Source organism: Herbaspirillum chlorophenolicum (assembly GCF_001189955.1).
GTDB classification, from domain to species: domain Bacteria; phylum Pseudomonadota; class Gammaproteobacteria; order Burkholderiales; family Burkholderiaceae_D; genus Herbaspirillum; species Herbaspirillum chlorophenolicum.
Genome location: NZ_LFLT01000003.1, coordinates 1 through 57465, shown reverse-complemented (window position 1 = coordinate 57465; position 57465 = coordinate 1). Strand labels below are relative to the sequence as shown.

Here is a 57465-nt window from a genome sequence, read left to right as displayed (position 1 = left end):
TTCGTTGCTGTCGCCGGAAATCCTGCGCTGGGTGCTGGGCGTCTCCTTCATCGCCATGGCGGTGTGGACGCTGATCCCCGACAAGTTCGATGAGAGCGAAGCCAAGTTCGGTCGCTTCGGGGTGTTCGGCACCACCTTGCTGACCTTCTTCCTGGCCGAGATGGGCGACAAGACCCAGGTCGCCACCGTGGCGCTGGCCGCGCAGTACCATGCCTTCGTGCCAATAGTGGCCGGTACCACGCTGGGCATGATGATCGCCAACGTGCCGGCCGTGCTGCTGGGCGACCGCATTGCCGGCAGGATTCCGGTGCGCGTCGTGCATGCCATCGCGGCGGTTATCTTCGCCATTCTTGGCGTGGCCACCTTGCTGGGCGCGGGCAAGTCGCTGGGGTTCTGATTTCGCGCTCGCCGCAAAGGAAAAGCCCGCTGCATTTGCATGCAGCGGGCTTTTTTCATGCTGATTGTTGATGGCGCGCTTGCGGGCGCGCCGTCAAGGGCGATCAGTATTCCCAGAACATCTTCTGGATTTCCTTGCTGTCGGTGGTCTTGGTCAGCGCCAGCATTAGCAGGATGCGGGCCTTTTGCGCGTTGAGCGTATCGGAGACGACGAAGTCCAGCTTGTCGTCGTCGGCTTCGCCGTTGCGCGCCACGATGCCCTGGCCGACACGGCTCGCACGCACGATGACGACGCCCTTCTTGCGGGCTTCGGTCAGCGACGGCACGACGGTGTTGTTCAGGCTGCCATCGCCCACGCCGGCGTGGACGATGCCTTGTGCGCCGGCGGCCACGAAGGCGTTCAGTGCGATCGGGTTCATGTTGGCGTAGCCGTAGACGATGTCGACTTGCGGCAGCTTGTCCAGATTCATGATGTCAAACGGAGTGTCAACCGTGTTCTTGCGGGTCGACTGGCGGTAGAAGTACGGCTTGCTGCCCTGGATGTAGCCCAAAAAGCCCAGTTCCGGGGTCTTGAAGGTGTCCAGTGTGGAGGTGTTGGTCTTGGTCACTTCGCGGCCGGCGTTGATCTGGTCGTTCAGGGTCACCAGCACGCCCTTGCCGATGGCTTCCTTGGAGCCGGCCAGCAGCACTGCGTTGTACAGGTTGATCGGGCCATCGGCGCTGATCGCGGTCGACGGGCGCATCGCGCCGACGATCACGACCGGCTTCTTGCTCTTGACCACCAGGTCCAGGAAGTAGGCGGTTTCTTCGATGGTGTCGGTGCCGTGGGTGATCACGATGCCGTCCACGTCGCTTTGCGCCAGCAGCGTGTTGACGCGCTTGGCCAGTTTCAGCCAGGCGTCGTTGTTCATGTTTTCGCTGGCGATCTGCATGGTCTGCTCGCCGCGCACGTTGGCGACCTTCTGCAGTTCGGGGACGGCAGCGATCAGCGCATCCACGCCGACCTTGGCGGCGGTGTAGCCGACCGTGGTGGTAGTGGTGGCGCCGGTGCCGGCGATGGTGCCGCCGGTCGCCAGAATGACGACGTTGGGCAGGTTTTGCGCCTGTGCGGCGACGGTGGCCGCCAGGCAGAACAGGACCAGGATCTGGCCGAAGAATTTTCTCGCGAGCATGTGTGCCTCTGTATGTGTGGTTGAGTGTTTTTATGGCTCCGATAAGCCGGTGTGGATCGGTTGGCCGGCGAGCCGGATGGGCTTCGGAGTGCGATCAAGATAGCACCCGTCCGTGCCGCGATCAAAGGTTTTTTTAACGCGCGGGAACATGCACTGGCACTGGGAATGGATGCACCCGGATGAGCTGCGGCGAGCACCATTGCGGAGCGAAAATGCATGGCCTGCCCGCGATGTCGCGATGCCGGTTCCGGTATTGGGGACTTGGTTGTGAAACGGCGAAGAAGAATTCCACGATAGCACCGAATCCGTATCGCGCAAAGGGAAGGAAGCGGGATATTGCGATACCTGATTCAACGATGATGGGGAGGCGGCGACTCGGGTAATATCGAAGGCGCACACAAGGATTTTTAATGTCCGGCAATGGCCGGTAAAAGCCGCACACCGGTTGTGCTGCGTGCGGCAATGATGGAGAAAGATGATGTTTGCCACTGAAAAATTCACCGACCCCGATGCCGCCTATGCGCGCGTGCTTGAAATCTATGAGCGCAACACCGCCATCCTGCGCGATGCCTTTCGCAAGTTTTCTGCCGGAGAAGTGCTGGAACAGCGCGTGCGCGCCTGCTATCCCTTCGTGCGCATCACCACCGAGAAGGCGACCCATACCGATACCCGCCAGTCCTTCGGCTTCGTCGCCGGCCCCGGTTGTTACGAGACCACGCTGACCCGGCCGGCGCTGTTCCATAATTACCTGCTGAGCCAGTTCAAGCTGGTGCTGCAAAACCATCAGGTGCCGCTGGAGATCGGCGTGAGCGATTTGCCGATCCCGGTGCATTTCGCCTTCCCGGAGGGTATCCACGTCGAAGGAAGCCTCGATCCGGAGCATTTGCGCTCGCTGCCGGACGTGTTCGACCTGCCCGACCTGGCGGCCATGGACGACCGTATCGTCAACGGTACTTATGAAGTCGATAATGGCGCCTGGCGCGACGGCGTGCATCCGCTGGCGCTGTTTACCGGGCCGCGCATCGATTATTCGCTGCATCGGCTGCGCCATTACACGGCCACTTCGCCGGACCAGTTCCAGCGCTATGTGCTGTTCACCAACTATGCGTTCTACGTGGATGAATTCGTACGCCTGGGCCGCAAGCTGATGGAACCCACCGACGATCCGCAAGAGCGGGCCTACCGCCAGCAATATGTGGCTTTCGTGGAACCGGGCAACGTCACCACCTGGAGCACCAACCAGGAGGGAGGTAGTGCCCAGCCGGCTTCGGGCGTGGCGCCGGCGCGCCAGCCGCAGATGCCGGCCTACCATCTGCAGCGGGCCGACGGCAGCGGCATTACGCTGATCAATATCGGCGTGGGGCCGTCCAATGCCAAGACCGTCACCGACCATGTCGCCGTGCTGCGCCCGCACGGCTGGCTGATGCTGGGGCACTGCGCCGGCTTGTCGGCCTCGCAGCGCATGGGGGATTACGTGCTGGCGCACGCCTATGTGCGCGACGACCATGTGCTGGACGACGACCTGCCGCTGTGGGTGCCGATCCCGGCGCTGGCCGAAGTGCAGCTGGCGTTGCAGGATGCGGTGGCCAGCATCACGCAGCTCAAGGGGTATGAACTGAAACGCATCATGCGCACCGGCACGGTGGCTTCCGTGGATGACCGCAACTGGGAGCTGCGCGACCATCGCATGCCGTTGCTGCGTTTTTCGCAGAGCCGCGCCATCGCGCTCGATATGGAAAGCGCTACGGTGGCGGCCAACGGTTTCCGTTTCCGGGTGCCTTACGGGACGTTGCTGTGCGTGTCGGACAAGCCACTGCACGGCGAGATCAAGCTGCCCGGCATGGCCAACAGCTTTTATGAGCAGCGGGTGGCGCAGCACTTGCAGATTGGTATCCGTGCGCTGGAGCTGTTGCGCAACAACGGGATCGAACAGTTGCATAGCCGCAAACTGCGCAGCTTCGCCGAGCCGGCGTTCCGTTGACATGTCATTTCCGGGACCGGTGCCCGGATACGAGAACGCCCGCTGCAGCGGGCGTTTTTTTATGGGCGTTTCGAGTCGGGATCAGGCTGCCTTGTGTTCCAGCTTGTGGCTCAGCGTCAGCCTGTAATAGAGGAAGGCGCCGACCAACAGGGCCGCTACCGCCACGCACAGCGATGGCGTGAATGAGCCGCTGCGATGCACCAGCGCCGTCGCCAGCGGCGGGCCAGCGATCTGGCCGATGCCATAGGCGGCTGTCATCAAACCCATCAGGCTGCTGGCATGCGACTGGCGCAGGCGGCGTGCCTCCCGCATCGCAAACAGCGTGATGGCGGTGAAGGGCAGGCCAAGCAGCAGGCAGCTCAGCGCGAAGCCGATGGTATTGGGCAGCAAGATCGAGAGCGCCACGCCTGCGGCCTGCATGATGTAACTGTAGGCCAGCAGCAGGCGCTGGTCGCCATGCACCGGCAGGCGTGTCGCGCCGAAGGCGCCCAGCGCCACGCCGAGGCCGAAGATGGGCCAGAAGAAGTCAGCCCAGTTCGATCCGGGCAAGGCTTGGCGGGCGATCACCGGCAGGAAGGTGGCGGTAATGATGTAGCCGAAACCGGCCATGCCATAGGCGATCACCTGCTGGCGCACTTCGCGCTTTTGCTCAGGCGATTCATGTTGGGCGTCTTGGGTTTGCGCGGTGGCGGGGCCGGATTGCGCCGGGCCGGCGTCGAAGCTGAAAGTCTTCCAGACCAGGGCCGTCAAGGCCAGCGAGATGACCGCGAATACCACCCAGCCTGAAGCGGCCAGCCAGCCGGCCGTCACCATGGCGCCAGTGAGCAGGCCGCTCAATGCGATACCGATGCCGGGACCGCAGAAAATCACGCCGCCCAGTTCGGGATGTTTCAGTTGCGTCAACTGGTGCAAACACCAGCCGGCGGTGTAGACGAAGACATAGGCGCTGGCAATGCCTGACAGCAGCCGCAGCCCCAGCCACATCGCATCGTTGTGCAGCAAGCCCATGCCCAGCGTGAGCAGGATGGTGGCGGCCAGGCCGCCACGTATCAGCGGCACCGGCTTGTTGCTGCGATGGAAGGCGCAGAGCATGGCGCCGATGAAGTAGCCAAGATAGTTGGCGGTGGCCAGCCAGCCGCCCATCTGCAGGTTGATGCTGCCTTCGTGCAGCATCATCGGCAGCAGCGGCGTGAAGGCGAAACGGCCGATGCCCATCGCCACCGACAAGGCCAGCATGCCGGACAGGCAGACTTTCCAGGCCGTGGCGCGGCTGGCGTGCGCAGGCGGGGGCGTGGAGGCGTTCATGCGAACGCTCCTTGCGCGGCGATACGGATGCGTGCGGCGGGGGCGGCGCATAAGAGGAGGGAATGCTTGCGCAAGTCTCTCCGGCTGCAATGGCAATTCATGACGGATGAATATTCTTATTGACGAGGATGCCTATGCTATCTTGTTTCATGCATTCGAAAAAATGAATAATAAGAATGACTTCATCTTAAATGGAGATTGAAATGGAACTGGCCGAACTGGAAATCTTCCGTGCCGTGGTGACCGAAGGCGGCATTACGCGCGCCGCGGAAAGGCTCAACCGGGTGCAATCCAACGTCACCACGCGCATCAAGCAATTGGAGGAATCGATCGGCGTGCCGCTGTTCGTGCGCGACCGCCGCCGCATGGTGTTGACGGCAGCCGGCGAATCGATGCTGGATTACGCCGAACGCATCCTCGATCTGGTTCAGGAGGCGCGCCAGGCAGTCGCGCCGCAAAGTCCGCGTGGGCGTTTGCGGATCGGCTCGATGGAGAGCGCTGCCGCCAGCAGGTTGCCGGGGCCGCTGGCCGAATTCCACAGCCGTTGGCCGGAGGTACGGCTGGAACTCTCCACTGCCCCGACGGAAAAGCTGGTCGCCCAGGTGCGCGACTTCAAGCTCGACGCGGCACTGGTGACCGGCCCGATCGATGACCCCGCCTTTGATGCGACGCCCCTGTTCAAGGAAGAACTGCTGCTGGTGACGCCCAAGAGCCATCGCCGGGTGCGTTCGTCGGACGATGTCATGCTCGATACGCTGATCGTCTTCGAACAGGGCTGCGCCTACCGGCGCCATGCCGAGAGCTGGTTTTCAGCCGCAGGCAAGGGCAGCAGGAGGCCAGGCCGTACGCTGGAGTTGGCGTCTTATCATGCCATTCTGGCATGTGTGGCCGCCGGCGCTGGTGTGGCGGTAGTGCCGCGTTCGGTGATCGATATGCAAAATGAGCCGCGCGGCTTTGCTACTTATTCTCTAGGCAAGGATGGACGCATCACTACTTATCTCATCAGCAGGCGAGAGCAATATTCGTCATCTTTTCTGGCCTTGCGTTCTTTACTTATGGCGCGCGTTTGATATATTGAATCCAGTTTTGACGATGAGGCGCTTCGCATTTACCTCATTTAAAGACGGCGTAACAATTTGTAAAAAACGCTGCGCTACAACACCGATTTTTTTATATTGAAGTTCCCCCTCCATTCTCTCCCCCGAGAATGGGATTTACCCCACGGACTGCAAAGTACGTGGGGTTTTTCTTTTTCATTTCCTGTTTTCCTGTTCCTTTGGAAGCTTTGCCAGAACTGGCTTTGCGGTCGATGCACAAAATAGGTGCAGAAGTGTTGATGCCCTGTTATGTGGGAATCCTTTTCCGATTGATTGTTGCCATGTCATTTCACCTGTCCATTTGCCAAGCTCATGCGCGTGAACTGCCGACGATGAGATTGTCGCGTGCGGCGGATTGGATCGCGAGCACTGCCGGATGCGTCAGTTTGCGTTCTACCGATATCGCGTAGAACTGTTCCCTGACGGCATCCGTCTTGCCTATTTCGACGATGCCATATTGCTTCCTGACTTGCGAAGCAATGGCAGTCGGCGCCGCGAAGATGCCGGTGCCGGCGTCGCCAAAGGCCAGCAGCAGGGCGCCATCGTCGAACTCTCCGGCGATTTGAGGGCGGATATTTTCCTTCTCGAACCAGCGCAAGAGGCGCGGGCGCACTGCGGCATCGTCACCGGGCATCAGGAAAGGCGCGCCATCCAGGCTGTGCGGGAATCCCTTTTTGTAACGCTTGGCCAGCTCGGGTGTGGCAAAGAAGCTGGTATCGCATTCTCCCAGCAGGTGATGGTAGCCGCGCACATCGACATTGGCGGGCATGGGACTGTCGGCGATGATGATGTCGAGGCGATGGATGGCCAGTTCTGCCAGCAGCGCGTCCAGCTTGCCTTCGCGGCAGACGATGCGGATCGGTTCCTCCAGCGACAACGCGGTTTCCAGCAGCAGGTAGGCGATCGCCTTGGGAACCGCATCGGCCACGCCCACGCGCAGTTGCAGTGCGCGGCCGCCGGGACGGAAGCGCAAGGCTTCTTCCAGCTCTTCGCCGATGGTGAAGATGCGGTCGGCGTAATCGAACACCATCCTTCCCTCATCGTTCAATTCCAGCCTGCGTCCGACGCGGTTGAACAGCTTGTATCCCACGTTCTCTTCGAACAGCGTAAGTTGGCCGCTGATGGTTTGCGCCGTCAGATGCAAACGCTCGCTGGCGCGCGCGACGCTGCCGGCCTTGGCGACGGCCCAGAAATAGTGAAGATGTTTGTAGTTGAGCGAGGGCATCTTTATATCATCGGTTTTTTCGATTAATTATCTCAGAATATTCGAATTTTCATTCATATCGTTTTCTCCTAAAGTGGCGCTGTTCCCGGGCGTGCCAGTGTTGGCGGCCGGTCATATGAAGCTTGTCATGAAGGAGTGGCGAATGAAATGTCCTGTTTGTACAACGGCTAATCTGCTGATTTCGGAGCGGCAAGGCATCGAAATCGATTACTGTCCGCAATGCCGTGGCGTGTGGCTGGATCGCGGCGAGCTCGATAAGCTGATCGAGCGCTCCGCGGCCAGCACGACGCCGGCGGCGGCGCCGCCGCAGCGCCAGGCGCCGCAACAGCAAACCTATGACCCGCGTTTCGGCCATGGCGGCCAGCATCATCGCGACGGCTATGGTTCCGGATCGCAAGGCTATGACCACCGGCGCAAGAAAAAGGGCTTTCTGGGCGAGATATTCGATTTCGACTGATCGGCGCCAGGAATCGGCAATCAAAAATGAAAAGGGGTAAAAAGTGAGCGGCGTAGAGAGTTTCGCAAGCGGCCCAATGTGGCTGGGCTTCATCGTATTTGTGCTGGGCATGCTGGCGCTGGACATGTTTGCGCTGGGCGGACGCCACGCGCACCGCGTCTCGCCCAAGGAGGCGCTGGGGTGGTCGCTGGCATGGGTATCGCTGGCGTTGCTGTTTGCGGGCCTGATGTGGTGGTACCTGGATGTGAACGTGGGGCGCGAATTCGCCAACCAGAAGGGCGCCGAATTCCTCTCGGGTTACCTGATCGAGAAAGCGCTGTCGGTCGACAACATCTTCGTGTTCCTGATGATCTTCAGCTACTTTGCGGTGCCGCCCGAGATGCAGCGTCGTGTGCTGCTGTACGGCGTGTTCGGCGCGATCGTGATGCGGGCTGTGATGATCTTGCTGGGCGCATGGCTGATCGCGCAATTCAGCTGGATTCTGTACCTGTTCGGCGCTTTCCTGGTATTTACCGGCGTGAAGATGCTGGTGTTCGCCGACAAGGAACCCGATCTTGGCGACAACCCGCTGCTGCGATGGCTGCGCGGCCACCTGAAGATCAGCAAGGATTACGATGGCGAGAAGTTTCTCACCGTGCAAAATGGCGTCAAATATTTCACGCCGCTGATGCTGGTCTTGCTGCTGATCGAACTTTCCGACCTGATTTTCGCGGTAGACAGCATCCCGGCCATCTTTGCGATCACCAAGGATCCGTTCATCGTCTTCACCTCGAACATGTTTGCCATCATGGGCCTGCGCGCACTGTACTTTTTGCTGGCTGACTCGGCAGAGCGGTTCCATCTGCTCAAATATGGCCTGGCGCTGGTGCTGTTGTTCGTCGGCGTGAAGATGCTGGCAGCTTACTGGTTCCACATTCCTGTGGTGTGGTCGCTGGCGGTGGTGGGGGCGATCCTGCTGGTATCGATCATCCTGAGCCTGCTGCTGTCGCGGGACAAAAAAGAGGCTTGAAGCCATACCTGCCGTCAAACCAATCAAGCCAATGAACCGGCCGGAGCAATCCGGCCGGTTTTTTATTGGAGCGTGCATGAACAAGCTGCTCGCGACGAATGCCTTCAGATAATTGGGGACGGAGTACATTAGAATGTCGGCTTTGCCACCCAGTTTCGAGCGAGTAGCCTATGGCCCGCCTTCCGCGTCTCGTCGTTCCCCACCAGCCCCACCACATCATCCAGCGAGGCCATGACGGCTTGGTGATCTTTCGCGATACGGAAGACCACCTGGCTTTTCTTGGATGGCTGAAAGAGGCGTCGCGGCAGTTCAAGGTCGCTATCCATGCCTATGCCCTGATGCCAGATCACCTGCATTTGCTTGCCACGCCATCCGATGAGCAGGGGCTGGCACGAATGATGCAATGGATAGGACGCCACTACGTCCCTTATTTCAACCAGAAGCACGGGCGCAGTGGAACGCTGTGGCAGGGGCGTTATCGGGCCACCGTCGTGGATGCCGAGCTGTATCTGCTGGCCATCTGCCGCTACATCGAGCTCAATCCGGTGCGCAATGGACTGGCAAGCGCGCCCGGCGAGTACCCGTGGTCCAGCTACATGCATCACATTGGCGCAAAGCAGGATGGCTTGATTACCGATCACCCGGTGTATTGGTCTATTGGCAACACTCCGTTTGACCGTGAAATCGCCTATCGGCAGTTGACCGAAGAAGGCTTGGCGCAGGAAGAGATCGGCCGTATTACGGACGCCACGCTCAAGGGGTGGGCGCTTGGCTCCGATGAGTTCAAAGTTGGGCTGGAGCGCCAGACGCGGCGCCGGGTCAGCCCGGCCAAACGAGGGCGGCCGGCTATTGCACGACCGCAGCCGGAGATCGAAGAGCCGCAGGAAGAGTAAGCGCGGCGCACTACTGCGGTTGAAAATAAGATTGTCGAATCAACGAGTTAAATCGAATTCAATTACTATGTCCCTAATATAAAAAACATAAAAATCGTGGGTAAATTAATTTAACTCAGACCCTATTTATTCTTATTGAACTATTGGGTGCAGTGCACTATTCTTCAAATCCTTACTGTCAATGTGGTGGAGTACCGTTATGCACGCGCAAGGCCTTTACGACCCAGCAAATGAACATGACGCCTGTGGCGTCGGCTTCATCGCCCATATCAAGGGCAAGAAGACACATTCCATCGTTGACCAGGGTTTGCTGATTCTGAAAAACCTGGACCACCGGGGCGCCGTGGGTGCCGACCCGCTGATGGGTGACGGCGCCGGTATCCTGATCCAGATTCCCGACCAGTACTACCGCGAAGAAATGGCTAAGCAGGGCGTGGACCTGCCGCCGCCGGGCGAATATGGCGTGGGCATGGTGTTCCTGCCGAAGGAAAACGCCTCGCGCATCGCCTGTGAACAGGAAATCGAACGCGCGGTGCTGGCCGAAGGCCAGATCGTGCTGGGCTGGCGCGACGTACCGGTCGACCGCGACATGCCGATGTCGCCCACCGTGCGCGAAAAAGAGCCGGTGATCCGCCAGATCTTCATCGGCCGCGGCCCGGACGTGATGGTGACCGACGCGCTGGAGCGCAAGCTGTACGTGATCCGCAAGTCGTCCGGCCACGCCATCCAGGCGCTGAACCTGCTGCACGGCAAGGAATTCTTCGTGCCCTCGATGTCGGCCCGCACCGTGGTCTACAAGGGCCTGCTGCTGGCCGACCAGGTCGGCGTGTACTACAAGGACCTGCAGGACGAGCGCTGCGTCTCCGCGCTGGCCCTGGTGCACCAGCGCTTCTCCACCAACACCTTCCCCGAGTGGCCGCTGGCCCACCCGTACCGCCTGATCGCCCACAACGGCGAAATCAACACCGTCAAGGGCAACTTCAACTGGATGCGCGCCCGCGAAGGCGTGATGCAGTCGGCCGTGCTGGGCGCGGACCTGAAGAAGCTGTTCCCGCTGATCTATGAAGGCCAGTCCGACACCGCCAGCTTCGACAATGCGCTGGAACTGCTGGTCATGGCCGGCTACCCGCTGCCGCAGGCGATGATGATGATGGTGCCCGAAGCCTGGGAAAACCACACCGCGATGGACGACAACCGCCGCGCCTTCTATGAATACCACGCTGCCATGATGGAGCCGTGGGACGGCCCGGCCGCGCTGGCCTTCACCGACGGTCGCCACATCGGCGGCACGCTGGACCGCAATGGCCTGCGTCCGGCCCGCTACATCGTCACCGACGACGACCTTGTGGTGATGGCGTCCGAATCGGGCGTCTTGCCGATTCCCGAATCCAAGATCATCCAGAAATGGCGTCTGCAGCCAGGCAAGATGTTCCTGATCGACCTCGACGCCGGCCGCATCATCGACGACAAGGAATTGAAGGACACCTACGCCAACGCCAAGCCGTACAAGCAATGGATCAATTCGGTGCGCATCAAGCTCGACGAGCTCAAGAACGAGCCGCGCGAGCCGTCGTCCAAGCTGCCGCTGCTGGATCTGCAGCAGGTGTTCGGCTACACCCAGGAAGACACCAAGTTCCTGATGGCGCCGATGGCCACCGGCGGCGAAGAGGCAATCGGCTCCATGGGCAACGACTCGCCGCTGGCGGTCATGTCCAACAAGAACAAGGCGCTGTACAACTACTTCCGCCAGCTGTTCGCGCAGGTGACCAACCCGCCGATCGACCCGATCCGCGAAGCGCTGGTCATGTCGCTGGTGTCGTTCATCGGCCCCAAGCCCAACCTGCTCGACACCAACAACATCAACCCGCCGATGCGCCTGGAAGTGTCGCAGCCGGTGCTGGACTATGCCGATATCGCCAAGCTGCGCAACATCAGCGCGCACAGCGGCGGCAAGTTCAAGTCCTATGAACTGAACATCTGCTATCCGGTCGCCTGGGGCAAGGAAGGCATCGAAGCGCGCCTGGCATCGCTGTGCGCCAAGGCGGTGGACGCCGTCAAGTCGGGCCACAACATCCTGATCATCTCGGACCGCAAGGTCGATGACGAGCAACTGCCGATCCCGGCGCTGCTGGCCACTTCCGCGATCCATCAGCACCTGGTCAGCAAGGGCCTGCGCACCTCCACCGGCCTGGTGGTGGAAACCGGTTCCGCGCGCGAAACGCACCACTTCGCGCTGCTGGCAGGTTATGGCGCCGAAGCCATCCATCCGTACCTGGCGATGGATACCCTGTTCGACATGGCCAAGGGCCTGCCGGGCGAGCTGTCGCCGGAAAAGGCCATCTACAACTTCCAGAAGGCCGTCGGCAAGGGCCTCTTGAAGGTCATGTCCAAGATGGGCATCTCGACCTACATGTCCTACTGCGGCGCGCAGATCTTCGAAGCCATCGGCCTGTCGAAGTCGCTGGTAGACAAGTACTTCAAGGGCACCGCCTCCAACGTCGAAGGTATCGGCGTGTTCGAAGTGGCCGAGGAAGCGCTGCGCCTGCACACGGCAGCCTTCAGCAACGACCCGGTGCTGGCCAATGCCCTGGACGCCGGCGGCGAGTACGCCTTCCGCATCCGCGGCGAAGAGCACATGTGGACGCCGGACGCGATCGCCAAGCTGCAGCACTCGACCCGTTCGAACAGCTACAACACCTACAAGGAATACGCCCAGCTCATCAACGACCAGTCCAAGCGCCACATGACGCTGCGCGGCCTGTTCGAGTTCAAGATCGACCCGTCCAAGGCGATCTCGATCGATGAGGTGGAACCGGCCAAGGACATCGTCAAGCGTTTCGCCACCGGCGCCATGTCGCTCGGCTCGATCTCGACCGAAGCGCACGCTACGCTGGCCATCGCGATGAACCGCATCGGCGGCAAGTCCAACACCGGCGAAGGCGGCGAAGACGTCAACCGTTACCGCAACGAGCTGAAGGGCATCCCCATCAAGCAGGGCGCGACCCTGGCCTCGGAAATCGGCAAGGACGTGATTGAAGTCGACATTCCGCTGCAGGAAGGCGACTCGCTGCGTTCGCGCATCAAGCAGGTGGCGTCGGGCCGTTTCGGCGTTTCGGCCGAGTACCTGATCTCCGCCGACCAGATCCAGATCAAGATGGCGCAGGGCGCCAAGCCGGGCGAAGGCGGCCAGCTGCCGGGCCACAAGGTGTCCGACTACATCGCCAAGCTGCGCGTGTCGGTGCCGGGCGTGGGCCTGATCTCGCCGCCGCCGCACCACGACATCTACTCGATCGAAGACCTGGCGCAACTGATCCACGACCTGAAGAACGTCAATCCGCGCGCTTCGATCTCGGTCAAGCTGGTGTCGGAAGTGGGTGTGGGCACCGTGGCAGCGGGCGTGGCCAAGGCCAAGTCCGACCACGTCGTGATCGCCGGCCATGACGGCGGCACCGGCGCATCGCCGCTGTCCTCGATCAAGCACGCTGGTTCGCCGTGGGAGCTGGGCCTGGCCGAAACGCAGCAGACGCTGGTGTTGAACGGCCTGCGCAACCGTATCCGCGTGCAAGCCGACGGCCAGATGAAGACCGGCCGCGACGTCGTCATCGGCGCCATGCTGGGCGCCGACGAGTTCGGCTTCGCCACCGCACCGCTGGTGGTCGAAGGCTGCATCATGATGCGCAAGTGCCACCTGAATACCTGCCCGGTGGGCGTGGCCACGCAAGATCCGGTGCTGCGCGCCAAGTTCTCCGGCAAGCCGGAGCACGTGGTCAACTTCTTCTTCTTCATCGCTGAAGAAGCGCGCCAGATCATGGCTCAGCTGGGTATCCGCAAGTTCGACGAGCTGATCGGCCGCGCCGACCTGCTGGACCGCACCAAGGCGATTGCGCACTGGAAGGCCAAGGGCCTGGACTTCACCCGCATCTTCCACCAGCCGGAATCCTCGGCGCCGGTGTACCACACCGAAGACCAGGACCATGGCCTGGACAAGGCGCTGGACCACAAGCTGATCGCGCAAGCGAAGATCGCGCTGGAAAAGGGCGAGAAGGTTTCCTTCATCTCCCCGATCAAGAACCTGAACCGCACCGTTGGCGCCATGCTCTCGGGTGAAGTGGCCAAGCGTTACGGCCACGAAGGTTTGCCGGATGACACCATCCACATCCAGCTGCAAGGCACCGCAGGCCAGTCGGCTGGCGCTTTCCTGGCGCACGGCGTGACGCTGGACCTGGTGGGCGAAGGCAACGACTACGTCGGCAAGGGCTTGTCGGGCGGCCGCATTATCGTGCGTCCGAACACCGAGTTCCGCGGCCGTGCCGTGGACAACATCATCTCCGGCAATACCGTGCTGTACGGCGCGATCAATGGCGAAGCCTTCATCAACGGCGTGGCCGGCGAACGTTTCGCGGTGCGCAACTCCGGCGCCATCGCCGTGACCGAAGGCACCGGTGACCACGGTTGCGAATACATGACCGGCGGCACCGTCGTGGTGCTGGGCAACACCGGCCGTAACTTCGCAGCGGGTATGTCGGGCGGTATCGCCTACGTCTACGATCCGGACGGCGACTTCGCCGGCAAGTGCAATACCGCGATGGTGGCATTGGACAAGGTCTTGTCCGATACCGAGCAGGAAGCGTCGCTGGACCGCAACGTGTGGCACAGCCTGGAGCGCGGTGGTGTGCGCCAGACCGACGAAGCCATCCTGCGCGGCTTGATTGAACGGCACTTCAAGTACACCGGCAGCACGCGCGCGCGCTACCTGCTGGACAACTGGGCGGCATCGCGCACCAAGTTCGTAAAGGTCTTCCCGACCGAATACAAACGTGCGCTGGCCGAACTGGCCGCCGCTGCCGAAACGAAAAAGGAAAAGGTCGCCGCCTGATCCGGCGGTCTTTTCAAGTCAATCAAGTACGCCGACGGGCGTTGCGGAGTTGAATCGCCGCCCGTCGCATCCTTAGCGAGAAATGTGAGAGGAAAATGGGAAAAGCAACCGGTTTCATGGAGTACCAGCGCCTGAAAGAGGCGAGCGAGGCGCCAGCGGCACGCACCAAGCATTACAAGGAATTCGTCCTGCACCTGACCGAGGGCGACGCCAAGATCCAGGGCGCGCGCTGCATGGACTGCGGCATTCCGTTCTGCAATAACGGCTGCCCGGTCAACAACATCATTCCTGACTGGAACGACTTGGTCTACCGCGGCAACTACAAGGAAGCGCTGGACACGCTGCACTCGACCAACAACTTCCCCGAGTTCACCGGCCGCATCTGCCCGGCGCCGTGCGAAGCTGCCTGCACGCTGGGCATCAACAACGACGCCGTGGGCATCAAGTCGATCGAGCACTTCATCATCGACAAAGGCTGGGAAAACGGCTGGGTGGTGCCGCAACCGGCAGCCATCAAGACCGGCAAGAAAGTCGCCGTCGTCGGCGGCGGCCCTGCCGGCATGGCCGCGGCGCAACAGCTGGCGCGCGCCGGCCATGACGTGACCGTGTTCGAGAAGAGCGACCGCATCGGCGGCCTGCTGCGTTACGGCATCCCCGACTTCAAGATGGAAAAGTCGCACATCGACCTGCGCGTCGAACAGATGAAGGCTGAAGGCGTGACCTTCCGCACCAGCGTGTTCGTGGGCAAGGATTTCCCGGAGACCGTCAATAACTGGGCCAAGGAAACCATTTCGCCGGACGAGCTGAAGAAGGAGTTCGACGCCATCGTCATCGCCGGCGGCGCCGAACAGCCGCGCGACTTGCCGGTTCCCGGCCGCGAGCTCAAGGGAGTGCACTTCGCGATGGATTTCCTGCCGCTGCAAAACAAGGTCAATGCCGGCGACAAGCTGAAGAACCAGATCATGGCCACCGGCAAGCATGTGGTGGTGATCGGCGGCGGCGATACCGGTTCGGACTGCGTGGGTACATCCAACCGCCACGGCGCCGAATCGGTGGCCCAGTTCGAACTGATGCCGCAACCGCCGGAAACCGAGAACAAGCCGATGGTGTGGCCGTACTGGCCGACCAAGCTGCGCACGTCTTCCTCGCACGAAGAAGGCTGCAACCGCGATTGGGCCGTAGCGACCAAGCGCTTGGAAGGCAAGAACGGCAAGGTCGAGAAACTGATCGCCGCCCGCGTCGAATGGAAGGACGGCAAGATGCAGGAAGTGCCGGATTCGGAATTCGAAATGAAGGCCGACCTGGTGCTGCTGGCGATGGGCTTCGTCTCGCCGGTGCAGCAGGTGCTGGATGCTTTCGGCGTCGAGAAGGATGCGCGCGGCAATGCCAAGGCCACCACCGACGGTGAAGGCTGCTACAAGACATCGGCCGACAAGGTGTTTGCCGCCGGCGATATGCGCCGTGGCCAGTCGCTGGTCGTGTGGGCGATCCGTGAAGGACGCCAATGCGCCCGCGCAGTGGACGAATACCTGATGGGCGCGTCGCTGTTGCCGCGCTGATGCGGACTTAATCGATAACAAGTTTTTTGAGTTTCATTTGACCCTGGACCCGGGCAGACGCAAGTCTGTCCGGTTTTTTTTCGCCTGCCCTGGCGCAAGGCGCTCAAGTAAAATGGACCAATTCACCGCACAGGCGCATCCGTACCAGGCGCAGGCTTACAGGACCCATATGGCTACCCCTATCCGCTACACCATTACTTCCAACGATCCGGTATCCCACGTCTATGACGTCACTATCACGGTCGACAAGCCCGCTGCCGAGGGCCAGGTCTTTTCGCTGCCGGCATGGATTCCCGGCAGCTACATGGTGCGCGAGTTTGCCAAGAACATCGTGCGGCTGCACGCCGAGTCCGGCGGCAAGAAGGTCGCCGTCAAGAAGCTCGACAAGCACACCTGGAAAGCCGCCGCCTGCACATCGGCATTGACGCTGAGCTACCAGGTCTATGCCTGGGACTTGTCGGTGCGCACCGCGCACCTGGACCAGACCCACGGCTTCTTCAACGGCACCAGCGTGTTCCTCGCCGCGCAAGGCTTCGAGCAGGGGAGGCATGTGGTCGACATCCTTCGCCCGGAAGGCGATGCCTTCAAGCGCTGGCGCGTGGCCACCGCGATGCCGGAACTGAAGGCGCGGCGTTATGGCTTCGGCACCTATGTGGCACAGAACTATGATGAGCTGATTGACCATCCAGTTGAATTCGGCGACTTCGCGCTGGCCAGTTTCAAGGCGCATGGCGTGCCGCACGACGTGGTGATCACCGGCCAGGTTCCGAACCTCGACATGGCCCGCCTGTGCGACGATCTCAAGAAGATCTGCGAGGCGCAGATCGCTTTCTTCGAACCCAAGAGCAAGCGCGCGCCGATGCAACGCTACGTCTTCATGACGCTGGCGGTGGGCGACGGTTATGGCGGCCTGGAGCATCGCGCCTCGACGGCGCTGATCTGCGCGCGCGCCGATTTGCCAGTCAAGGGAAAGCCTGAACAGACGGATGGCTACCGCACCTATCTCGGCCTGTGCAGCCATGAATATTTCCATACGTGGAACGTCAAGCGCATCAAGCCGGCGGTGTTCGCGCCGTACGACCTGCGCCAGGAGAATTACACCTCGCTGCTGTGGCTGTTCGAGGGCTTCACCAGCTATTACGACGACTTGTTCCTGGTGCGTACCGGCGTGATCGACACCGATGCCTATCTCAACATGCTCTCCAAGACCGTCACCGGCGTGCTGCGCGGCAGCGGCCGCAAGAAGCAGAGCGTGGCCGAGTCCAGTTTCGACGCCTGGGTGAAGTACTACCGCCAGGACGAGAATGCCCCCAACGCCATCGTCAGCTATTACACCAAGGGCTCGCTGGTGGCATTGGGCCTGGATTTGACGATACGTACGCAAACGCGCGGCCGCCGTACATTGGATGATGTCATGCGCGGTTTGTGGAACCGCTACGGACGCGATTTTTATGAGGGCGGCGGGCAAGGCGTCCCCGAGGAGGGAATCCTGGCGCTGCTGGAAGAGTTGAGCGGCGCCGATCTGGGGCGCTTCTTTGAGCGCTGCATCAAGGGGACGGAAGACGTGCCGCTGGCCGAGCTGTTGCCGGGTTTTGGCGTCAGCTATGGCGATGCGACGCCGAAGGATGCCAAGCCCTGGCTGGGTGCGCGCATTGCCAAGGATGGCGGCGACGCCAAGCTGGCCAGTGTCTATGAGGGCAGTCCGGCCGCGCATGCGGGCCTTTCGGTCGGCGACAAGCTGGTGGCGCTGGACGGGTTGCGCGTGCCGGCTTCCGGTCCGGATGGTTTGCTGTCGCGCTATCGCATCAACGATACGGTGCGCGTGCATGCCTTCCGCCGCGATGAGCTGATGGAATTTGCCGTGCGTTTGAAGGCCGACGTTGCGCCGCAGGTAAAGCTGGCCGCGCTGGGCAAGCCGGCTGCAGTGGTGCGCCAGCGCGAGTCCTGGCTCAAGCGGGGGAGCTGAAGCGGTTCATGGCAAGAAAACGCCCGCTCGGATAGGAGCGGGCGAGATTGCCGCAAAAAGAAAAACCCGCCGTGAGGCGGGTTTTCTCAGCGATCCGAAGAGCGGATTACTTGGCTTCTTCAGCGCCGCCAGCAGCGGCAGCCTGGCTTTCAGCTTCGACCTTGCCAGCCGGCACAGCAGCGGTGGCGATGGTCAGGTTTTCCTGGGTCACGGCGGTCACACCGTTAGGCAGCTTCAGGTCAGCCAGGTGGATCGATTGGCCGACGTCCAGCTTGGACAGGTCAACTTCGATGAATTCCGGCAGGTTCTTCGGCAGGCAGGAAACGTCCAGTTCCGATTGCACGTGGGAGATGATACCTGCGTGCAGCTTCACGGCCGGCGAGGTTTCAGCGTTCACGAAGTGCAGTGGCACCTTGGTGTGCAGCTTTTGCGATGCATCGACGCGTTGGAAGTCGACGTGCAGGACCAGTTGCTTGTATGCGTGGACTTGGAAGTCGCGCAGCAGGACTTGTTCGACCTTGCCGTCGAGTTCCAGATCCAGGATCGACGAGTGGAAGGTTTCCTTCTTCAGCGCGTGGTACAGCGCGTTGTGGTCCAGAGCGATGTTGACCGGTGCGCTGGTGCCGCCGTAGACGATACCAGGGGTTTGGCCAGCAATACGCAGGCGGCGGCTCGCTCCGGTCCCCTGCAGAGTGCGTGGAAATGCGATTACTTTCATGATAAAGCTCCAATGTTGGCAAAGCGCGTCGTTGAATTGACGACGGATGCCTTGCGTTGAAAATATTCCCCGCGACCAGGGAATATGAAAAACCTCGCTGCATTGCTGCAGCGAGGCGAATCCTGTTTCTTATTCCGCGAACAGCGACATCACCGAGTCGCCCTTCGTAATACGCTTGAAGGTTTCTGCCAGCAGGTCCGCGCAGGTCAGTTGGCGGATCTTCGGGCAGGCGCGGGCAGCGGGCGACAGCGGAATGGTGTCGGTCACAACCAGCTCGTCCAGCGGCGAATTGCTGATGCGGTCGATGGCAGGGCCCGACAGCACCGGGTGCGTACAATAAGCAACTACCTTCTTGGCGCCACGTTCCTTGAGCACTTCGGCAGCCTTGGTCAGGGTGCCGGCGGTGTCGACCATGTCATCCATGATCACGCAGTTGCGGCCTTCGACTTCACCGATGATGTTCATCACTTCCGACACGTTGGCCTTCGGACGGCGCTTGTCGATGATCGCCAGGTCGCAGCCCAGGCGCTTGGCCAGCGCACGGGCGCGCACCACGCCGCCCACGTCGGGCGAGACCACCAGCAGGTCGTCATAGCTCTTGGCGACCAGGTCGCTCAGGAGAATCGGCGAAGCGTAGATGTTGTCCACCGGGATGTCGAAGAAGCCCTGGATCTGGTCTGCGTGCAGATCCATGATCAGGACGCGCTCGACGCCGGCTTCCTGCAGCATGTTGGCAACGACCTTGGCCGAAATCGCGACACGCGCCGAACGCGGGCGGCGATCCTGGCGGGCATAGCCGAAATAGGGGATGGCGGCGGTAATGCGGCCGGCCGATGCGCGCTTCAAGGCATCGACCATGATCATGATTTCCATCAGGTTGTCATTGGTCGGCGCGCAGGTGGACTGCAGCACGAAAACGTCCTTGCCGCGAACGTTTTCATTGATCTCGACCATGACTTCGCCATCCGAGAACTTGGAGACGTTGGCCTTGCCCAGCGGGATACCAAGTTTGTCAGCGACGCCGCGCGCCAGCTCCGGGTTGGCGTTGCCGGTAAAAACCATCAGGTTCTCAATTGCCATATGGGTATCCCTGAATGCAATCGTTAAAAAGTCGAAAAGCCGACAATGCTTGACTGGTCGGTCTCACATTGACGGCTTATTTTTCTGACTGGACGCTGAGTCAAAGACCGGTCCTGAATTAAATGGCAGGGGAACAAGGATTCGAACCTTGGAATGCCGGAATCAAAATCCGGTGCCTTAACCAGCTTGGCGATTCCCCTACACAATCTGCTGTTTGCCGCTTCATCGCGCCAGCCTTAATACACGCGGCGCGGATTTTTCGTCAAACCAATTCTTTTTACGACGGCAATAAATGGGCGAGAGGATGTTCCTGCATCGCTTTGGCTTTCCAGCCGTTCCAGCGCGAAGGCAATTGTTTCAGCACTTCGTCTGCCTGTTGTTCGTGATCGAATGCACAAAACACGCAGGCGCCGGATCCGGTCATTCTGGCTTTTCCGAACTTGCCGAGCCAATCGATGGCTTCTGCAATTTGCGGGAAATGCCGGGTTGCCACTATTTCCAGATCGTTTCTCCCGAAGTTCGAAGCGATTTGATTCGTCGCATCAGGAAAGTCCGTTATTCTGACGACTTTTGTATCCCGTGTCAATTCCGAAGACGAAAAAATTATCGCGGTTGGCACTGAAACGCCCGGTTCGATCACCACATACCAGCAGTTGGCGGTTTCCAGTGGCGAAAGCGTCTCGCCGACCCCTTCGGCGAAGGCATTGCGGCCAAACAGGAAAAACGGGACGTCAGCGCCCAGTTTCAGGCCGATATCCATCAATTCCTGGCGTTTGAAGCCGGTTTTCCACAGATGATTCAGGGCCAGCAGGGTCGTAGCGGCGTCGGAAGACCCGCCGCCCAGGCCGCCGCCCATGGGCAGCCGCTTTTCCACGGTAATCGAGGCGCCCAAATCCGGCCGACCGGCGGTTTCGCGCAGCAGGTGCGCCGCGCGCACCACAAGATCGGATTCGGGCGGTACCCTGGGAATGTCGTTGGTGCGCACGATCCGGCCGTCTTCGCGCACGGAGAAATCCAGGCTGTCGCAGCGGTCGATCAATTGGAATGCCGATTGCAACAGGTGATAGCCATCGGCGCGCCGGCCGGTGACATGCAGGAACAGGTTGAGCTTGGCGGGCGCCGGGCAGGCGTTCAGGGTGACGGTCATGGTAAGGCTTGATGCATCAGGCACGAGGCCTCAGGTTTTTTTCCAGCTATCAACAGCAATGCGGATCGACACCTTACCGGCTTGTTCGGTATCCCGGGTCAGGTCAATGCGCTTGGGCCGGGTTTGGCCGCTATCCGGATCGCTTTGCCAGTTGGCATAGGCCACGCGCCAGCCATCTTTGGTGGAAAAGCTGGCGTAATCTTGGCCCGGTTTGGCCTGGAACGGCTTTCCGGCGCTGTCGGTGCCATTGCCCTGCAGCCACTGGCGCATGCCCGAGACCGGCAGAGGCCAGCCCAGCGATTGGGCCGCCAACTCATCGACATCGGGCGCCACTTGCGGCGACCTGCCCGACTGCACCAGCGTGGCGATGCCCGGCCTGACGCTGATGGTAGCCACGGTCTGGCCCAGCGGCGAGAGCAGTTCCAGATCGGTTTCCGTTGCCGTTTGCGACCAGATGAAGCTGCCGTGCAGCGACTGCGGGCTGTTGCCTTGTTCGTATTGCACCGAGATACGGCCGCTGATATCGATGTTTTCCTGATAGGCCGGTGCTGCCGCTGTGGGGGTGGATGCCTGCTGCGCGGACATTCCGGCACAGCCGCCCAGCAGGAGTGCAACCGAAGCCGCGCCCAGCGCGGCGGCGCGGCACAGGCCGAAACGGCCTGCGAACATGCCCGGAGTTGCCATCATGGCTTGACGTTCAGCCGCGCCAGCGTGCTTTTCAGGACATCGTTGTCGGGATCCTTGGCCTGCACTTCACGCCAGACCTGCTTGGCCTCGTCCTGCTTGCCGCGCGTCCACAGCACTTCACCCAGGTGCACGCCGATTTCCGGATCGGGGCGCAGCGAATAGGCCAGGCGCATCTGGGTTTCGGCTTGCTCCAGGCGGCCCATGCGGAACTGGATCCAGCCAAGGCTATCGGCGATGAAGGCATCCTGCGGCGCCATGTCGGCAGCCTTCTGGATCAGTTCCAGCGCTTCCGGCAGGCGGATGTTGCGGTCTGCCAGCGAATAGCCCAGCGCGTTGTAGGCGTGCTGGTTGCCGGGCGCCAGTTTCATCACCCGGCGCAGCGAGCTTTCCATTTCCTTGTAGTTGCCCAGCTTCTCGCACACCATCGCGTAGTCGTACAGCAGGTCGGTGTTGTTGGGGAAGTGCTCCAGGCCGCCCTTGAGCACGTCGGCCGCTTCCTGGTTACGGTTGGCATCGCGCAGCAGCAGCGATTCGGCCTGGATCAGTTGCAGTTGCTCGGCATCGGTAGTCGACTCGGACTGTGCCGCTTCCAGCGCCTTGCGGGCGCCATCGATGTCGTTCTTGCGCATCAGCAACTGGGCGCGGCGCACCTGGATGTTGATGTAGCCGTCGGTGCCGGGCTCGGCCTGGTCCAGATAGCGCAATGCGCCGTCGAGGTCGTTGCGTTCTTCGGCGATGCGCGAGAGCAGCAGGATGGCCTGGCTGGGATCGCGGTCGTCTTCAGGCTGGGCAGCCAGCACCTGCAGGTAGCGCTTCAGGTAATTTTCCGCGTCCTTCAACTGGTCGGTCTGGGCCGACAGTACGCCCAGCGCGAACAGCGTGGTCGGGTCATCGCCGTCTTCCTTGAGCAGCGCCTCGAATTGCGTGCGGGCATCCTTGTAGTTCTTCTGCTCCACAAGGCTGCGGGCATAGGCTACGCGCACTTCGCGCGAATTCGGGTATTTGCGCAGGAAGTCGGACACCAGCTTGGTGGCCTCGTTGGTATCGGAAGCTACTTGCGCCGCGGTCAGGACCGCCAGTTCCGAGTCGGGTTTGATCTTCAGCGCCGCGCGCGCTTCGCGTTGCGCATAGGTGGCGTCGCCCACATTGAAGGCCCCTTGCGCCAGTGCCAGATGGGTTTCCAGCAGGTCGCCATAGGGTTGCGTCACTTTTTGCAGGATGGCGAAGCTGGCCCGTTTGTCCTTGGCGCGCGCCAGCAGGCGCTGGATTTGCAGGATCATCGGGCCGCGTGCCTGCGGGGCGGCATCGGCCAGGCGCTGGGTCAGCAACGGTTCGATCTCGTCGACGCTGTCGGAGAGCATGATCAGGCCGAGGTAATTTTGCAGCGCTTCATCCGAATGCGGCGCCAGTTCGGTCCACAGGCGCACTGCCACCAGCGCTTCGCTGGGCTGGCGGGCCGCGACGGCGATCTCGGCCGCGCGCTTGGCCAGGCGCGGATCGCGCGTCTGCTGGGCAGCGGCCAGGATGGTCACGTAGGCCGATTGCCATTGGCCGCGCTGGAAAGCGATCTCGGCCGTCAAAACCTTGTAGAGGATGTCTTCGCTCAGTTCGACCGCCGGCAGCGAGTCTTCCTGCTGCTGGGCGCGCGCCTTGGGCGCTTTCTTGCGGTTGGCCGCCGCGGATTTCGCGAGTACGGCTTTTTTGTCTTGTGCCGCTTCGGCGTTCGCCTTGTCGCCGGACTGCTGGAAGCTTGCGCATGCAGTCAGCAGCAGGGAACTGGTGAGGAGGGCGAGAGTTTTTTTCAAGGTTGCATCCTGAATTCGGGAGGTTTCGATTTTACGCCCAACAGCAAAGGGTTTGCTGTAAGCAGAGTGTAATGCATCCTTGCATGCTCCGTCGCCGGTATGGCAGCAGCAGCGGCCTTGTTTTCAGCATCTGGATTATCATATGCAGCTTCCTATCCGCAGCCTCACCGACGTAGCCAGATGCCAGAATTGCCAGAAGTTGAAGTCACCCGACGCGGGGTCGCTCCTTATTTAGAGGGGAAGACTGTTACCGGCGTCGTTACCCGCCATACCGGGTTGCGCTGGCCTTTCCCGGCCGGGCTGGACGCGCTGCTGGCCGGGCGCAAGGTGCTTGGCACCGGCCGCCGCGGCAAATACCTGCTGATCAACTTCGAGCATGGCACGTTGATCGTGCATCTGGGGATGTCCGGCCACCTGCGCATTTTGCCGCCCGGTATCGCCCCGCAGAAGCACGACCACTTCGACCTGCTGGTCGGCGGCCAGGTGATGCGTATGACAGACCCGCGGCGATTTGGTGCGATCCTCTGGCATGACAAGGCAGACGGCGCCGTTGAAGAACACATGCTGCTGCGCAGCCTCGGCCTGGAGCCGCTGGAAGACACGTTTTCGGCGCGCGAGCTGTTCCGCCAGACGCGCGCGCGTTCTGCGCCGATCAAGCAAGTGCTGCTGGCCGGCGACATCGTGGTTGGCGTGGGTAATATCTACGCATCCGAAAGCCTGTTCAAGGCACGCATCAACCCTAAGACCCCGGCATACAAGATCAGCCTGGCGCGTTACGAGCGCCTGGTCGATGCCATCCGCGAGACGCTGGCGGCGGCCATCGAACAAGGCGGCAGCACGCTGCGCGACTTCATCGCCGTCAACGGCCAGTCCGGTTACTTCCAGCAAAGCTACTTCGTCTATAACCGTACGGGCCAGGAGTGCCGCGTGTGCGCCACGCCGATCCGCCAGATCAAGCAGGGCCAGCGCTCCACCTTTTACTGCGTGAGCTGCCAGAAATGAAGGGCCTGGTCGACAAGCCGCGGCGCAAGAGTGCGCCGGCCGATGGCGAGTGCTATGAGGACCCGTCGTTTTCGGCGACGGTGATCGCCTGGCAAAAGCAGCATGGCCGCCACAAGCTGCCGTGGCAGAACACGCGCGACGCCTATCGCGTGTGGCTGTCGGAGATCATGCTGCAGCAGACCCAGGTGGCCGCAGTCATCCCCTATTACCAGCGTTTTCTGGAGCGCTGCCCGGATGTGTTCAGCCTGGCCGCCGCGCCCTCCGAAGACGTAATGGCGCTGTGGAGCGGCCTCGGTTATTACACCCGTGCGCGTAACCTGCACAAATGCGCGCAACGTGTGGTCAATGAATATGGCGGACGCTTCCCCGACGATCCTGACTTGCTGGCCGATCTGCCCGGCATCGGCCGTTCCACCGCGGCAGCCATCGCGGCATTCTCCTACGGCCGGCGCGCCGCCATCCTGGACGGCAACGTCAAGCGCGTGTTTGCGCGCGTGTTCGGCATCGATGGTTACCCCGGCGCCAAGCCGATCGAAGACAGGCTGTGGCTGCGCGCGGTGGCGCTGCTGCCGGACGAAGGGATCGAGGCCTATACGCAAGGCTTGATGGATCTCGGCGCCACGCTATGCGTGCGCGGAACGCCTTCGTGCAAGAAATGCCCGCTGGCCGGCCGCTGCGTTGCGCTGGCACAGGATCGCGTGGGGGAGCTGCCGGTCAGCAAGCCGAAGAAGGCAGTGCCGGAAAAGGAAACCGTGATGCTGGTGGTGGCGCATGGCGGCGATGTGCTGCTGGAACAGCGCCCCGACAGCGGCATCTGGGGAGGCCTGTTGTCGCTGCCGGAAATCGCAGTGGGCAATGCCGGGCAGTTCGAGCATGCGGTGCAGACGCTGGTCGCCCCTTATGGCGTGCTCGACGCTTGTCGCAAGCTGCAGCCGTTCTCGCACGTCTTCACGCACTTCAAGCTGCACATCGCGCCTTTCCAGGTCGCGCTGAAAAGCCGTTCGCCGCGCATCGCGCAACATGCGCTGGTCTGGTATCCGGTGGAAAAGCTGGCCGATGCGCCATTGCCGGCGCCGGTGAAGAAGTTGCTGCTGGGGGTATTGCGCAGCGACGATTTGCTGGCTGCCGTGTAGGCCGCGCAGGCCGGATCAATCCAGCTGGCGATGCCGGCATACGACCTGTTCGGTCGCGCGGAAGTGCCGTGCCAGCTGCTCGGCGATGTAGACCGAACGGTGCTGGCCGCCGGTGCAGCCGATGGCGATGGTGAGGTAGCTCCGGTTATCGTCTTTGAAGGACGGCAGCCATTTCTCCACGAAACCGCGGATGTCGTTGAACATATCGCTCACTTCCTGATACCCCGAGAGGAACTCGATCACGGGATCGTCGCGCCCGGTCAGCGGACGCAGCGCCGCATCGTAGTGCGGATTGGGCAGCATGCGCACGTCGAACACCAGGTCGGCGTCCAGCGGCAACCCATGCTTGAAGGCGAAGGATTCGAACAGGATGGTCAGCGGCGAGCGTTCGATATCCACCAGGCCCTTGATCCAGCGGCGCAGCTTGTTCGAACTCAATTGCGAAGTATCGATTACGTGCGCGATTTCCTGCATCTCGCTCAGCATCTCGCGCTCGATATCGATGCATTCGGTCAGCGTCAGGCGGTCGGCCGGGTTGCGGCCGGGCAGCAGGCGATGCGACAGCGGATGGCTGCGGCGGGTTTCGGAGAAGCGGGTGATCAGCGTCTCGTTGGAGGCGGTCAGGAAGAAGACCTTGACGTCATGGCCGTCAGCCTTGAGTTTGTCGATATCGGTGCGCAGCGTCGCCAGCGAATCGGCGCTGCGGGCGTCGGTAGCCACCGCCAGCATGCTGGCGCCCTCCCGGATGCGGGTATCGACCAGGTCGCACAGCAGTGCGGGAGGCAGGTTGTCGACGCAGAAATAGCCGGCATCCTCGAGCACATGCAGTGCCACTGATTTGCCGGAGCCGGAGATGCCGGTGATCAGAACGATTCTCATGCCGTCAATGATAACGCATGCGGGTTGGTCAGTCGCGCCGCCGGCGCGATAGGAAAATCACTCGCCGTTCATGGCACGTCGCTGGCGCTCGATGAATTCCTTGAGCGTATCGATGCCGCGCAACTGCAGGATGGTATTGCGCACGGCCGCTTCCAGCAGCACCGCGATGTTGCGGCCGGCCGCAACAGGGATCACCACCTTGCGGATCGGCAAGCCCAGCACTTCCTCGTATTGCGCGTCCAGCGGCAGGCGCTCGTAATTCTCTTCCAGCGTGCTGCGGCGGACCAGGTGCACGATCAGTTTCAGGCGCATTTTGCGGCGTACTGCGGTCTCGCCGAAGATGGCCTTGATGTCCAGAAGGCCCAGGCCGCGCACTTCCAGCAAGTTTTGAAGCAGCGGCGGGCAGCGGCCCTCGATCATGTTGGGCGCGATGCGCGCGAACTCCACCGCGTCGTCGGCCACCAGGCCGTGGCTGCGCGAAATCAGTTCCAGACCCAGTTCACTCTTGCCCAGGCCGGATTCGCCGGTGATCAGCACACCCACGCCCAGCACGTCCATGAACACGCCATGCATGGTGATCTGCTGCGCCAGTTTCTTGGACAGGTAGACGCGCAGATAGTCGATCACCTGTGCCGCCGGCAACGGCGTGGAAAACAGCGGGATGTTCTTTTCATCACACACCGCAAGGATGTCGGGCGGCGTCGACAAGCCTTGCGCGATGATGAACGCAGGTGGTTCGCCGGCCACCAGTTCCGCGGTCTGGTAGGCGCGCGAGGTGTTGGACAGGCGCTGGTAATACTCGATTTCCTGGTGGCCGAATACCTGGATGCGGCCGGGGTGGATCAAATTCAGGTGGCCCACCTGGTCGGCGGCCGAGACGGCGTCGCCGGAGATCAGTCGTTCGCCGCCGGGAAAGCCGGCGAACCAGCCCAATTGCAGGGATTCACGATTTTCTTCGTAGAGCTGCTGTATCGACAACGCGGAATAAGTGGGCATGTAGATCCGATTCTGCTGGCAAATGTGGGCGAGGAAAGCGTGAATGCCATGTCCGCGCCATGAGGCAGGCCGGATGCGGCAACTGATACAGGGTACCGAATTTGTCGGGATACGGAAACCGGGGCGGCCCGCTCCTTGCCCGGCGGCGGCGCTTCCACCGCCGCTGCGCAGAGAGCGATAGGGGGCAAGAGGGCTGCGGTCAGCCCGCTTTTTCCAGCGAAGGCTGCCAGGTCACGATGCGCGAATGCACTGCAGCGCTGTCGGGTTCGGCCGTCAGTTCATTGCGGAAGGCATCATCGGAAAACATCTCTGCAATCTCGGAGAGGATTTCCAGATGCTGTTGCGTAACGTGGTCCGGGATCAGAAGGAAGATCAGCAGCTTGACCGGCTGGCCGTCAGGGGATTCGAACGGGATCGGATCGGCCAGCCGCATGAACAAGGCCAACGGGGCCTTGAGACCCTTGACACGCCCGTGCGGGACGGCGACGCCATGGCCAAGCCCGGTTGAACCGAGGCGCTCACGAGCAAACAGGTTTTCGGAAACGGTAGAGCGGGCGATGCCGCAGTTGTTTTCGAATGTCAGGCCGGCTTGTTCGAAAGCTCTTTTTTTGCTGGAGACTTCCAGGTCCAGAACGACATTTTCTGGAGGCAGGATTTTTGCAAGATTAGTCATGACGCTCAAAGAATTACTACAGAGGTGGTACTTTGAGCAGGATTATAGGCTTGTTTGTGCGCCTCGCAACGCCCTGAAAGCGCGAAACAAGGGGGGAATTTGACCCGACTGATTGGATTTGAGGAAGAGCCGGAGTTTCTTGGTAGAAAACTGGCGGAAGTTGTTGAAAATCAAGTCCTTTCCGCCGTTGTCCAGATGCCCGCCAGACGGGGGAAACTCCGCAGCAATGCCAATCTTTTACGTCTTGCTCATGTTTTGGGCAGTACGCGTATTTACATTTCGATGCGGCCGAAAATCAGCAAGACATCGCCGTTGTTCTTGTTGCTGCTCAAGCGTGGTACGTAGGCGAACATCACCTTGGCTTTCTTGGTGCCGATGGAGGCCAGCGGCAGCGGGACCGGGAAGGGGACGCCGCCGAAGTAGTCCTGGCGGCTCATGAGCATGGCCGTGCCGCCCAGGCCGAGTTCCAGTCCGGTATGCGCTACCGGGAACACCCATTCATAGGCATAGCCGGCCATGTATTGCGGATGGCGATGGGAATCCTTGATCACGAAACCGTACAGCGATTCGTCGTTGCCTTTCTCGTTGCGCAAGGTCTTGCCATAGCCCAGGCCCCAGGCATGCTCGTTGAGTTCATCCAGCTTGTCCTTGGTGTAAGTGCCGCGCCCGTGGTGCGCCACGCCGGACAGGTAGATTGCGTCATCGCCCTTGTCCCAGATATTGGACATGTGGTCTTTGGTGCTTTGCCACAGGCTGTACTTGTCGTCGTCGGCATGTGCGGCCAGGGGCATGCTCAAGGCGCAGACGGTGGTCATGGCGGCGAGCAGGCCTGCCTTGCTGCGGTTGCCGGAATGGGAGGAAGAAGCGCACAGGCGCGAGATGGTGTTTGTCATATTGTTTTCTGATGCGCCAGGAGTTCGCAGGCGAGGCCCGGAGTCTGGCGGCATGTTCCGATGAATTGATTAACGCTTTGCGTCGACAGGGGCTGTCGGGACGCGGCAAATGCCTTGAAAACAAGTGACAAGTATTTTCAGGGAAAAATTCCCCGAAAATCCTGTTTTTCCGTGAGCAATTTGTTACGAGAATGCCGGTCGCGGCGCTCGCAGTTTGAGTCCGATGCCTGCAGCAGGCCGGCTCGCGGCAGACATCGGTGATGGTCTATCGCTTACCGGCAGCAAGAATCTGTAACAATTTATTGATAGATCTTCTATATGCGACGGAGTGTATCGCCAGGTTGCGCTTACTGGCGTGCGTTGCGCAATTGCGAAGGAGCGTGGCCGCCGGAAAAGTTGCTGCGCCAGGGGTTGATGTCCAGCCCTCCGCGTCGCGTGTAGCGCGCGTAGACCGCCAGTTTTTGCGGTTTGCACTGGCGCATGATGTCGACGAAGATGCGCTCCACGCACTGCTCGTGGAATTCGTTGTGCTCGCGAAAGCCGATGATGTATTTCAGCAGCATTTCCTGGTCGATCGGCGCGCCCACGTAGTGGATCTGTACGCTGCCCCAATCGGGCTGGCCGGTCACCGGGCAGTTCGATTTGAGCAGGTGCGAAACGAAGGTTTCTTCCACCGTGGCTTCTTCCTGGTTGGCGCGCAGGATGCTGCCATCGGGATGGGAGGATGCTTCGATTTCAACATCCAGCCGGTCGAGCGGCAGGCCGCGCAGCTCGCCAAACTGCAACTGGCCGAATTGCGCGGGTTCAGTCAATGTCACCTGCACTGAAGCGCCGGCGGCGGCGGACAGGTCGGTGCGCAGCTGTTCCAGCAACTGCGCCGAACTTTCCAGCCGTTCCTGGTTGAACGAATTCAAATACAGCTTGAACGACTTGGACTCGATGATATTGGGCGAATCGGCCGGTACGATGAAGGTAGCGATGGCGATCTGCGGTTTGCCCCGCAGGTTCAGCCACGAGATTTCGTAGGCGGTCCAGATGTCCACGCCGAAAAAGGGCAGGGTGCCGGCGATCTGCAGTTCGGCGCGCTTGGGGGCACGCGGAATGGGAAACAGCAGCCCCGGATCGTAGGCGCCCGGATAAGCCGAGCTCTTGCCCAGCGGGGAAGTCTCCGGCGAGTGGCCGGCGGTGGATGAGGACGGGTTTGGCTTGTCCATGATATTTCTCCTGCGGTGTTGCGTGCTGTGCCGCGGTTCCCGTTCGGGGCGCCGCGGCGTGTCCGGACTTAGCCGAGGAACAGCTTGTACAGCGGGTTCTTGGTTTCGTCCCAGTGGCGGTAGCCGAGCTGAGCCAGGAAGGTGCGGAATTCCTTCATTTCCTTCTTTGGCACCTGCACGCCGACCAGGATGCGGCCGACGTCGCCGCCCTGGTTGCGGTAGTGGAACAGGCTGATGTTCCAGTTCGGATTCATGCTGCTGAGGAATTTCATCAGTGCGCCCGGACGCTCGGGGAATTCGAAGCGGTACAGCAGTTCGTCGCCCGCCAGGTCGCTCTTGCCGCCGACCAGGTGGCGGATGTGCACCTTGGCCAATTCATCATGCGTCAGGTCCAGCACGCCGAATCCGGCCTTCTCGAAGTTGCGCGCGATCTTGCCGGATTCGTCGGCGCTGCCGATCTGGATGCCGACGAATACGTGCGCCGCCTTCGCATCGCTGATGCGGTAGTTGAATTCGGTCACGTTGCGCGGGCCGACGGTCTCGCAGAAGCGGCGGAAACTGCCGCGTTCTTCCGGAATCGTGACCGCGAACACGGCTTCGCGCGCTTCGCCGACGTCGGCCATTTCGGCCACGAAGCGCAGGCGATCGAAGTTCATGTTGGCGCCGCAGGCGATGGTGATCAGCGACTGGCCCTTGATCGGATGCTTGCTGTGCTTGGCGCGCTCCACATACGCCTTGGCGCCGGCCACGGCCAGCGCACCCGCCGGTTCGACGATGCTGCGCGTGTCCTGGAAGATGTCCTTGATGGCGGTGCACACGGCGTCGGTGTCGACGATGATGATGTCGTCGACATACTTCTTGGCCAGGCGGAAGGTTTCCTCGCCCACCAGCTTGACGGCGGTGCCGTCCGAGAACAGGCCGACATCGGGCAAGGTGATGCGGCGGCCGGCCTTCAGGCTGCGCGCCATGGCATCGGAGTCGGCGGTCTGTACGCCGATGATCTTGATGTCGGGGCGCACCGCCTTCACGTAAGCCGCCACGCCCGAGATCAGGCCGCCGCCGCCGATGGCGACGAAGATGGCGTGGATCGGGTCGGAATGCTGGCGCAGGATTTCCATGCCGACGGTGCCCTGGCCGGCGATCACGTAAGGGTCGTCGAACGGATGGACGAAGGTCAGCTTCTGTTTTTTCTCCAGCGTCAGCGCGTGGTTGTAGGCATCGGTAAAGGAGTCGCCGAACAGCACCACTTCGCCGCCGCGCGCCTTGACGGCTTCGATCTTCACCTGCGGTGTGGTGGTCGGCATCACGATCACGGCGCGGCAGCCCAGCTTGGCTGCCGACAGCGCCACGCCCTGCGCGTGGTTGCCGGCCGAAGCACAGATCACGCCGCGCTTCAGTTGCGCCGGCGTCAGGTGCGCCATCTTGTTGTAGGCGCCGCGCAACTTGAAGCTGAACACGCTCTGCATGTCTTCGCGCTTGAAGTAAATTCGATTATCAATCCGTTGCGACAGCGTGTTGGCCAGCTCGAGTGGCGTTTCTTGGGCGACGTCGTAGACGCGGGCGGTCAGGATTTTTTGCAGATAATCGTTACTCATTTTGGTCATGAAGAATGGCGTTTCAGCGCAGTCATATAGTGAGAATGTGAGGAGAAAAACGGCTGGGTAAGCCGGTGTCGGATTTCGATCGTATCCGGCAGGCGATAGCCGTCCGGATGCGAGGGAACTGGTCATTATAATGGAGCCGCGCCGTGCGCCGGCATTGTCGGCCGATAGCGGGTATGCCGCAGGCATATGGAATATGTCCGCGCAATCGCCGCCGGGGGGGCGGCGTCCTGGTCTTGATATCCGGCGTCGCAACATCAACTAGAATGCTGGCTTTGCCCATCTGGCCGCTGTATTCCTGGCGGCAAGATTTTCTCCTGCTTCCGGTAGCCTTCCCATTACCTGTTTCCAAACATGATCGAATCCGCCGTCCTCTGGCTATTGAATGTCCTCGCCGTTCCCACCGTTGGGCTGACCTCGGTTTTTCTCATCAGCTTCATCTCCGCGACCTTGCTGCCGCTTGGCTCCGAGCCGGCCGTATTCGCCGTGATCAAGGCCAATCCCGAGATGTATTGGCCGGTGATCCTGGTGGCGACTGTGGGTAATACGCTGGGTGGAGTGGTGGACTACTGGATGGGATACGGCGCCAAGCAGGCATTCGCGAAGGAGCGTTCGACGCGCTGGTTCCACTGGCTGGAGCGTTTCGGGCCCAAGACCATGCTGCTGGCCTGGTTGCCCGGCATCGGCGACCCGATCTGCACGCTGGCCGGCTGGCTGCGCTTGCCGTTCTGGCCGTCGGTCGCCTACATGGCGATCGGCAAGTTCCTGCGCTACATTGCGATGACCTGGTTGTTGCTCAATGTGCCGGATGGTTTCTGGCGCAGCGTGGCGGATTGGCTGGCCTGAGAACCTGTTCAGCCCAGCATCACATCCAGCAGCATCATTGTCACGAAGCCTGCCAGTAGTCCCAGCGTCGCCTGGGATTCATGGCCCTGGCGATGCGACTCGGGAATCACTTCGTGGCTGATCACGAACAGCATGGCGCCGCCCGCGCCGGCCAGCGCCCAGGGCAAGGCGGTGGCCGAGACGCCGGTTGCCATCGCGCCGAGTACCCCGCCGATCGGTTCGACCAGGCCCGAGAGTATGCCGGCCGCAGCCGCCTTCATCGGCGAATAACCCAGCGTGCGCAAGGCCAGCGCCACCACCAAACCTTCCGGAATGTCCTGGATGCCGATGCCGGTAGCCAGCGCCACGGCCTTGCCCATGTCTTCGCCGCCAAAGCCCACGCCAATCGCCAGCCCTTCAGGGAAGTTGTGGATGGTGACTGCCATCACGAACAGCCAGATGCGCGTGGTGCGCGCCGGGTTGCTCTGGTCGTTGGCCATGGCCAGGAAATGCTGGTGCGGGATCACATGGTTCAGTGCCAGCACGAACAGGCCGCCCAGCATGATGCCGGTGGCAGCCAATAGCACCGACGCGTTCCTGGCGTAACCGATGGCTTGCGCCGCGTCCATGGCCGGAATGATGAGTGAAAAAACACTCGCCGCCAGCATTACGCCGCCGCCATAGCCGAGCATCACATCTTGCGCCTTGACCGAGATGCGGCGCGTGAACAGCACGCCCAGCGCTCCCAGCGCCGTCAGGCCGGCGGCGGCGCTGGAGCCCAGCAGAGCATTCCATACATGCGGGTTCGCTATGAAGTAGGCGTGCAGGCTTTCATAAGACTTGATCGCCAGGAACACCAGCGCCACCAGCAGCATGACGATCTGGCGCGGCTTGAGGTTGAGCGTCAGGCTGTCGCCGAGATCCGGTTTGGCGTCGGATGGCGGATGCTGCACGCCATTGTCCGGAGAGGGAAATGACGCCGCAGCGTCATCGGAAGTATTGGTCTGGAGAGGAAAATTTTTGTTCAACGGTGCCGGTATCATGGCAGTCTCCCTGGCTGGCGGGGTTTGCTGGACGTCCCTGTGGCCTGTTTTACAGACCGCAGGCGGAATGGCGGGACGTTCCTTCGAGCTATGCCTTGCATTGGGCGTAGTCGGCCAGGGTGATGGCTAGATTTTCCAAGAATTCGGTAATCAGGTTCTGCAACATAACATCCTCCGTGTTTTTTCGGGACAACATCCACAACGCATGGAGGGATTATAGTTTTTATAAATTAATAATAATAAATTGATTGTTTTTATAAATTCAATCGTTTATGGTTATCGGGTTCAGCAACCAATCCAGTCCTGGACCGCTATTCCAATGATTTTGCTGCGCTGCGAAAATTGCTTGCAGGCCAACTTCAGCCAGCACTTCATTGCTAAAGAATAATCATTTGCATTGCAGCCGCAAAACCGGGCGCATCCCGTCGCGACTTTTGGCAATAGGCTAAAATGCACATCCGGCAGCAGATTTATTTTTTTACATTGATGAACGCCCCCGCTCATATCCAAGCCTTGCTCACAGATGCGCCGCATGGCGCCACGCCCACGCGCTTGCGCGAAATTCCTTACAACTACACCTCGTTCTCCGATCGCGAGATCGTGATCCGGTTGTTGGGCGAAGAGTCTTGGTCCCTGCTGGATGAGCTGCGCGCCAAGCGCCAGACCGGCCGTTCGGCACGCATGCTGTACGAGGTGCTGGGCGATATCTGGGTCGTGCGCCGCAATCCCTACCTGCAGGACGACCTGCTGGATAATCCCAAGCGCCGCGCCGCGCTGATCGATGCGCTGAACCATCGCCTGCACGAAGTCGACAAGCGCCGCATCGATGTCGGCCAGGCCGACGCCGGTGATGCGACTACCGCCCCCGATGCCGCGCGCCGCAGCGCCAGCGTGGAAGCGCTGATCAAAGCGGCCAAGAAGGCGGTTGCCGATTTCGCCGAAGAATTCCGCCACACCTACGACCTGCGCCGTCGTGCCACCAAGGTGCTGGGCCGCTACACCGCAAAAGACAACATCAAGTTCGACGGCCTGTCGCGTGTGTCGCACGTGACCGACGCCACCGACTGGCGCGTCGAGTATCCGTTCGTGGTGCTGACCCCGGACAGCGAAGACGAGATGGCCGGCCTGGTCAAGGCCTGTATCGAACTTGGCCTGACTATCATCCCGCGCGGCGGCGGCACCGGCTACACCGGCGGCGCCATTCCGTTGACGCCGCTGTCGGCCGTCATCAACACCGAAAAGCTGGAACAGCTGGGTGCGGTCGAGATGGAAGTGCTGCCCGGCCTGGACAAGCCTTACGCCACGATCTACTCGGGCGCAGGCGTGGTGACCAAGCGCGTCTCCGACGCTGCCGAAAAGGCGGGCTTCGTGTTCGCGGTCGACCCGACGTCGGCCGAGGCCTCGTGCATCGGCGGCAACGTCGCCATGAACGCGGGCGGCAAGAAAGCCGTGCTGTGGGGTACCGCGCTGGACAACCTGGCCAGCTGGCGCATGGTCGATCCGCAAGGCGACTGGCTAGAAGTCACGCGCCTGGATCACAACCTGGGCAAGATCCACGACGTCGAAGTCGCACGCTTCAAGCTGGAGTGGTCGCACCCCGGCGAGAAGGGCCAGAAGACTGACGTCTTCAAGACCGAGATCCTGGAAATCTCCGGCAAGAAATTCCGCAAGGAAGGCCTGGGCAAGGACGTGACCGACAAGTTCCTGTCGGGCCTGCCGGGCGTTCAAAAAGAAGGTTGCGACGGCCTGATCACCTCGGCGCGCTGGATCCTGCACAAGATGCCCAAGCAGACCCGTACCGTCTGCCTGGAATTCTTCGGCCAGGCGCGCGATGCGATTCCGTCGATCGTCGAGATCAAGGATTTCCTCGACGCCGAAACCAAAAAGGGCGGCGCCATCCTGGCCGGCCTAGAACATCTGGACGAGCGCTACCTGCGCGCGGTCGGCTATGCCACCAAGTCCAAGCGCGGCGTGCTGCCGAAGATGGTGCTGATCGGCGACATCGTCGGCGATGACGAGAACGCCGTGGCTGCTGCCGCGTCGGAAGTGATCCGCATGGCCAACAACCGTGTTGGCGAAGGCTTTGTCGCGGTCAGCCCGGAAACCCGCAAGAAATTCTGGCTGGACCGTTCGCGCACGGCCGCCATCGCCAAGCACACCAACGCCTTCAAGATCAACGAAGACGTGGTGATTCCGCTGAACCGCATGGGCGAATACACCGACGGCATCGAGCGCATCAACATCGAGCTGTCGATCAAGAACAAGCTGCAACTGCTGGCCGAACTGGACAGTTTCTTCGTCAAGGGCAACCTGCCGCTGGGCAAGAGCGACGACGCCGAAGGCGAAGACATTCCCGCATCGGAAATGCTGGAAGACCGCGTGCATCAGGCCGAAGCGCTGCTGGAACAGACGCATGCGCGCTGGTCCTACCTGCTGGCCAACCTCGACAAGCCGCTGCGCGTGGCCAAGGACGAACTGGCTGCATTGGGCCTGGACAAGATGATGCCAGTGTTCGCCCAGCGCCTGCTGGACCAGCCTGAGGCCAACGTGTTCCACGTGGTGCAGGACCGTACCGTGCGCGTCTCCTGGAAGCAGGAAGTACGCGCCCAGCTGCGCCAGGTCTTCAGCGGGGCGGCCTTCAAGCTGATCCTGGAAGAATGCCAGGCGATCCACAAGCGCGTGCTGCGCGGCCGCGTGTTCGTGGCGCTGCACATGCATGCCGGCGACGGCAACGTACACACCAACCTGCCGGTCAACTCCGACCATTACGAGATGCTGCAAGACGCGCACGTCGCCGTGGCGCGCATCATGGAGCTGGCCCGTTCGCTGGACGGCGTGATCTCGGGCGAACACGGCATCGGCATCACGAAGCTGGAGTTCCTGACCGAAGACGAGATCGGCGAATTCCGCGAATACAAGAAGCGCGTCGACCCCGAAGGCCGCTTCAACAAGGGCAAACTGCTCAACCTGCCGGGCTTCGAAGCCGACCTGTCGAACGCCTACACGCCTTCGTTCGGCCTGATGGGCCACGAATCGCTGATCATGCAGCAAAGCGACATCGGCGCCATCGCCAACAGCGTCAAGGACTGCCTGCGCTGCGGCAAGTGCAAGCCGGTCTGCTCGACCCACGTGCCGCGCGCCAACCTGCTGTACTCGCCGCGCAACAAGATCCTGGCGACCTCGTTGCTGGTCGAAGCCTTCCTGTATGAAGAGCAGACCCGCCGCGGCGTCTCGATCAAGCATTGGGAAGAATTCGAGGACGTGGCCGACCACTGCACGGTCTGCCACAAGTGCGTCACGCCGTGCCCGGTGGATATCGACTTCGGCGATGTCTCGATGAACATGCGCAACCTGTTGCGCAAGATGGGCAAGAAGTCCTTCAATGCCGGCACCAGCGCGGCAATGTTCTTCCTCAACGCGAAGGACCCGGCCACCATCAACGCCACCCGCAAGGTCATGACCGACTGGGGCTTCAAGGCGCAGCGCCTGGGCAACGACCTGTTGAAGAAGTTTGCCAGGAAGCAGACGGCCAAACCTGCGGCCACGGTCGGCAAGCCGCCGGTCAAGGAGCAGGTGATCCACTTCATCAACAAGAAGATGCCGGGCAACCTGCCCAAGAAGACCGCACGCGCGCTGCTGGATATCGAGGACGACAAGATCGTGCCGATCATCCGCAACCCCAAGACCACCACGGCCGAGACCGAGGCGGTGTTCTACTTCCCGGGCTGCGGTTCGGAACGCCTGTTCTCGCAGGTCGGCCTGGCGACTCAGGCGATGCTGTGGAACGTCGGCGTGCAGACGGTGCTGCCGCCCGGTTATCTTTGCTGCGGCTATCCCCAGCGCGGCACCGGCAACTTCGATGCGGCCGAGAAGATCATCACCGACAACCGCGTGCTGTTCCATCGCATGGCCAATACGCTGAACTACCTCGACATCAAGACCGTCGTGGTGTCCTGCGGCACTTGCTACGACCAGTTGCAGGGCTATGAATTCGAGAAGATCTTCCCCGGTTGCCGCATCATCGACATCCATGAATACCTGCTGGAGAAGGACGTCAAGCTGGAAGGCGTGACCGGTACCCGCTACATGTACCACGATCCCTGCCATAGCCCGATGAAGCTGCAGGATCCGCTGAAGACCGTCAACTCGCTGATCACCACGGTGGACGCGCAGAAGATCGAGAAGAACGACCGCTGCTGCGGCGAGTCGGGCACCTTCGGCGTATCGCGCCCTGACGTGTCGACCCAGGTGCGCTTCCGCAAGGAAGAAGAAATGCGCAAGGGCGCGGACAAGGTGCGCGCCGACGGTTTCACCGGCGACGTCAAGATCCTGACCTCGTGCCCTTCCTGCTTCCAGGGCCTGTCGCGCTACAACGAAGACTCGGGCACCACCGCCGATTACATCGTGGTGGAAATGGCCAGGCACCTGCTGGGTGAGAACTGGATGCCGGAATACGTCGAGCGCGCCAACAACGGCGGCATCGAACGCGTGCTGGTATGAGAACCTGCTCAACGCCCCGCCGGGATTGTCTAAATGCCCTTTCAGGCGGTCTGCGGCGTTGCAAAGCCTCGCCGGGCCGCCAGCCCGGCTGCGTTTTGCGCCTTGCATCCCATCCTGAAATGACATTTATCCAATTCCCAGCGAGACGTTGAGCAGGTTCTAGCGATGATCCAATCCAGTCAATGCGAACTGTGCGCCGGCGACGGCGGCGAAGTGGTCTGGCGCCATCCGGATTTCCGGGTGGTGCTGGTCGATGAAGCCGGTTATCCCGGCTTTTGCCGCGTGATCTGGAACGGCCACGTCAAGGAAATGACCGACCTCGCGCCGGTCGACCGCACCCTGCTGGCCAACGCCGTGTGGGCAGTGGAGGCGGCGCTGCGCGAAGTCATGCGGCCTGAGAAGGTCAACCTGGCCACGCTGGGCAACATGACGCCGCATGTCCATTGGCACGTGATTCCGCGCTATCTGGACGACCTGCATTTCCCCAGCCCGGTGTGGGCGCCGGCACGCCGCGAGGCGGACCCGTCGTCGCTGGATGCGCGCCACGCAAGGTTGCCGCAATTGCGCGAGGCTATCCGCAAGCAACTGTCGGTAGCCGGCTTCAGCGCCGCCTGAACCTGTCAGGTATCGACGGCGCGGCACTGCCGCCGGTCACTGTTCGTAGCACCACGCAGCACCAGCCTTCTTCAAAGTTCAAAGCGAGTATCTGCATGAGCGCCAATTCTTCTCCGGTTCCTGTGTCGTTCAAGGTGCGCAAGCTGTCGCACGTGGTGGAGGTCGAATTCGACGACGGCGCCATGTTTTCGCTGCCCTTCGAACTGATGCGCGTGTATTCGCCCTCGGCCGAGGTGCGCGGCCACGGCCCTGGGCAGGAAGTGCTGCAGACCGGCAAGCGCAACGTTGAGATCAACGGTATCGAGCCGGTCGGCAACTATGGCGTCAAGCCGCTGTTTTCGGATGGCCACGTCAGTGGCATCTACACCTGGGACTATCTCTATCAGCTCGGCCGCGACCAGGCCGCGATGTGGGAAACCTACCTGCAGAAACTGGAAGCCGCCGGCTTCACCCGCGAAAGCGGGCGCGATCATGTGACGGGCGAGGAGGGAAGCGGTCATGGCTGTGGACATCATCACTGAGCAACCTGAATTCAGGATACGCGCATCGCGGCCGGCCGACGTCGAGAGTATCACCGAGCTGGTCAACTTGCCGGGTTTCCGCTTCGGCACACTGCGCATGCCTTACCAGACGCTGGAACAGACCCGTAAATGGATGGAATCCCCGAGCGTCGGCGGTTTGCAGCTGGTGGCCGAGCTTGACGGCAGGATCGTCGGCCAGGCCGGACTGCATCGCTTGGCCGGCCGTCGTTCGCATGCGGCGGGCATAGGCCTTGGCGTGCACGACGATTATTGCGGCAAGGGCATAGGCAGCGCGCTGGTGAAGGAACTGGTCGATGCCGCCGACAACTGGCTGGACATCCGCCGGCTGGAGCTGGTCGTGTTTAGCGACAACGCCGCCGCGATCGCCGTCTACCGCAAGTTCGGCTTCGAGGTCGAAGGCACCTACCGCGCGCATTCCTTCCGCGACGGCCGTTACGTCGACTCGCTGGCCATGGCCCGCCTGCGCGGCTTGTGACGCGCCAGACGCTTATAATGTCGAACTAAACTTTCAAGCTGAACCATGACCAATACCACCCATTTCGGTTACGAAACCGTTGCAGAAGAAGACAAGGTCCACAAGGTCGCGGAAGTGTTCCACTCCGTCGCCGCCAAGTACGATGTGATGAATGACTTCATGTCGGCTGGCCTGCATCGGGTCTGGAAGGCATTCACCATCGCCCAGGCCGGCATCCGCCCGGGCTTCAAGGTGCTCGACATTGCCGGCGGCACGGGCGATTTGTCCAAGGCATTCGCCAAGCAGGCCGGGCCGACCGGCGAGGTCTGGCTGACCGACATCAACGAATCGATGCTGGGCGTGGGCCGCGACCGCTTGCTCAACAAGGGCATCGTCACGCCGACCGCCTTGTGCGACGCCGAGAAGCTGCCGTTCCCCGACAACTATTTCGACCGCGTGTCGGTGGCCTTCGGCCTGCGCAACATGACCCACAAGGATGTCGCGCTGAGCGAGATGCGCCGCGTGCTCAAGCCAGGCGGCAAGCTGCTGGTGCTGGAGTTTTCCAAGGTGTGGGAGCCGCTGAAGAAGCCTTACGATGTGTACTCTTTCTCGGTGCTGCCGTGGCTGGGCAAGAAGGTTGCCAACGATGCCGACAGCTATCGCTACCTGGCCGAATCGATCCGCATGCATCCCGACCAGGAAACCCTGAAGCAGATGATGGAACAAGCGGGGCTGGAACGCGTCCAGTATTTCAACCTGACCGCCGGCGTGGCCGCGCTGCATACCGGCATCAAGATGTAAGGCCTGTCCGATGTAGGGGCTGTCCTATTAAGGATGGCTTAAGTTTGCCCCGCGACAATGGCGCCAAGCCGGAACGGATGGGCTTGCTTTTCCTGAGGTTTGCCCCCGGTTCAGGTACCTTCGACAAGAGGTAATCGTATGAAAAAATTCCTGCTCGTATTGATGCTGGTATTGACGTCCCTGACGCTGGTGATGTCGCCGGCCGATGCCAAGCGCCTGGGTGGCGGTGGTTCGTTCGGCAAGCAATCGTCCAATTATTCGCGCCAGGCCTCGCCATCATCGCCTTCCTATAACTCGTCGCCAAGCGCAGCACCGGCACGTCCGGCGACGCCGGCGGCGACTCCGCAAGGCGTTCCCGCCAAGCCGGCCAGCCCGTGGGGAAATATCCTTGGCGGCGCTTTGCTGGGTTTCGGGCTGGGCGCACTGATGTCGCACTTCGGCATTGGCGGTGTGGCCGGCGGCGTGCTGGGTTCGCTGCTGACCATCGTTCTGCTGGCCGGCGCGGCCTTCTTCCTGATCCGCATGTTCACGCGCAATCGCTATGAGCAGAGCAACAACCCGGTCTACGCCACCCCGATGCCGGGTGTAAGCCCCATCGGCAGCGCCGCCGGCGCTACTCCCGAGATCGGCTCCGGCCTGAAGGACATCAATCCACCGCCTGCAGCATTGCAAGGCAACGGTTTTGGCAGCGCCGCTGGCCAGCCGGCCGCACCGGCCCAGATCGAGAAGTGGGGTATTCCGGATGGTTTCGACACGGCCGGTTTCGTGCGCAATGCCAAGACCTATTTCATCCGCCTGCAGGCAGCATGGGATCGGGCGGACATCAACGATATCCGCGAATTCACCACCCCGGAAATGTTCGCCGAGCTGCGCATGCAGCTGACTGAACGCGGCGCCTCGCCCAATGCCACCGATGTGGTCCAGCTCGAGGCGGAACTGCTGGGCATTGAAACCATGCCCTACGACTACATGGCCACGGTACGTTTCCAGGGATTGATCAAGGAAGCGCCGGAACTGTCCGCCGAGCCCTTCGCCGAAATCTGGAACCTGTCCAAGCCGCAGAGCGGCGGCGGCTGGGTGCTGGCCGGCATCCAGCAGGTCTGAACCGGGCGGCGCTGGATCAAGCGCCGCACATGTTGCCATCGGAGCTTGGCCGGCAAACTGTTAAACTTGAAACCGCCCGGCTTTTCGGGCGGTTTTGTTTTTGTCCGGCGGATTTTCATTGAGCCCTGCCACTTCTATCACAACACTGACCCAGTCCTTGTCCGAATCCATGCCCGAATTGCCGTCCCTGTCCGCGATCAACCCGATGAAACCCGCTGCTGCCGTGGTCAACCACCTGCTGGCGCAAGAGGCATGGGCGCGCCAGACGCTGGCGGCGCATGCGGGCAAGGTGGCCTGCATCGACACCGGCGCCGCGCAACTGCGCCTGAAAGTGGCGGCCGATGGTTATGTGCAGGATGCGCCGGCCGAGGCGGCGGCTGACGTCACCATCCGCGTCAAGCTGTCCGACCTGCCCCTGATTGCCGCCAACCGCGAGCGCGCAGTGTCTTATGTGAAGCTGGAAGGCGATGCCGATTTCGCCAATGCGATCTCGCAACTGAGCCAGAACCTGCGCTGGGATGCCGAGGACGACCTGGCGCGCGTGTTCGGCGATATCGCCGCCACCCGCATGGTCTCGGGCGCGCGCGGCCTGTTTGACGCCATCCGCACCACGCACAAAAAGCTCACCGAGAACGTCGCCGAGTATTTTCTGGAAGAACAACCGATGCTGATACGCCCTCGCATGCTGCAGGACTTTTCTTCTGACGTGGTGCGCCTGCGCGATGACCTAGAGCGCCTCTCCAAGCGCATCGAGAAACTGGAGCGCCGCTGATGTTCCTGCGTTCCCTGCGCCTGTTCAAGATCATCCGCGTGGCCATCCGCTATGGCCTGGATGAGATCGTCGCCTCCGAGTTCGCGCCGCCGCGTATCGCTCGCATCACCAATGCCATCTTTTTCTGGCGTGACCTGACGCGGCCGCGCGGCGAACGCCTGCGGCGCGCGCTGGAGGATCTCGGCCCCATCTTCGTCAAGTTCGGCCAAGTGCTGTCGACTCGGCGCGACCTGATGCCGCCGGACATCGCCAATGAGCTGACGCGTCTGCAGGACCGTGTGCCGCCGTTCGATTCCGACCTTGCCGTGTTGCAGATACAGAAGTCGCTGGGTGCGCACCCGGATGAATTGTTTGCGAGCTTCGAGCGCAAGCCTGTGGCGTCGGCTTCGATCGCGCAAGTCCACTTTGCCACGCTCAAGGATGGCAAGGAAGTGGCGGTCAAGGTGCTGCGCCCCGGCATGCGCGACGTGATCGACCATGACATCGGCCTGATGCATGTCGCCGCCGACTGGCTGGAACGTTTGTGGGCGGACGGGCGCCGTCTCAAGGCCAAGGAAGTCGTGGCCGAGTTCGACAAGTACTTGCACGACGAGCTCGATCTGATGCGCGAAGCCGCCAACGCCAGCCAGTTGCGCCGCAACTTCGCCGGGTCGACGTTGCTGATTGTGCCCGAGATGTATTGGGACTATTGCTCCTCGTCGGTGATCGTGATGGAGCGCATGCACGGCATCCCGATCTCGCAGACCGAGCGCCTGCGCGAAGAGGGCGTGGACTTGTCCAAGCTGTCGCGCGACGGCGTCGAGATCTTCTTCACCCAGGTGTTCCGTGACGGCTTCTTCCATGCCGACATGCACCCCGGCAATATCCTGGTATCGGTGGCGCCGGAAACCTTCGGCCGCTATATCGCACTGGATTTCGGCATCGTCGGGACGTTGAACGATTTCGACAAGGATTACCTGTCGCAGAACTTCCTGGCCTTCTTCCGCCGCGACTACAAGCGCGTGGCCGAGGCGCATATCGAGTCCGGCTGGGCGCCCAGGGAGACCCGCGTCGATGAGCTGGAAGCGGCGGTGCGCGCCTGTTGCGAACCGATCTTCGACCGGCCGCTGAAGGACATTTCCTTCGGCCAGGTGTTGCTGCGCCTGTTCCAGACTTCGCGCCGCTTCAATGTCGAGGTGCAGCCGCAACTGGTGCTGCTGCAAAAGACCCTGCTCAACGTCGAAGGCCTGGGCCGCCAGCTCGATCCCGACCTCGACTTGTGGAAGACCGCCAAACCGTACCTGGAACGCTGGATGAGCGAGCAGATCGGCTGGCGCGGTTTCGTGGAGCAGTTGAAGGTCGAGGTGCCGCGCTACAGCCGCCTGTTGCCGCAGATCCCGCGCCTGGTGCAGCAAGCGCTGACCAAATACAACGAAGGCGATGGCCATGGCCAGCCGCAGAGCGGCGAACTGCTCAAGAAGCTGCTGGCCGAGCAGCGCCGCACCAACATGCTCCTGGGCGTGATCGTGTATTTCGGCGGGGGCCTGATCGGAGGTATCGTCGTGGTCCAGGTGCTGATGCACCTTCTGCGGTTCTGAGCGCAATCGGGTAAAGTCGGGTTCTCAGCAAAAACGCCGGCGCATGCCGGCGTTTTTGCGGGAAGCTTGCATCGGAGTATCCAAAAGAAAAACGGAAGGAACGCCAATTGGGAAGCAACGACCACTCCTTGACCGATGCGCGGGTGCGCATGCTGCCCTATATCGTGGCGGCGACTTTCTTCATGGAGTACCTCGATACCACCATCATCGCCACTGCCTTGCCGCAGATGGCGCAATCCTTCGGCGTCGGCCCCAATGAGCTGAGCCTGGGCATGACGGCCTACATGCTGACGCTGGCGGTGTTTATCCCGATCAGCGGCTGGGTGGCGGACCGCCTGGGTTCGCGTACCGTGTTCAGCGCGGCGATCGTCATCTTCACGTTGGCGTCCATCCTGTGCGGCTTCTCGCAGAATGTCGTGGAGTTCACCGCAGCGCGCGTGCTGCAAGGCCTGGGTGGTGCGATGATGGTGCCGGTCGGGCGCATGATCGTGGTGCGCAGCACCAGCAAGGCCAACCTGATGAAGGCCATCGCCACCATCACCTGGCCCGCCATCGTGGCGCCGGTGGTGGGGCCGTCGATCGGCGGCTTCATTGTCACCTATGCCTCGTGGCATTGGATCTTCCTGATGAACGTGCCGTTCGGGATCGCCGCTTTCGCCGCCGTGATGCTGATCGTGCGCAACGACCACGGCACCAGCAAGCGTCCGCTGGACCTGGTCGGCTTCGTGCTCTCGGGCGCTGCGCTGACTTCGCTGCTGTACGGCACCGAGATCGCCAGCCACATGGAGTCCAACCTCAAGGTCGCGCTCGGTTTCATCGCCGGCGGCATCGTGCTGGGCTGGTTCGCGTATCGCCACGCCCAGCGTGCCGAACATCCGCTGCTGGATTTTTCCAACCTGAAGATCCCGACCTATTCGGTCACCGTCGTGACGGGTTCGTTGACCCGCATCGGCATCGATTCCGTGCCTTACCTGATGCCGCTGATGTTCCAGATCGGCTTTGGCCTGTCGGCCTTCCAGTCGGGTTTGCTGTTGCTGGCAACCGCCCTCGGCAACCTTGGCATGAAAGCGTTTACCACGCGCGTGCTGCGGCGGTTCGGGTTTCGCCGGGTGGCGGTCAGCAATGCCGCCATCGCCGGCTGCCTGATCATCGCATGCGGCCTGTTGACGCCTGATACCCCGTTGCTGATGACCTTGGCCCTGATCTTTTGCTACGGCCTGTCGCGGTCAATGCAGTTCTCGACACTGGCTACGCTGGCCTACGCCGACATCAGCGATGCGCGCAAGTCATCGGCCAGCACCTTGTGGAGTGTGGCGCAGCAGATGACCATCGGGATGGGGATCGCCTTCGGCGCGCTGGCGCTGCGTATCGCCGCCTATTTTCGCGGCGAATCGATCGATGCGGCTGGCGCGCATTTCACGTTGGGCGATTTCCAATGGGCGTTTGCCATGGCCGGTGTGATCACGTTGATTTCGGTGCAGGGTTACCGCGGCCTGGCGCGCGATGCCGGCAACAACATCGGCGGCGGCATGCGGGCGACGCAACCGAAGGCCTGAGGTTCAGCGTATTGCCGAAAACCGCTCCGCAAGCTTTTGCGCGCGGAAACGCTCAACCATGAAGTCCACGAACACCCGCGTCTTGGCCGGCAGCAGCCGCGCCGCAGTGAAGTACAGGGACAGTATGCCGCTGTCCACGTACCAATCCGGCAATACCCGCACCAGCGCGCCGCTGTCCATGTAGACCACCGCGTGCGGCATCGATACCAGCGTCACGCCCAGGCCCATTGCGGCAATTTCGCAAGCGGCGTTGGGGTCGTTCATCGTCATTTTTACCTTCAGGCTCACTGGCGCTTGCGTACCTTCGCGGTCGCGCAGCGTCCATGGGCGTACGCGTCCGGTTTGCGGGGAACGGATCAGGATGCCGTCGTGCTGCGGCAGATCCTGCGGGGAGCAGAGTGGCGGATGGTTGGCGAGATAGGCCGGGGAGGCCAGCAACACGCGGTGCGCCGGCCCCAATTCGCGCGCCACCACACCGGGTGATAGCTCGATGCCGCCGCCGATGGCGGCGTCAAAGCCTTCGGCGATCAGGTCCACCGGGCGGTTGTCGAAATGCCAGTCGGGCGAGATGGCGGGATAGCGCTGCAGGAAATCGCCCAGGAGCGGCACCACGTATTCGCGCCCGAATCCCGTTCCCATGCTGACCTTGAGCGTTCCGGCCGGCTGTCCGCCGGCGCTGGCCAGGTTGGCGACGGCGTTGCGTATCGTCTCCAGCCCGCCGCCGACTTCCTGCAAAAAACGTTCGCCGGCTTCGGTCAGCGTCAGCTTGCGCGTGCTGCGCTGGAACAGGCGCACGCCGAGGTTGGATTCAAGCCGTGCGACGTTCTTGCCCACCGCAGCTGAAGTCAGGCTAAGACGGCGGGCAGCCGCCGAGAAGCTGCCGGCGTCGGCCGAGGCGACGAAACATTCGATGCTGTTCATGGTTTCCATGCCTTGATTTTAAACCTTTGGTTTAAAAAGAAGATAGTGATTGCCAGCTAGTCTTACCATAATCCGACGGCGATACTTGCTTCAACCCAGCCGGGTTTAACGCTTAAACCAAACTGAACAAGGAGCAAGATCATGTCGAACCAACAATCCAATCCATCCCTCGTATCCAAGGTTGCTTTCGTGCAAGGCGGCTCGCGCGGCATTGGCGCTGCCATCGTCAAACGACTGGCGGCGGAAGGCGCCACCGTCGCCTTCACCTATGTCACTTCGCCGGACAAGGCGCAGGCGCTGGTCAGCGAAGTCGAAGCCGGCGGCGGCCGTGCGCTGGCGATCCAGGCCGACAGCTCGGACGCCACGGCGCTCAGGCAAGCCATCAGCATCGCGGCTGAAACCTTCGGCCGCCTGGATATCCTGGTCAACAACGCTGGCGTGCTGGTACTGGGCCCGGTCGAGGAATTCAAGCTGGAAGACCTCGACCGTACGCTGGCCGTGAATGTGCGCAGCGTGTTCGTCGCCACGCAGGAAGCGGTGCGCTACATGAAGGAGGGCGGTCGCGTGATCACCATCGGCAGCACCAATGCCGAACGCATGCCGTTTGCCGGCGGGGCAGTTTACGCGATGAGCAAGTCGGCGCTGGTCGGCTTGACCAAGGGCTTGTCACGCGACCTGGGGCCGCGCGGCATTACCGTCAACAACGTGCAGCCCGGTCCGGTCGATACCGACATGAATCCGGCCAGCGGCGATTTCGCCGAGACGCTGAAGGGGCTGATGTCGTTGCCGCGTTACGGCAAGGTGGAAGAGATCGCCAGCTTCGTGGCGTATCTGGCGGGGCCGGAGGCGGGTTATATCACTGGCGCCAGCCTGTCGATCGATGGTGGCTTCTCCGCCTGAGGATTGCGCAGGCCGCAAAAAAGCCGTCGTTCCTGCGAAAGCAGAGACGACGGCTTTTGTCAGTCAGCTTGGCTTAAGCGAACAGCCGCGCCAGTTCCACACCCGGCTCCGGCGCGCGCATGAAGGCCTCGCCCACCAGGAAGGCATGCACATCGGCATCGCGCATGCGCTTGACGTCGTCCGGTGTGGCGATGGCCGACTCGGTCACCACCAGTTTCTCGGGCGGGATGCGCGGCAGCAGGCCCAGCGTGGTGTCCAGCGTGGTCTCGAAGGTGCGCAGGTTGCGGTTGTTGATGCCCAGCAGGCGGGTCTTCAGCTTCAGCGCGGCGTCCAGTTCGGCGGCGTCGTGCACTTCCACCAGCACGCTCATCCCCAGCTCATGGGCGCAGGCTTCCAGCTCGGCCATCAGGCCATGGTCCAGCGCGGCCACGATCAGCAGGATGGCATCTGCACCCCAGGAGCGGGCCTGGTACACCTGATAGAGGTCCACCATGAAATCCTTGCGGATCACCGGCAGCGCGCAGGCGGCGCGCGCCTGCCTGAGGTATTCCGGCGCACCTTGGAAGAACTGCTCGTCGGTCAGCACCGACAGGCAGGCGGCGCCATGCTGCGCGTAGCTGACGGCGATATCGGCCGGGCGAAAATCGGGCCGGATCACTCCCTTGGACGGCGAAGCCTTCTTCACTTCAGCGATCACGCCGGCATGGCCGGCGGCGATCTTGTCGCGCAGGCTGCCTTCGAAGCTGCGCAACTCAGAACGCAGTTCGCTATCGCTTTCGACGTCGCGGCGCAGGCTGGCGAAGTCGCGCTGTTTCTTGGCCGCACGGATCTCCTCGGCCTTGACGTCGAGGATCTTGTTGAGGATGTCGGACATGATGTTCCTAGAAGTTATTTACGTTCGTCCAGGGCCAGGCGCACCGCCAGCGCGCCCAGCATGGAACCCATGATGTAGCGCTGCGCGCGCAGCCAGCCCTGGTTGTGGGCGAAGAAGCCGGAGATGCCGGCGGCCGAGAATACGATCATGGAGTTGACCGAGAAGCTGATGGCGATCTGCACCAGGCCCAGCATCACGCTTTGCAGCAGCACGCTGCCGTGTTCGGGATGGATGAATTGCGGGAACAGCGACATGTAGAACACCGCAACCTTGGGATTCAGGACATTGGTCAGGAAGCCCATGCGAAACAGCGTGGCCGGCGAATCCGGCGGCAGTTCGCGGGTCTGGAACGGCGAACTGCCGCCCGGCTTGACGGCGTTCCACGCCAGCCACAGGAGGTAGGCGGCGCCGGCCAGCTTGACGATGTCGTAGGCCATCGGAATGGCCAGAAACAGCGCGGTCAGGCCGAAGGCGGCGGCCGCCATGTGCACCAGGAAACCGACCGCCACCCCGCACAGCGAGATGATGCCGGCCACGCGCCCCTGACAGATCGAGCGCGATACGCAATAGACCATGTTGGGGCCGGGCGTGAGCACCATCACCAGTGAGGCAAGGGCGAAGATCAGCAAGTCGTGGGGGGCGATCATGGTCGGCTTCCTTTATGTCGTCAATGGGTAGTTCAGGACTTCCCGCCCAACTGGCGCGTCACCTGTACGAACTGGTCGAGCTTGGCGCGCGCAGCACCGGAGGCGATGGTGGCGCGTGCCTTGTCCAGGCCTGCGGCGATGGATGGCACGGCGCCCGCCGCGTACAGGGCGGTGGCCGAGTTGAGCAGCACGATGTCGTGCACCGGGCCGGGTTTGCCTTGCAGCGCTTCGAAGATTTTTTCCTTCGATTCATTGGCATTGGCAACCTGCAGGTTGCGGCTGGCGAACATCGACAGGCCGAAATCTTCCGGATGAATCTCGTATTCGCGGATCTCGCCGTTGACCAGCTCGCCCACCATGGTGGCGCCGCCCAGCGTGACTTCGTCGAGGTTGTCGCGGCCCCAGACCACGATCGCGTGCTGCGCGCCCAGGCGCTGCAGCACGCGCACCTGGATGCCGACCAGGTCGGCGTGGAACACGCCCATCAGGATATTGGGTGCGCCGGCCGGATTGGTCAGCGGGCCCAGGATGTTGAAAATGGTGCGCACGCCCAGTTCCTTGCGCACCGGCGCCGCGTGCTTCATGGCGGCGTGGTGGTTGGGGGCGAACATGAAGCCGATGCCGGTCTGGGCGATCGATTGCGCTACCTGTTCGGGCTGCAGGTTGATGTCGGCGCCCAGCGCCTCCAGCACGTCGGCGCTGCCGGAAGAGGAGGACACGCTGCGCCCGCCGTGCTTGGCCACGCGCGCGCCGGCGGCGGCGGCTACGAACATCGAGGCGGTGGAAATGTTGAAGGTGTGCGCGCCGTCGCCGCCGGTGCCGACGATGTCGAGCAGGCCGGTGGTATCGGCCATCGGCACCTTGGTGGCGAATTCGCGCATGACTTGCGCAGCGGCGGCGATCTCGCCGATGCTTTCCTTCTTCACGCGCAAGCCCATGGTGAGGGCGGCGATCAAGACCGGCGACATCTCGCCGCCCATGATTTGGCGGAACAGCGTCAGCATCTCGTCGTGGAAGATTTCGCGGTGTTCGATACAGCGCAGCAGTGCTTCTTGTGGGGTAATGGCCATCTGTGTTTGTCCTCGGATGCGGTGTGACGGCTTACGCGTGCGCGCTGCCGGTCAGGAAATTCTTCAGCAGTGCGTGTCCGTGTTCGGACAGGATCGATTCGGGGTGGAACTGCACACCCTGCAAATCGAATTCCTTGTGGCGCACGCCCATGATTTCGCCATCGTCGGTCCAGGCGGTCACTTCCAGGCACTCGGGCAGCGTGGCGCGCTCGATAGCCAGCGAGTGGTAGCGGATGACCGTGTAAGGGCTCGGCAAATCCTTGAACACGCCCACGCCGGTGTGCGCGATCCTGGAGGTCTTGCCGTGCATGACCTGCTTGGCGCGGATGATGTTGCCGCCGAAGGCTTCACCGATAGCCTGGTGGCCCAGGCACACGCCGAGGATGGGCAGCTTGCCCGAAAACTCCTTGAGCAGGTCGACGCAGATGCCTGCTTCCTTCGGGCTGCAGGGGCCGGGGGAGAGGCAGATGCGTGCCGGGTTCAGCTTCCTGATGTCATCCAGCGTGATTTCGTCGTTGCGGATGGTCAGTACTTCCTCGCCCAGTTCGCCGAAGTATTGCACCAGATTGTAGGTGAAGGAGTCGTAGTTGTCGATCATCAGCAGCATTTAGATTTCTCCGTCCAGGCCGTCTTGCACTTGTTCCGCGGCACGCAGCACGGCGCGCGCCTTGTTTTCGGTTTCTTCCCATTCCATTTCCGGCACCGAGTCGGCGACGATGCCGGCCGCGGCCTGCACGTAGAGCGTGCCGTCCTTGATGACGCCGGTGCGAATCGCAATGGCCACGTCCATCTCGCCGCCGAAGGAGAGGTAGCCGCAGGCGCCGCCGTAGATGCCGCGCTTGGTCGGCTCCAGCTCGTCGATGATTTCCATCGCGCGCACCTTGGGTGCGCCCGACAGCGTGCCGGCCGGGAAGGTGGCTTTGAGCACGTCGAGGTTGGACATGCCGGGTTTCAGGATGCCTTCGACGTTGGAGACGATGTGCTGCACGTGGGAGTATTTCTCGATCACCATCTGGTCGGTGACCTTGACGCTGCCGGTGGCGGCGATGCGGCCGATGTCGTTGCGCGCCAGGTCGATCAGCATCACGTGCTCGGCAATTTCCTTGGGGTCGGACAGCAGTTCCTTGGCCAATTGCTCATCGCGCTCGATGGTGGAGCCGCGCGGACGGGTGCCGGCCAGCGGGCGGATGGTGATCTTTTTCTGGCCGTCGCCGATGGATTCGTTGCGCACCAGGATCTCGGGCGAAGCGCCGACGATCTGCATGTCGCCGAAGTTGTAGAAGTACATATAGGGCGACGGGTTCAGCGAACGCAGTGCGCGGTACAGCATCAGCGGCGAATCCACATAGGACTTCTTCAGGCGCTGGCCGATCTGCACCTGCATCAGGTCGCCGGCCATCACGTATTCCTTGGCCCGGGCCACAGCTTTCAGGTATTCGTCCTTGGGGAATTCGCGGATGGTTTCGGTGCGTACCGAGCCGGTGGTCACCGGCGCGTCGGCCGGGCGACGCAGCATGGCGCGCAGGTCTTTCAGGCGCTGGCGTGCTTTTGAATAGGCTTCCGGCTGGGTCGGGTCGGCGTAGACGATCAGGTAGAGCTTGCCGGAGAGGTTGTCGATGACCGCCAGTTCTTCGGTCAGCAGCAACTGGATGTCGGGCAGGCCGAGGGTGTCTTTCGGTGCGGTGCCTTCAAGGCGCTTTTCGATGTAGCGCACTGCGTCGTAGCCGAAGTAGCCGGCCAGGCCGCCGCAGAAGCGCGGCATGCCGGGGCGGATCGCCACCTTGAAGCGCGCCTGGTATTGCGCGATGAATTCCAGCGCATTGCCTTCGGCGGTTTCGACCACGGCTTCGTTCTTCAAGACTTCGATCTTGCTGCCGCTGCAGCGGATCTTGGTCGATGCCGGCAGGCCGATGAAGGAGTAGCGCCCGAAGCGCTCGCCGCCGACCACCGATTCCAGCAGGAAAGTGTTCTTGCCGGTGTTCTGGCTCTGTGCCAGCTTGAGATACAGCGTGAGCGGCGTCTCCAGGTCGGCAAAGGCCTCGGTGATGAGGGGGATGCGGTTGTAGCCTTCGGTGGCCAGCGATTTGAATTCGAGTTCGGTCATTTTCACTCCAGACCGCTATTGTAGAACACGCAGCTTGGGCCTCGACGCAGGTTGCGCGCAGGGCATGCGCGCATACAGCGGGGCCGGAAGCGGACTCTCGTCAGCGGTTTCGTTAAAGAAATTCGGGAAATGCGGTATTGCAACAAGATCCTGGCCGCAGGTGCGGCCAAGGGCAAGGCGTCAGTCAATGCGCCTGGAATTGCCAGCGTCGCCACAGCCAGGCCTCAGGGGCGGCTGTATGTTGGGCGGTACGTTTGTTGTTGCGAAACATGGATGTGTTGGTCGCGGTTTGGTGTGTTGACCGGAGATTGACAGGGCGTCAATCCACCGAGATTTGCTGCGCTGCTTCGAAAAGCGTTTGAACTATACCATCGGAATCGACATCGTGTATAGATTCGCCGTGGTTGTAGCCATACGGCACGTTGAGCACGCGGCAACCGGCTGCACGTGCGGCCTGGGCATCGTTGGAGGAGTCGCCGATGGCCACCACCTGCGCCGGCGCCAGGCCGAAATCCTTGCACACTTGCAGCAGCGGCATCGGGTCAGGCTTCTTCTTGGGAAAGGAGTCGCCGCCGTAGACTACGTCGAAAAAGCCGCGCAGGCCTTTTTTGTCCAGCAGCGGCAGCGTGAACGAGACCGGCTTGTTGGTCACGCAGGCCAGCCGCAGGCCCTTGTCCTTCATCGCCTGCAAGCCTTCTTTGACGCCTGGGTAGAGCGCCGAGAAGTCGCCGTTGATGGCGAGGTAGTGCTCGGTGTAGGAATCCAGCGCCTGCTTGAAGTACTGTTCGGCCTCGTCTTCGGCGTAGTCCACCGCCAGCACGCGGCGCATCAGGTTTTCAGTGCCCTTGCCGACGAAGTTGACGATGGTTTTCTGCGCCAGCGGTTCCAGGCCCAGCTCGGCGCGCATGCGGTTGACGGCGACGTGGAAGTCGCCGGCGGTATCGAGCATGGTGCCATCAAGGTCGATGATGGCGGCTTTGATGTTGTTCAGCTTGGTCATATCGCGGGGCAGGAAATCAAATACGGAAGGATCAGACCTGGGCCAGTTCGGCGCGCATGGCGTCGATCACGGCCTTGTAATCCGGCTTGCCGAAAATGGCCGAGCCGGCCACGAAGGTATCGGCGCCGGCCTTGGCGGCTGCGGCGATGTTGTCGATCTTGATGCCGCCGTCCACTTCCAGCAGGATGTCGCGGCCGGATTCATCGATGCGGCGGCGTACTTCGGCGATCTTTTTCAAGGCTTCAGGGATGAAGGACTGGCCGCCGAAACCGGGGTTGACCGACATGATCAGTACCATGTCGATCTTGTCCATCACGTGGTCGAGGTAATGCAGCGGCGTGCCGGGGTTGAACACCAGGCCGGACTTGCAGCCGTTGTCGCGGATCAGTTGCAGCGAACGGTCGATGTGTTCCGAGGCTTCCGGGTGGAAGGTGATCAGGTTGGCGCCGGCCTTGGCGAAGTCGGGGATGATGCGGTCCACCGGCTTGACCATCAGGTGCACGTCGATGGGCACCTGCACGTGCGGGCGGATCGCTTCGCACACCAGGGGGCCGATGGTCAGGTTGGGCACATAATGGTTGTCCATCACGTCGAAGTGGATGAAGTCGGCGCCGGCGGCGACGACATTGCGCACTTCCTCGCCCAGGCGGGCGAAATCGGCGGACAGGATGCTGGGGGCGATACGGTAGGTCGGCATGGCTGAAATGAGGTGATGGCTTGATCGACGGCGGCTTCCGGCGTGGCCGGCCCTTGCGCTGGCGGGCTGGCGGACGCGGGGCCGCAAAAGGCGTTATTTTACTCCTATGGCCCATCCTTTGATGAGCTGGCGGAACCTTGCAGCTTGCGCTGCATGCTGAATTCGTGTGCAATCTGGGGTGTTTGCGCCAAGGCGCACACTTTCGCGCGGCGCACATCATCACAACAAAACAGGACACCCACATGGCAGCGTATGAGTTTACGGTGACGGTCAAGACGCAGTATCTTGAGGAGCAATCCGATCCCTCGCGCTCGCACTATGTGTTCGCTTATGCGATCACCATCGTCAATACAGGCACCGTGCCGGCGCAATTGATCTCGCGCCACTGGGTGATCACCGATGCGAATAATCACGTGGAGGAGGTGCGCGGCCTGGGTGTGGTCGGCCACCAGCCCTTCCTGCAACCGGGAGAGCAGTTCGAGTACACCAGCGGCACCGCAATGAAGACGCCGCAGGGCACCATGCATGGGGAATATTTTTGCGTCGCGGAGGATGGCGAGCAATTCGATGTGCGCATCCCTGAATTCGTGCTGTCGCTGCCGCGCACGCTGCATTGACGGGGCCGCTATTGCCCGTTCAGGACTTTCCGGCCATCCGCATGCGGGGCATGCGGATTTTTTATTCCTTGCCGCTGTCTTTCATCTCTCGCGCATTCGGCCTGGCTGCCGGCGGGCCGGATTTCTCCTTGCGGCCTGAAAACATGGTCCACCAGACTATAAAGACCAGGACAAAAAAGGCGGCGCAGGCCTCCAGAATCAACCACAACATGAATTCGTCTCCGATGTTATTGAACCGTCTTGCTACTTTTCCCGTGTTGAAGCGTCTCAGTGTACCTGCATTGGCGGTTTCGGCTGCCGTGCTGCTGGCGGCCTGCCAGACCACGCCGCCGGTGACTACCGCCACCACGCAGCCGCCAGTCAAGCCGTCCGTCCAGCCTGGGCCGGCCATGCGCGCGACCAGCTTCTCACAACTGCCGGGCTGGAACAATGACGACTTGCGCGAGGCCTGGCCGGCGCTGCAGTCGTCCTGCTCCGTGCTGATCCGCAAGCCTGAATGGCGCGCGGCTTGCGGCGCGGCGCAGCAGGTCAATGCTTCAGACCTGGGTTTCCTGCGCGCTTATTTTGAAACCTATTTCACGCCTTACCAGTTGTTCAATCCGGACGGCACCGATTCCGGACTGGTCACTGGCTATTACGAGCCCTTGCTGCGTGGTTCGCGCCGCCGCACCGGCCCGTATCAAACGCCGCTGTATCAGGTGCCCGACGATTTGCTGACGATTGACATGGCCAGTGTCTATCCGGAGCTGAAGAACCTGCGCCTGCGCGGCAAGGTGGTCGGCCGCAAGGTGGTGCCGTATCCCAGCCGCGCCGAGTTGATGCAGTCCAATGCGCTGGACGGCAAGGAGCTGGTGTGGGTGGATGACCCGATTGAAGCCTTCTTCCTGCAGGTTCAGGGCTCGGGCCGGGTCTATCTGCCGGAATCCAGGGAAACCATCCGCCTGGCCTATGGCGACCAGAACGGCAGGCCCTATAAATCAATCGGCCGTTACCTGGTCGACAAGGGCGAGATGACGTTGTCACAAGCTTCTGCCCAGAATATCAAGGCTTGGGTGCAGGCCAATCCTGCACGCAAGGAGGAACTGCTGAACGCCAACCCCAGCTATGTCTTCTTCCGGGAGGAAAAACTGCCGGATCCATCCAAGGGGCCGAAGGGGGCGCAAGGCATTCCGCTGACGTCGCAGCGCTCGATTGCCATCGATCCGCAGCATGTGCCGCTGGGCGCACCGGTATTTTTGTCGACGACCCAGCCTAACAGCGACCGGCCGTTGCAGCGCCTGGTAGTGGCGCAGGACACCGGCGGTGCCATCCGCGGTGTGGTGAGGGCGGATTACTTCTGGGGCTTTGGCGATGAAGCGGAGGATAAGGCGGGTTCGATGAAGCAGCGAGGGATGATGTGGGTGCTGCTGCCCAAGGGAATGAATCCACCGAGCGGCAACTAAATTTCCTTTTGGCAATTAAAAGCCTGCCCTTATAAATATATATATAGGGGCAGGCTTTTTGACCTTTAGAGAGTGCTGCTTCTTATATATAAGAGGGAGGCTAGCGCAGGACCAGAACCGGAATGCTCGAATGTGCCAGTACCTTTTGGGTCTTGCTTCCGAGAAATATTCGTGAGAGGCCGCTGCGGCCATGCGAAGCCATGAAGATGACATCGCACTGGTATGTTTTGGCGGCATTGACGATTTCCTCGTCCGGTGCGAACGACATCATTGTGGCTGTCTGGCAGGGTACGCCGGCAGCCTGGGCGGCGTCAGCGATCTTTTTGACGTGCTGCTCAGCCAGTGAGCGGACGTTGTCCTCATAGATGCCTGGGTCGATTGCCATGGAGCTTTCAGCCAGGGGGGAGAAAGGATAAGGCTCGGCGACCGAGATGCCGATGATCCTGGAGCCGCAATGCTTGGCGTAATCGATGGCATTGACGATTGCCTTGTCGGACCGTTCGGAACCGTCGGTAGGGACAAGTATGGTCTTGAACATGAGAGCCTCCTTATATGATGTGTGTTGAAGAGGTACTTCCACTATAGTCTTTGATGTCCTTGCCCGCATGAAATTCCGGTGGGTGATTGCGTTAAGCGGGATTTGTTGATTATTCTGGCGCACTGCCATGCCGGTCCACGCCACGGACTGGCGCATCCCATTCATCAATAAGAAGGAGACTTGCATGAGCTACGAAAACATCCTGGTGGAAACGCAGGATAAGGTCGGCCTGATCCGCCTGAATCGCCCCAAGGCGCTCAATGCCCTGAGCGATGCGCTCATGAGTGAGCTGGGCGAGGCCCTGCTGGTCTTCGACGGTGACCCCGATATTGGTTGCATCATCATTACCGGCAGCGAAAAGGCCTTTGCCGCCGGCGCCGACATCGTCGGCATGGCCGGCTACAGTTATATGGATGTATTCAAGGGGGAGTTCATTACCCGCAACTGGGAAACCATCCGCCGTGTACGCAAGCCGGTGATTGCGGCCGTTGCCGGCTTTGCACTGGGCGGCGGCTGCGAACTGGCGATGATGTGCGATTTCATTATTGCCGCCGATACCGCCAGGTTCGGCCAGCCGGAAATCAAGCTGGGCATCGTCCCCGGCGCCGGTGGTACGCAGCGCCTGCCGCGGGCGGTATCCAAGGCCAAGGCGATGGAGATGGCCTTGACCGGCCGCATGATGGATGCGGAAGAGGCCGAACGCGCCGGACTGGTCTCGCGTGTCGTCGCCGCGGATCGGCTGATGGACGAGGCACTGGCGGCTGCCAGGACGATTACGGAGATGTCCCAGCCGGTGGCGATGATGGTCAAGGACTCGATCAACCGCGCTTATGAATCAACGCTGTCCGACGGCATGAAATACGAAAGGGCGTTGTTCTATAGCTGCTTTGCCACCGAGGACCAGAAAGAAGGGATGAAGGCTTTTATTGAGAAGCGTCCGCCGGTCTTCAAGAACTCCTGATTGAGATTATTCTTCGGCCTTAATACAAGGCGCAGATAATAAAAATGCCCGCCCTGTTAGGGGCGGGCATTTTTATTTGAATTATTCTGCAGCGGAGGGAGTAGTCGCAACGCCTTTATTGGTGCGGGTTTGGCGGGAGTA

Annotated in this window: 50 protein-coding genes and 1 tRNA gene (1 of these 51 only partly in view); 25 read left to right on the top strand and 26 right to left on the bottom strand. The window is 61.5% G+C overall.

The features are described from left to right. Nucleotides 1-397: the 3' portion of a TMEM165/GDT1 family protein gene (locus AKL28_RS03275; protein WP_050466626.1), read on the top strand. The gene continues 179 nt to the left of window position 1, outside the view; only the last 397 of its 576 coding nucleotides appear in the window; the start codon falls outside the window, past its left edge; its stop codon occupies nucleotides 395-397. 103 nt (nucleotides 398-500) lie between these two features. Here the strand turns inward: AKL28_RS03275 and AKL28_RS03270 are convergent, their stop codons facing one another. Continuing rightward, nucleotides 501-1568: a type II asparaginase gene (locus AKL28_RS03270; protein ID WP_082221341.1), complete on the bottom strand. Its 1068-nt coding sequence runs from the start codon at nucleotides 1566-1568 to the stop codon at nucleotides 501-503. Nucleotides 1569-2046: 478 nt separating this feature from the next. On the opposite strand from AKL28_RS03270, the gene AKL28_RS03265 reads away from it, so the two are divergent. Then, nucleotides 2047-3549, top strand: a complete 1503-nt coding sequence (locus AKL28_RS03265) for an AMP nucleosidase (RefSeq protein ID WP_050466793.1) — start codon at nucleotides 2047-2049, stop codon at nucleotides 3547-3549. Nucleotides 3550-3630: 81 nt separating this feature from the next. Here AKL28_RS03265 and AKL28_RS03260 read toward each other — a convergent pair whose 3' ends face one another. Next, nucleotides 3631-4854 carry a YbfB/YjiJ family MFS transporter gene (locus AKL28_RS03260; RefSeq protein ID WP_050466625.1) on the bottom strand — a complete coding sequence of 408 codons (1224 nt, stop codon included), beginning with the start codon at nucleotides 4852-4854 and terminating at the stop codon, nucleotides 3631-3633. A 203-nt stretch (nucleotides 4855-5057) separates the two neighbouring features. Between AKL28_RS03260 and AKL28_RS03255 the strand changes: the two genes are divergently transcribed. Then, nucleotides 5058-5924 carry a LysR family transcriptional regulator gene (locus AKL28_RS03255; RefSeq protein ID WP_050466624.1) on the top strand — a complete coding sequence of 289 codons (867 nt, stop codon included), beginning with the start codon at nucleotides 5058-5060 and terminating at the stop codon, nucleotides 5922-5924. 337 nt (nucleotides 5925-6261) lie between these two features. On the opposite strand, the gene nhaR is transcribed toward AKL28_RS03255, so the two are convergent. After that, a complete protein-coding gene (gene nhaR, locus AKL28_RS03250) occupies nucleotides 6262-7176 on the bottom strand; it encodes a transcriptional activator NhaR (RefSeq protein ID WP_050466623.1) in 915 nt (304 codons plus the stop codon). Between the two features lie 142 nt (nucleotides 7177-7318). On the opposite strand from nhaR, the gene AKL28_RS03245 reads away from it, so the two are divergent. The 6 genes from AKL28_RS03245 (at nucleotide 7319) to AKL28_RS03220 (ending at nucleotide 17936) form a co-directional block, all read left to right on the top strand. Beyond that, nucleotides 7319-7633 carry a TFIIB-type zinc ribbon-containing protein gene (locus AKL28_RS03245; RefSeq protein WP_050466622.1) on the top strand — a complete coding sequence of 105 codons (315 nt, stop codon included), beginning with the start codon at nucleotides 7319-7321 and terminating at the stop codon, nucleotides 7631-7633. 43 nt (nucleotides 7634-7676) lie between these two features. Further along, complete coding sequence (locus tag AKL28_RS03240; protein WP_050466621.1) at nucleotides 7677-8642, top strand: TerC family protein; 966 nt, start codon at nucleotides 7677-7679, stop codon at nucleotides 8640-8642. Between the two features lie 170 nt (nucleotides 8643-8812). Beyond that, nucleotides 8813-9535, top strand: a complete 723-nt coding sequence (locus AKL28_RS03235; RefSeq protein ID WP_050466620.1) for a transposase — start codon at nucleotides 8813-8815, stop codon at nucleotides 9533-9535. A gap of 199 nt (nucleotides 9536-9734) precedes the next feature. Continuing rightward, entirely contained in the window at nucleotides 9735-14411 is a 4677-nt protein-coding gene (locus AKL28_RS03230) for a glutamate synthase-related protein (protein ID WP_050466619.1), read from the top strand. Nucleotides 14412-14506: 95 nt separating this feature from the next. Next, the gene (locus AKL28_RS03225; RefSeq protein ID WP_050466618.1) at nucleotides 14507-15970 is read left to right on the top strand and encodes a glutamate synthase subunit beta; all 1464 of its coding nucleotides are present in this window, start codon (nucleotides 14507-14509) and stop codon (nucleotides 15968-15970) included. Nucleotides 15971-16139: 169 nt separating this feature from the next. Next, nucleotides 16140-17936, top strand: a complete 1797-nt coding sequence (locus AKL28_RS03220; RefSeq protein WP_050466792.1) for a M61 family metallopeptidase — start codon at nucleotides 16140-16142, stop codon at nucleotides 17934-17936. A 106-nt stretch (nucleotides 17937-18042) separates the two neighbouring features. Here the strand turns inward: AKL28_RS03220 and AKL28_RS03215 are convergent, their stop codons facing one another. The 6 genes from AKL28_RS03215 to AKL28_RS03190 form a co-directional block, all read right to left on the bottom strand. Continuing rightward, complete coding sequence (locus tag AKL28_RS03215) at nucleotides 18043-18654, bottom strand: 50S ribosomal protein L25/general stress protein Ctc (RefSeq protein WP_050466617.1); 612 nt, start codon at nucleotides 18652-18654, stop codon at nucleotides 18043-18045. 129 nt (nucleotides 18655-18783) lie between these two features. Then, on the bottom strand, nucleotides 18784-19734 hold the full coding sequence (locus AKL28_RS03210; protein WP_050466616.1) for a ribose-phosphate pyrophosphokinase: 951 nt from the start codon (nucleotides 19732-19734) through the stop codon (nucleotides 18784-18786). Nucleotides 19735-19857: 123 nt separating this feature from the next. Next, nucleotides 19858-19934: transfer RNA gene (locus AKL28_RS03205), tRNA-Gln, on the bottom strand. A 77-nt stretch (nucleotides 19935-20011) separates the two neighbouring features. Continuing rightward, nucleotides 20012-20881 carry a 4-(cytidine 5'-diphospho)-2-C-methyl-D-erythritol kinase gene (gene ispE, locus AKL28_RS03200; RefSeq protein WP_050466615.1) on the bottom strand — a complete coding sequence of 290 codons (870 nt, stop codon included), beginning with the start codon at nucleotides 20879-20881 and terminating at the stop codon, nucleotides 20012-20014. Nucleotides 20882-20911: 30 nt separating this feature from the next. Then, a complete protein-coding gene (gene lolB, locus AKL28_RS03195; protein WP_231602331.1) occupies nucleotides 20912-21565 on the bottom strand; it encodes a lipoprotein insertase outer membrane protein LolB in 654 nt (217 codons plus the stop codon). Further along, on the bottom strand, nucleotides 21565-23373 hold the full coding sequence (locus AKL28_RS03190; protein WP_050466614.1) for a tetratricopeptide repeat protein: 1809 nt from the start codon (nucleotides 23371-23373) through the stop codon (nucleotides 21565-21567). Before AKL28_RS03190 ends, lolB begins: the two co-directional genes overlap by 1 nt. 180 nt (nucleotides 23374-23553) lie before the next feature. On the opposite strand from AKL28_RS03190, the gene mutM reads away from it, so the two are divergent. After that, the gene (gene mutM / locus AKL28_RS03185) at nucleotides 23554-24375 is read left to right on the top strand and encodes a bifunctional DNA-formamidopyrimidine glycosylase/DNA-(apurinic or apyrimidinic site) lyase (protein ID WP_050466613.1); all 822 of its coding nucleotides are present in this window, start codon (nucleotides 23554-23556) and stop codon (nucleotides 24373-24375) included. Further along, nucleotides 24372-25508 carry an A/G-specific adenine glycosylase gene (gene mutY / locus AKL28_RS03180; RefSeq protein WP_050466612.1) on the top strand — a complete coding sequence of 379 codons (1137 nt, stop codon included), beginning with the start codon at nucleotides 24372-24374 and terminating at the stop codon, nucleotides 25506-25508. Before mutM ends, mutY begins: the two co-directional genes overlap by 4 nt. A gap of 15 nt (nucleotides 25509-25523) precedes the next feature. Here mutY and rapZ read toward each other — a convergent pair whose 3' ends face one another. From rapZ to ilvA, 6 genes are all read right to left on the bottom strand, one after another. Further along, complete coding sequence (rapZ, locus tag AKL28_RS03175) at nucleotides 25524-26387, bottom strand: RNase adapter RapZ (RefSeq protein WP_174525334.1); 864 nt, start codon at nucleotides 26385-26387, stop codon at nucleotides 25524-25526. Nucleotides 26388-26444: 57 nt separating this feature from the next. Then, on the bottom strand, nucleotides 26445-27383 hold the full coding sequence (gene hprK / locus AKL28_RS03170) for an HPr(Ser) kinase/phosphatase (RefSeq protein ID WP_050466610.1): 939 nt from the start codon (nucleotides 27381-27383) through the stop codon (nucleotides 26445-26447). A 199-nt stretch (nucleotides 27384-27582) separates the two neighbouring features. Continuing rightward, on the bottom strand, nucleotides 27583-28056 hold the full coding sequence (locus AKL28_RS03165) for a PTS sugar transporter subunit IIA (protein WP_050466609.1): 474 nt from the start codon (nucleotides 28054-28056) through the stop codon (nucleotides 27583-27585). A gap of 272 nt (nucleotides 28057-28328) precedes the next feature. Then, on the bottom strand, nucleotides 28329-28847 hold the full coding sequence (locus AKL28_RS03160) for a hypothetical protein (RefSeq protein ID WP_414735685.1): 519 nt from the start codon (nucleotides 28845-28847) through the stop codon (nucleotides 28329-28331). Nucleotides 28848-29296: 449 nt separating this feature from the next. Beyond that, complete coding sequence (queF, locus tag AKL28_RS03155) at nucleotides 29297-30163, bottom strand: NADPH-dependent 7-cyano-7-deazaguanine reductase QueF (protein WP_050466607.1); 867 nt, start codon at nucleotides 30161-30163, stop codon at nucleotides 29297-29299. 68 nt (nucleotides 30164-30231) lie between these two features. Beyond that, nucleotides 30232-31758: a threonine ammonia-lyase, biosynthetic gene (ilvA, locus tag AKL28_RS03150; protein ID WP_050466790.1), complete on the bottom strand. Its 1527-nt coding sequence runs from the start codon at nucleotides 31756-31758 to the stop codon at nucleotides 30232-30234. Nucleotides 31759-32118: 360 nt separating this feature from the next. On the opposite strand from ilvA, the gene AKL28_RS03145 reads away from it, so the two are divergent. Then, a complete protein-coding gene (locus AKL28_RS03145; RefSeq protein WP_050466606.1) occupies nucleotides 32119-32610 on the top strand; it encodes a YqaA family protein in 492 nt (163 codons plus the stop codon). An 8-nt stretch (nucleotides 32611-32618) separates the two neighbouring features. On the opposite strand, the gene AKL28_RS03140 is transcribed toward AKL28_RS03145, so the two are convergent. Further along, complete coding sequence (locus tag AKL28_RS03140) at nucleotides 32619-33632, bottom strand: ZIP family metal transporter (protein WP_082221340.1); 1014 nt, start codon at nucleotides 33630-33632, stop codon at nucleotides 32619-32621. A 486-nt stretch (nucleotides 33633-34118) separates the two neighbouring features. On the opposite strand from AKL28_RS03140, the gene AKL28_RS03135 reads away from it, so the two are divergent. From AKL28_RS03135 to AKL28_RS03095, 9 genes are all read left to right on the top strand, one after another. After that, nucleotides 34119-38132 carry a DUF3683 domain-containing protein gene (locus tag AKL28_RS03135; protein ID WP_050466788.1) on the top strand — a complete coding sequence of 1338 codons (4014 nt, stop codon included), beginning with the start codon at nucleotides 34119-34121 and terminating at the stop codon, nucleotides 38130-38132. Nucleotides 38133-38297: 165 nt separating this feature from the next. After that, a complete protein-coding gene (locus AKL28_RS03130; protein WP_050466605.1) occupies nucleotides 38298-38747 on the top strand; it encodes an HIT family protein in 450 nt (149 codons plus the stop codon). A 95-nt stretch (nucleotides 38748-38842) separates the two neighbouring features. Further along, nucleotides 38843-39268 (top strand): gamma-butyrobetaine hydroxylase family protein, encoded by a 426-nt coding sequence (locus tag AKL28_RS03125; RefSeq protein ID WP_050466604.1) that lies wholly within the window; start codon nucleotides 38843-38845, stop codon nucleotides 39266-39268. Further along, entirely contained in the window at nucleotides 39246-39764 is a 519-nt protein-coding gene (locus AKL28_RS03120; RefSeq protein ID WP_050466603.1) for a GNAT family N-acetyltransferase, read from the top strand. The genes AKL28_RS03125 and AKL28_RS03120 overlap by 23 nt, the downstream gene beginning before the upstream one ends. Before the next feature lie 45 nt (nucleotides 39765-39809). Continuing rightward, complete coding sequence (gene ubiE, locus AKL28_RS03115; RefSeq protein WP_050466602.1) at nucleotides 39810-40544, top strand: bifunctional demethylmenaquinone methyltransferase/2-methoxy-6-polyprenyl-1,4-benzoquinol methylase UbiE; 735 nt, start codon at nucleotides 39810-39812, stop codon at nucleotides 40542-40544. A 138-nt stretch (nucleotides 40545-40682) separates the two neighbouring features. Continuing rightward, nucleotides 40683-41648, top strand: a complete 966-nt coding sequence (locus AKL28_RS03110) for a Tim44 domain-containing protein (RefSeq protein WP_050466601.1) — start codon at nucleotides 40683-40685, stop codon at nucleotides 41646-41648. A 205-nt stretch (nucleotides 41649-41853) separates the two neighbouring features. Further along, nucleotides 41854-42420 (top strand): ubiquinone biosynthesis accessory factor UbiJ, encoded by a 567-nt coding sequence (locus tag AKL28_RS03105; RefSeq protein WP_050466787.1) that lies wholly within the window; start codon nucleotides 41854-41856, stop codon nucleotides 42418-42420. After that, nucleotides 42420-43997, top strand: a complete 1578-nt coding sequence (ubiB, locus tag AKL28_RS03100) for a ubiquinone biosynthesis regulatory protein kinase UbiB (protein WP_050466600.1) — start codon at nucleotides 42420-42422, stop codon at nucleotides 43995-43997. Before AKL28_RS03105 ends, ubiB begins: the two co-directional genes overlap by 1 nt. A 149-nt stretch (nucleotides 43998-44146) precedes the next feature. Beyond that, nucleotides 44147-45553 carry an MFS transporter gene (locus AKL28_RS03095; protein WP_082221348.1) on the top strand — a complete coding sequence of 469 codons (1407 nt, stop codon included), beginning with the start codon at nucleotides 44147-44149 and terminating at the stop codon, nucleotides 45551-45553. A 3-nt stretch (nucleotides 45554-45556) separates the two neighbouring features. On the opposite strand, the gene AKL28_RS03090 is transcribed toward AKL28_RS03095, so the two are convergent. Beyond that, a complete protein-coding gene (locus AKL28_RS03090) occupies nucleotides 45557-46483 on the bottom strand; it encodes a LysR family transcriptional regulator (RefSeq protein ID WP_050466598.1) in 927 nt (308 codons plus the stop codon). A gap of 132 nt (nucleotides 46484-46615) precedes the next feature. On the opposite strand from AKL28_RS03090, the gene AKL28_RS03085 reads away from it, so the two are divergent. Next, entirely contained in the window at nucleotides 46616-47374 is a 759-nt protein-coding gene (locus AKL28_RS03085) for a 3-oxoacyl-ACP reductase family protein (RefSeq protein ID WP_156226221.1), read from the top strand. Between the two features lie 73 nt (nucleotides 47375-47447). On the opposite strand, the gene trpC is transcribed toward AKL28_RS03085, so the two are convergent. The 7 genes from trpC to rpe form a co-directional block, all read right to left on the bottom strand. Then, entirely contained in the window at nucleotides 47448-48248 is an 801-nt protein-coding gene (gene trpC / locus AKL28_RS03080; protein ID WP_050466596.1) for an indole-3-glycerol phosphate synthase TrpC, read from the bottom strand. Nucleotides 48249-48262: 14 nt separating this feature from the next. Then, a complete protein-coding gene (locus AKL28_RS03075; RefSeq protein ID WP_050466595.1) occupies nucleotides 48263-48895 on the bottom strand; it encodes a LysE family translocator in 633 nt (210 codons plus the stop codon). 32 nt (nucleotides 48896-48927) lie between these two features. Continuing rightward, nucleotides 48928-49965: an anthranilate phosphoribosyltransferase gene (trpD, locus tag AKL28_RS03070; protein WP_050466594.1), complete on the bottom strand. Its 1038-nt coding sequence runs from the start codon at nucleotides 49963-49965 to the stop codon at nucleotides 48928-48930. A 31-nt stretch (nucleotides 49966-49996) separates the two neighbouring features. Beyond that, a complete protein-coding gene (locus tag AKL28_RS03065; RefSeq protein WP_050466593.1) occupies nucleotides 49997-50572 on the bottom strand; it encodes an aminodeoxychorismate/anthranilate synthase component II in 576 nt (191 codons plus the stop codon). After that, a complete protein-coding gene (gene trpE / locus AKL28_RS03060) occupies nucleotides 50573-52069 on the bottom strand; it encodes an anthranilate synthase component I (protein WP_050466592.1) in 1497 nt (498 codons plus the stop codon). It lies immediately after the preceding gene. Nucleotides 52070-52388: 319 nt separating this feature from the next. Continuing rightward, nucleotides 52389-53069: a phosphoglycolate phosphatase gene (locus tag AKL28_RS03055; RefSeq protein ID WP_050466591.1), complete on the bottom strand. Its 681-nt coding sequence runs from the start codon at nucleotides 53067-53069 to the stop codon at nucleotides 52389-52391. A 31-nt stretch (nucleotides 53070-53100) separates the two neighbouring features. Then, a complete protein-coding gene (rpe, locus tag AKL28_RS03050) occupies nucleotides 53101-53766 on the bottom strand; it encodes a ribulose-phosphate 3-epimerase (RefSeq protein WP_050466590.1) in 666 nt (221 codons plus the stop codon). Between the two features lie 242 nt (nucleotides 53767-54008). Between rpe and apaG the strand changes: the two genes are divergently transcribed. Next, nucleotides 54009-54383 carry a Co2+/Mg2+ efflux protein ApaG gene (gene apaG, locus AKL28_RS03045; RefSeq protein ID WP_050466786.1) on the top strand — a complete coding sequence of 125 codons (375 nt, stop codon included), beginning with the start codon at nucleotides 54009-54011 and terminating at the stop codon, nucleotides 54381-54383. Between the two features lie 61 nt (nucleotides 54384-54444). On the opposite strand, the gene AKL28_RS25370 is transcribed toward apaG, so the two are convergent. Then, nucleotides 54445-54732, bottom strand: coding sequence for a hypothetical protein (locus tag AKL28_RS25370; protein ID WP_414735682.1), 288 nt, complete (start codon nucleotides 54730-54732; stop codon nucleotides 54445-54447). Between AKL28_RS25370 and mltA the strand changes: the two genes are divergently transcribed. Beyond that, nucleotides 54716-55825, top strand: coding sequence for a murein transglycosylase A (gene mltA, locus AKL28_RS03040; protein ID WP_414735681.1), 1110 nt, complete (start codon nucleotides 54716-54718; stop codon nucleotides 55823-55825). The genes AKL28_RS25370 and mltA overlap by 17 nt on opposite strands. Nucleotides 55826-55925: 100 nt before the next feature. Here mltA and AKL28_RS03035 read toward each other — a convergent pair whose 3' ends face one another. Continuing rightward, complete coding sequence (locus AKL28_RS03035; RefSeq protein WP_050466588.1) at nucleotides 55926-56363, bottom strand: universal stress protein; 438 nt, start codon at nucleotides 56361-56363, stop codon at nucleotides 55926-55928. A gap of 184 nt (nucleotides 56364-56547) precedes the next feature. Here AKL28_RS03035 and AKL28_RS03030 point away from each other — a divergent pair, with 184 nt between their 5' ends. Beyond that, nucleotides 56548-57324, top strand: a complete 777-nt coding sequence (locus tag AKL28_RS03030) for an enoyl-CoA hydratase (protein ID WP_050466785.1) — start codon at nucleotides 56548-56550, stop codon at nucleotides 57322-57324. The last annotated feature ends 141 nt before the right edge of the window (nucleotides 57325-57465 follow it).

Coding starts and splice junctions, on each gene's coding strand:
- AKL28_RS03270 (WP_082221341.1), bottom strand. CDS start 1,568: ATGCTCGCGAGAAAATTCTTCGGCCAGATCCTGGTCCTGTTCTGCCTG.
- AKL28_RS03265 (WP_050466793.1), top strand. CDS start 2,047: ATGTTTGCCACTGAAAAATTCACCGACCCCGATGCCGCCTATGCGCGC.
- AKL28_RS03260 (WP_050466625.1), bottom strand. CDS start 4,854: ATGAACGCCTCCACGCCCCCGCCTGCGCACGCCAGCCGCGCCACGGCC.
- AKL28_RS03255 (WP_050466624.1), top strand. CDS start 5,058: ATGGAACTGGCCGAACTGGAAATCTTCCGTGCCGTGGTGACCGAAGGC.
- nhaR (WP_050466623.1), bottom strand. CDS start 7,176: ATGCCCTCGCTCAACTACAAACATCTTCACTATTTCTGGGCCGTCGCC.
- AKL28_RS03245 (WP_050466622.1), top strand. CDS start 7,319: ATGAAATGTCCTGTTTGTACAACGGCTAATCTGCTGATTTCGGAGCGG.
- AKL28_RS03235 (WP_050466620.1), top strand. CDS start 8,813: ATGGCCCGCCTTCCGCGTCTCGTCGTTCCCCACCAGCCCCACCACATC.
- AKL28_RS03230 (WP_050466619.1), top strand. CDS start 9,735: ATGCACGCGCAAGGCCTTTACGACCCAGCAAATGAACATGACGCCTGT.
- AKL28_RS03225 (WP_050466618.1), top strand. CDS start 14,507: ATGGGAAAAGCAACCGGTTTCATGGAGTACCAGCGCCTGAAAGAGGCG.
- AKL28_RS03220 (WP_050466792.1), top strand. CDS start 16,140: ATGGCTACCCCTATCCGCTACACCATTACTTCCAACGATCCGGTATCC.
- AKL28_RS03215 (WP_050466617.1), bottom strand. CDS start 18,654: ATGAAAGTAATCGCATTTCCACGCACTCTGCAGGGGACCGGAGCGAGC.
- AKL28_RS03210 (WP_050466616.1), bottom strand. CDS start 19,734: ATGGCAATTGAGAACCTGATGGTTTTTACCGGCAACGCCAACCCGGAG.
- ispE (WP_050466615.1), bottom strand. CDS start 20,881: ATGACCGTCACCCTGAACGCCTGCCCGGCGCCCGCCAAGCTCAACCTG.
- lolB (WP_231602331.1), bottom strand. CDS start 21,565: ATGGCAACTCCGGGCATGTTCGCAGGCCGTTTCGGCCTGTGCCGCGCC.
- mutM (WP_050466613.1), top strand. CDS start 23,554: ATGCCAGAATTGCCAGAAGTTGAAGTCACCCGACGCGGGGTCGCTCCT.
- mutY (WP_050466612.1), top strand. CDS start 24,372: ATGAAGGGCCTGGTCGACAAGCCGCGGCGCAAGAGTGCGCCGGCCGAT.
- rapZ (WP_174525334.1), bottom strand. CDS start 26,387: ATGAGAATCGTTCTGATCACCGGCATCTCCGGCTCCGGCAAATCAGTG.
- hprK (WP_050466610.1), bottom strand. CDS start 27,383: ATGCCCACTTATTCCGCGTTGTCGATACAGCAGCTCTACGAAGAAAAT.
- AKL28_RS03165 (WP_050466609.1), bottom strand. CDS start 28,056: ATGACTAATCTTGCAAAAATCCTGCCTCCAGAAAATGTCGTTCTGGAC.
- AKL28_RS03160 (WP_414735685.1), bottom strand. CDS start 28,847: ATGCCCCTGGCCGCACATGCCGACGACGACAAGTACAGCCTGTGGCAA.
- queF (WP_050466607.1), bottom strand. CDS start 30,163: ATGGACAAGCCAAACCCGTCCTCATCCACCGCCGGCCACTCGCCGGAG.
- ilvA (WP_050466790.1), bottom strand. CDS start 31,758: ATGAGTAACGATTATCTGCAAAAAATCCTGACCGCCCGCGTCTACGAC.
- AKL28_RS03145 (WP_050466606.1), top strand. CDS start 32,119: ATGATCGAATCCGCCGTCCTCTGGCTATTGAATGTCCTCGCCGTTCCC.
- AKL28_RS03140 (WP_082221340.1), bottom strand. CDS start 33,632: ATGATACCGGCACCGTTGAACAAAAATTTTCCTCTCCAGACCAATACT.
- AKL28_RS03135 (WP_050466788.1), top strand. CDS start 34,119: ATGAACGCCCCCGCTCATATCCAAGCCTTGCTCACAGATGCGCCGCAT.
- AKL28_RS03130 (WP_050466605.1), top strand. CDS start 38,298: ATGATCCAATCCAGTCAATGCGAACTGTGCGCCGGCGACGGCGGCGAA.
- AKL28_RS03125 (WP_050466604.1), top strand. CDS start 38,843: ATGAGCGCCAATTCTTCTCCGGTTCCTGTGTCGTTCAAGGTGCGCAAG.
- AKL28_RS03120 (WP_050466603.1), top strand. CDS start 39,246: ATGGCTGTGGACATCATCACTGAGCAACCTGAATTCAGGATACGCGCA.
- ubiE (WP_050466602.1), top strand. CDS start 39,810: ATGACCAATACCACCCATTTCGGTTACGAAACCGTTGCAGAAGAAGAC.
- AKL28_RS03110 (WP_050466601.1), top strand. CDS start 40,683: ATGAAAAAATTCCTGCTCGTATTGATGCTGGTATTGACGTCCCTGACG.
- AKL28_RS03105 (WP_050466787.1), top strand. CDS start 41,854: ATGAAACCCGCTGCTGCCGTGGTCAACCACCTGCTGGCGCAAGAGGCA.
- ubiB (WP_050466600.1), top strand. CDS start 42,420: ATGTTCCTGCGTTCCCTGCGCCTGTTCAAGATCATCCGCGTGGCCATC.
- AKL28_RS03095 (WP_082221348.1), top strand. CDS start 44,147: ATGCTGCCCTATATCGTGGCGGCGACTTTCTTCATGGAGTACCTCGAT.
- AKL28_RS03090 (WP_050466598.1), bottom strand. CDS start 46,483: ATGGAAACCATGAACAGCATCGAATGTTTCGTCGCCTCGGCCGACGCC.
- AKL28_RS03085 (WP_156226221.1), top strand. CDS start 46,616: ATGTCGAACCAACAATCCAATCCATCCCTCGTATCCAAGGTTGCTTTC.
- trpC (WP_050466596.1), bottom strand. CDS start 48,248: ATGTCCGACATCCTCAACAAGATCCTCGACGTCAAGGCCGAGGAGATC.
- AKL28_RS03075 (WP_050466595.1), bottom strand. CDS start 48,895: ATGATCGCCCCCCACGACTTGCTGATCTTCGCCCTTGCCTCACTGGTG.
- trpD (WP_050466594.1), bottom strand. CDS start 49,965: ATGGCCATTACCCCACAAGAAGCACTGCTGCGCTGTATCGAACACCGC.
- AKL28_RS03065 (WP_050466593.1), bottom strand. CDS start 50,572: ATGCTGCTGATGATCGACAACTACGACTCCTTCACCTACAATCTGGTG.
- trpE (WP_050466592.1), bottom strand. CDS start 52,069: ATGACCGAACTCGAATTCAAATCGCTGGCCACCGAAGGCTACAACCGC.
- AKL28_RS03055 (WP_050466591.1), bottom strand. CDS start 53,069: ATGACCAAGCTGAACAACATCAAAGCCGCCATCATCGACCTTGATGGC.
- rpe (WP_050466590.1), bottom strand. CDS start 53,766: ATGCCGACCTACCGTATCGCCCCCAGCATCCTGTCCGCCGATTTCGCC.
- apaG (WP_050466786.1), top strand. CDS start 54,009: ATGGCAGCGTATGAGTTTACGGTGACGGTCAAGACGCAGTATCTTGAG.
- AKL28_RS03035 (WP_050466588.1), bottom strand. CDS start 56,363: ATGTTCAAGACCATACTTGTCCCTACCGACGGTTCCGAACGGTCCGAC.
- AKL28_RS03030 (WP_050466785.1), top strand. CDS start 56,548: ATGAGCTACGAAAACATCCTGGTGGAAACGCAGGATAAGGTCGGCCTG.